Below are 57,671 nucleotides of genomic sequence, written 5' to 3'. Positions count from 1 at the left end.
CGACTGGGACGCCGGCACGGGCCAGTCACCCGATGGCGGTCGCATCACCACCCGCCCGATGAAAGGCACGGCCGCCCGCGGCCACGATGCCAGCAGCGACGCGGCCTCCGCCGCCCACCTGCTCGACAGCCCCAAGGAGCGCGCCGAGAACCTGATGATCGTGGACCTGCTGCGCAACGACCTCTCGCGCATCGCCGAAGTGGGCAGCGTCAAGGTGCCCTCGCTGTTCGACGTGCAGGCCCTGCCCACCGTCTGGCAAATGACGTCCACCATCACCGCGCAAGCCCGACGTGGCCTGCGCCTGAGCGAGGCCTTCGCCGCGCTCTTCCCCTGCGGCTCCGTCACGGGTGCGCCCAAGCGCCAGGCCATGCACCACATCGCCCGGCTGGAACACGGCCCGCGTGGCGTCTATTGCGGCGCCGTGGGCCTGATGGCACCGGGTGGCCGCGTCACCTTCAACGTGCCCATCCGCACCGTGGCGCTGCACACGCCGCCGCCGCCCGCGCCCTGGACGCTGCGCTGCGGCATCGGCAGCGGCATCACCCTGGACGCCCGCGCCGACAGCGAACTGCGCGAGTGGCGCGCCAAGCAGGCCTTCCTGCGCCGCGCCGCGCAACCCTTCCAGCTGCTCGAATCCCTGCGCCTGGCGGACGGCCACATCCCCCGCCTGGACGCCCACCTGCAGCGCCTGGCCGCATCGGCCGCGCACTTCAACTGGCCTTGGGATGCCGGCTGGGCCGAGCACGCGCGCCAGCGTCTGGCCGACACCGCCCAAGCGCACCCGCACGGCCTGTTCAAACTGCGCCTGCTGCTGGACGTGAACGGTGCCACCGAGGTGCAGGCCGCACCGCTGCCCGCCGCGTCCGAAGCGCCACTGCAGGTGGCCCTGGCCGACCGCCCCATGCCCGAGGCCGACGACTTCATCCGCCACAAAACCACCCAACGCGCGGCCTACGCTGCCTTCCCCGCACCGCCCGGCTGTTTCGACACCCTGCTGCACAACGCCCAGGGCGAACTCACCGAGTTCACCATCGGCAATGTGGCCGTGAAGCTCGATGGGCACTGGTTCACGCCGCCGCTGTCGGCCGGCCTGCTGCCCGGGGTGATGCGCGCCAGCCTGCTCGCAGAGGGTCGCCTGGCAGAGCGCCGCCTGACGCTGGACGACCTGTCCCACGCCCAAGGACTGGCCCTGCTCAACAGCGTGCGCGGCTGGGTGGACGTGTGTCTGGCCACGCCGGCCTTGCCCCCACACAGCCACGGCAGCCGCGCAGGCTGACACAATCTCGGCACACGTCAACCCCGGACCGTGCCCGCACGGCCCCACACGCGAGACACCATGCGACTCCTCCACACCATGCTGCGCGTCGGCAACCTGCAGCGCGCCATCGACTTCTACACCCAGGCCCTGGGCATGACGCTGCTGCGCACCATCGACCGCCCCGAGCAGCAATACACGCTGGCCTTCCTGGGCTACGGCCGCAACCCCGAGCACGCCGAAATCGAGCTGACCTACAACCACGGCGTCGAGGCCTACGAGTTGGGCACGGCCTACGGCCACATCGCCATCGGCGTGGACAACGCGGCGGCCGTCTGCGACGCCGTGCGCGCCAAAACTGCCACCCTGGGCGGTGCCGTCACGCGCGAAGCCGGCCCCATCAAGGGCGGCAACACCGTGATCGCTTTCATCACGGACCCGGACGGTTACAAGATCGAGCTGATCGAGCGCCCGCAGGCTGCGTCCGAACTCAACTCAACCGCGAACTGATCAGGGCTTGATCAGGGCCGGTGGGCCGCGATCTTCGGCGTGTCCACCTGCACATCGCCGCACTGGGCGCGGTGGCGCAGCGCATGGTCGATCAGCACCAGCGCCAGCATGGCCTCGGCGATCGGCGTGGCGCGGATGCCCACGCAGGGGTCGTGGCGGCCGAAGGTCTCGACCGTGGCCGGCTGGCCATTCAGGTCGATGGACTGGCGCGGCGTGCGGATCGAACTGGTCGGCTTGATGGCGATGGCCACGCGCAGGTCCTGCCCCGTGGAGATGCCCCCCAGCACACCGCCCGAGTGGTTGCTGCCGAAACCGTCCGGGAAGAGCTCGTCGCCGTGCACGGTGCCGCGCTGCGTGACGCTCTCGAAGCCCGCGCCGATCTCGACGCCCTTGACGGCGTTGATGCCCATCATGGCGTAGGCGATGTCGGCATCGAGTTTGTCGAACAGGGGCTCGCCCAGACCCACGGGCATGCCTGTGGCTTCGACGATGAGCTTGGCGCCGCAAGAGTCACCGGCCTTGCGCAGCTCGTCCATGTAGGCTTCGAGCGCGTCGATCTGGCTGACATTGGGCGCAAAAAACGGGTTGTTCGGCACGTGCTCCCAGCCCTCGAAGGCGATGGGCTGCTCGCCAAGCTGGGTCATGCAGGCGCGCACTTCGGTGCCGAACTGCTCACGCAGCCACTTCTTGGCCACGGCACCGGCGGCCACCATGGGCGCGGTCAGGCGGGCCGAGGAGCGGCCACCACCGCGCGGGTCGCGGATGCCGTACTTGTGCCAGTAGGTGTAGTCGGCGTGGCCCGGGCGGAAGGTCTGCAGGATGTTGCCGTAGTCCTTGCTGCGCTGGTCGGTGTTGCGGATCAGCAGGGCGATGGGCGCACCCGTGGTCTTGCCTTCGTAGACGCCTGACAGGATCTCGACGGCATCGGGCTCGTTGCGCTGCGTGACGTGGCGCGAGGTGCCGGGGCGACGGCGGTCCAGGTCGCCCTGGATGTCGGCCTCGGACAGGGCCATGCCCGGAGGGCAGCCGTCGATGACGCAGCCGATGGCCGGGCCGTGCGACTCGCCGAAATTGGTGACCGTGAACAAAAGACCGAAGGTGCTGCCGGGCATGGGGGCGTCCAGAAATCGCTACAAGGTTGCAGCCGCTATTGTCCCCCATCGCGCTGTGCGCGTGGCGGGGATGCGCCCCGGATGCTGCCCCGGTGCAGCCCGGATGCGAAAACGCCCGGACGAGCCGGGCGAGAGGGTGCGGGAAGAGCCGCGAGGATCAGGGATCAGGGGCGGCGGGCAGGTCGGCGCCCGATCAGGCCCGCCTGGGCCAGGCGCTCAGAGCAGCGCCTGGCGTTCACCGGCCGTGGCACCCTCTTCCACCGGCCAATCACGGATGTATGCCTTGAGCATGCGGTTTTCGAAGTCCTGTCCGTCCACCACGGCCTTGGCCACGTCGTAGAAGGAGATCACGCCCATCAGCGTGCGCTGCGTCATCACGGGCATGTAGCGCGCGTGGCGGCTGAGCATCATCCGGCGGACTTCGTCGATGTCGGTTTCGGGCGTGCAGGTCAGGGGGTGGTCGTCCATGACGGTGCGCACAGTCAGGCTGCCGAACACGCCGCTGTTGCGCACGGTCGCCTGGATGACTTCGCGGAAGGTGAGCATGCCGGCCAGGTCGCCGTGGTCCATCACCACCAGCGAGCCGATGTCGTGGTCGGCCATCGTCTTGGCAGCTTCGGCCAGCGCCTGCTCGGGATGGATGGTGTACAGGGTGCTGCCCTTGACACGCAGGATGTCGCTGACTTTCATGGGAACGGTCTCCTCGATCTGGGTGCAAGAACTACTTGCATGAACGCTGTGCACTTCAAGCCTGCGCACTTTAACGGCTTGTGGCGCGACTTGCACAACAACACGGCGGGCATCTCTGTCCCAGCTCAACAAGGGCCCTGGACAGGCAGCGGCACGCGGTCTTCATTGCGACAGACATGCGCCCACCTGAACAGGGGGTTGTCCCTGATTCGACGCATTTTTTACGACAGCGTCACCCTGCCCATCGGGCCTCAGGACATCACCTGCCGCAACGTCAGGCGGTCAAAGCCCGCCTCGCGCCAGAAGCCCTGCGTGAGGGTGTCCTGGCGCAGCAACAGGGCGTCTGCCAGAGGCGCCACCAGGGCGCGGTCGGGATCGACGAGCAGCACGAAGCGCGCACCCTGCTCGCCTTCGTCTTCCTGCAGCTGCGCCACCCAATCGAGCGCCTGGAGGGTCTCCAGCAAAGGCTCGATCTGCAGCGGGTCGGTGCGCAGCCAGCGCGCCAGGCCCACCGCCGACAGGCCCTTGCGATCGCCATGCTGCACCCCGGCAAGGGCCTTCAGCACCGCCAGCGCGAGCGAAAACCGCAGCCCCGGCGTGTCCGGCCAACGCTTGACCTGCGACAGCAGGCTGGGCGTGTAAGCCGCCACCACCGCGCCCATCAGCACGATCAGCCAGCTCAGGTAGATCCAGATCAGCAGGATGGGCACGGCCGCGAAAGCGCCGAAGATGGTGGCGTAAGCCGGCACCTGCCCGAGGTAGAACGCCAGGCCTTTCTGGGCGATCTCCAGCCCCAGGGACGCGAACAGCGCCCCGCCCCAGGCGTGCTCTCGGCGCACGAAGGTGTTGGGTACATAGCGGTACAGGGCCATGAAACCGGCCGTCTGCAGGCCGAAGGTCAACAGGCCCAGCAAGAAGCTCACGCCACCAGGCAGTTCGTCCACCAGCCCGCGCGAGGCCGACAACACGTACGAAGTGACCGACAGGCTGACGCCCAGCAGCAACGGGCCCAAGGTGAGCGCAGCCCAATAGACCAGCACACGGTGGGCGATGGGCCGCACAGAGCGCACCCGCCAGATGCCATTGAGCGTGTGATCGATGGTCAGCATCAAGGCCATGGCCGACACGCCCAAGCCCACCAGGCCCAGCGCACCCAGCTGGCTGGCCTTGGCTGCGAACTTGGTCAGCGACAGCAGCACCGGCTTGGCGATCATCTCGGGCACCATGCCCTGCAGCACCTGCTGCTCCAGCACCTTGCGAAAACGCCCGAAAACGGGGAAGGCGCTGAACAGGGCCAGCATCACGGTGAACAGCGGCACCACGGCGATGGTGGTGGTGAAGGTCAGGCTGCCCGCCGTCAGGCCGAGGCGGTCTTCGCGAAAACGCTGGCGCAGGGTGTCGTAGGTCTGGCGCCAGGGCCAGGCGCGCAGGGTGTCGGCGAGCCGCTGGGCGCGTTGTCGGGTCTGGGCCCAAAGTGTCCGGGGAGGCGTCATGCTGGCTATGATGCCAGCGGTGCGTGTGCCCACGCGCTGCAGTTCCTCCCTCTTGCCGCTCCCACCATGCCCCTGGTTCCCCTCGACGCCCCCGTCCACGACCCCATCCTGGGCGCACACCCGCCGGCCCGCCTGGCGCTCATCGGCCGGCTGCGCGCGCTCAACGTGGCCCTGGTGGTCGGCCTCATCGTCCTGGGTGTGCTCTGGGAGCTGTGGCTGGCGCCGCTGCCCGGTGGACGCGGCACCCTGGCCATCAAGGTCCTGCCGCTGGCATTCGCCGTGACGGGCATGCTCAAGCACCGCCTCTACACCTACCGCTGGATGTCGCTGCTGGTGTGGCTTTACTTCACCGAAGGCGTCGTGCGCGTGAGTGGCGATGCGGGCATGTCTCAGTGGCTGGCCGGCATCGAAGTGGCCCTGAGCACGGCGCAGTTTGTGGCCGGTGCGGTCTATGTGCGATTGCGCCTGAAGGTGCTGCCGCCCAAGGACAAAAACCAGGCCAAGGCGACGGCGTGAACGACGCGGCACAGCAGCCCATGCCCCGATGAGCCCGATGAGCGCGTCCATGCCTGACCCCGCTCCTCTGCTGAGCGCACTGAGGGAGGCCCTGGGCGATGCCGCCGTGCGCTGCCCCTCCGCCGACGAACCACTGCTCGCCCACCTCCAGGACTGGCGCCAGCGCTACCGTGGCCTGGCGCTGGCCGTGGTGTCGCCCGCCAGCACCGAGGAGGTCGCTGCGGTGGTGCGTCTGTGCGCAGCACATGGCACGGGCATCGTCCCGCAAGGCGGCAACACCAGCCTGGTGGGGGGCGCCGTGCCCGACGAAAGCGGACAGCAAATCGTGCTGAGCCTGCAGCGCCTGAACCGCGTGCTGGACATCGACCCGCTCAACCTGTCGATGACGGTGCAGGCCGGCTGCGTGCTGGCGCAGGTCCAGGATGCGGCCCGCGCCGAAGGCCTGCTCTTCCCACTCAGCCTGGCATCGGAAGGCAGCTGCACCATCGGCGGCGTGCTGGCCACCAACGCCGGTGGCACCCAGGTGCTGCGCTACGGCATGGCGCGCGAGCTGTGCCTGGGCCTGGAGGTGGTGACGGCCCAGGGCGACATCTGGCGCAAGCTCAAAGGCCTGCGCAAAGACAACAGCGGCTACGACCTGCGCGACCTCGTCATCGGCAGCGAAGGCACGCTGGGCATCGTGACAGCGGCCTGCCTCAAGCTCTACCCCCAGCCTGCCAGCCGCCTGGCAGGCTTGCTGCGCTGCCCCCACATCGATGCGGCCACCGCCTTGTTGCAGTTGGCCCGCCAGCAACTGGACGCCGAACTCACCGGCCTGGAGGCCATGGCGGCTCACCCCGTCGCCTTGACCCATCGGCATCTGCCCCAGTTGGCCGCGGTGGCTCAAGCGCTGATGCCCGCAGCGCTGGATGGCACTGCGGCCACCACCGCCCCGCCAGCCATGCTGGCCGATGCCCCCTGGCTGGTGCTGCTGGACACCGCCAGCCCGCGCCCCGAAGCGGCGCTGCGCGCCTCACTCGAAGCGCTGCTGGCCGAGGCGCTGAGCCAAGGCCTGATCGACGAAGCCCTGGTCTCGCACAACGAGGCACAGTACCGCGCCATGTGGGCATTGCGCGAAGCCATCCCCATGGCCGAAAAGCTCGCGGGGCAGATGGTCAAGCACGACATCGGCGTGCCTTCCTCCCGCATCCCGGCCTTCTTGCGTGCCACCGTGCCAGCGCTGCAGCAGGCCTTCCCGGGCTGCCAGGTCGTGTGTTTCGGGCACCTGGGCGATGGCAACCTGCACTTCAACGTCCAAGGCCCGCCGGACATGCCTGCGCCAGCCTTCCTGGCAACGCATGAGCAGGCGGTGAACGGCATCGTCTATGCGCAGGTGCAGGCCTTGGGCGGCACGATTTCGGCCGAGCATGGCATCGGGCGTCTCAAGCGCGAGGCGCTGGCCGATCACCAGGAACCGGTGGCCACCCAGTGGATGCGCGCCATCAAGGCGGCGCTGGACCCGGCCGGCACGCTGAACCCGCGGCGGCTGGTGCCCTGAACCAGGATTTCATTGCAAGGGGCCGTCCAGCCCTTTGGGCACCGGCAAGGCCAGCGTGTCGATGCCTTCTTCGCGCAACTCGGCGCGCTCCTCGGCCGTCGCCTGGCCACGGATCGCCCGTTCGGGCGCATCGCCATGGTGGATGCGCCGGGCCTCATCGGCGAAACGCTCGCCCACGTTCTCGGTCTGGCTGAGGACCTGCCGCACCACCTGCAGGTAGGCGGCTTGCAGCGCCTGACCATCGACGGCCTGCTGCGTCGGGGGCTCCATGACCGGCTCGCCAGCGCCCTTGGCGCCTGACACGTTGATCCGCGTCGCCGAGGGACGGCGCTGCACCGCGTGACTGCCACACACCGGGCAGCCCAGCAAACCGGCCTGCTGCTGGCGCAACAGTTCATCGCCAGACGCGAACCAGCCTTCGAAGGCATGGCCCTGGTCGCAATGGAGGTCCACCACCAGCATCGGCGCTCAGCCTGAAGCGGTCAAACCGCCTGCCAGTCAAGTGGCCAGACGCCCGCGCGCCATTGGCGCAACCACATCATGCCGACGATGGTCTTGGCGTCGGTCAGCAGCCCGTCGCGCATCCAGCCTTCCAGTTCCTGCTGGGTCGCGGTGAACACGTCGAGGAACTCGCCATCGTCCAGGTGGCGCTCGCCCAAGGTGAGCTCGTCAGCGAACCAGACTTCGATGCGCTCGGTGGCGTAGCCGATCACAGGGTGCATCAAGCCCGCACGCGCCCAGCGCCGGGCCACGTAGCCCGTTTCCTCGCGCAATTCGCGCTGCGCGCAGGCCAGAGCACCCTCGCCCGGGTCGAACTTCCCAGCGGGGAACTCGATCATGGTCATGCCCACCGGGTAGCGGAACTGGCGCTCCATCACCAGGCGGCCATCGGGCAACAGCGGCACCACCATCACGGCGCCAGGGTGCACCACGTACTCGCGCGAGGCCTCGCGGCCATCGGGCAGGCGCACACGGTCGTGCCTGGCGTGGAGGAAGTGGCCCCGGTACACCGTCTCGGACGAGATCAGGGTTTCGCTCAGGCCGTCACCGGTGCCATCGTTCAGCTCGGCGAGCGGCTGACCCGGGGCGGCACTTGGGCCTGGCTGGGAGGGCGTGTCGATCATGCGCGGGCCTGATGAGTGTCAGAGGCGAATCAATGCCTGCGCAGGTAGCGCCACACGAAGCCCGGAAAGGCGAGCGTGAGGAAGACACACAGCCACACGGCCACGAATTCCCAACGCAGTGGGCTGGTCTGTCCCAGGCTGCCCTCAACGGCACGGCCGAGCAAAGCCACCAGCACCGCCATCACCAGCAGCTCAAGCAAGCGCCAAGCCGTGGGCTTGGGCGTCCGGCGCGGGCCGAGCACGAACAGGCGCTCGTTCACGAAAGGCAAATTGGCCGCAACGAGCGCGGCCAGGAGCACGGTGGTGACGGCCCAGCCGGGCACCAGGCCCGTCATGCCGAACCACCGCAGCAAGCCTTGATACCGCAGCTGCGCTTGCAATTGCTGTTGCGGGTGCAGCGCATCGGCAAAGCCTCAACCCGCCAGCGACTGGGTGATGGCCTTGGCACACAGGCTCATCAAGCCGCTGGGCAGGATGCCAAGCGCGAGGACAGCCAGCGCATTGAGCGACAGCAGCAGGCGTGCACCGCTTGCATCGACCGCAGGCGCGCCCTGTGCGGGCTCGTCAAAGTACATGACCTTGACAACGCGCAGGTAGTAGAACGCACCCACCAGCGACAGCAGCACCGCCAGGATGGAGAGTTGCAGCAGCAAACCCGAGTTCGTGGTGATCAGCGCTTGCAGCACGGCCAGCTTGGCGTAGAAGCCCACCGTCGGAGGGATGCCAGCCAGCGAGAACATGAACACCGCCATGACACCGGCCAGCATCGGATTGCGCTTGGCCAGGCCCGACAGGTCAGAGATCTGCTCCGACTCGAAACCCGGGCGCGACAGCACCATGATCAAGCCGAAAGTGCCCAGCGTGGTCAGCACATAGGTCAACACGTAGAACAGCGCCGAGCCGTAGCCGTTGCCGGCCGACACGGTGTTGCCTGCCACCACCGAAGGCACGAAGCCCAGCAGCATGAAGCCCAATTGTGCGATGCCCGAGTAGGCCAGCATGCGCTTGAGGTTGGTCTGCGCGATGGCGGCCAGGTTGCCGATCGTCATCGACGCCACGGCCAGGATCATCAGCATCTGCTGCCAGTCGGTCGCCAGGTTGATCAGGCCCTCCACCAGCAGGCGGATGGTGATGGCGAAAGCGGCCAGCTTGGGGGCGCCGGCAACCAACAGCGTCACAGCCGTCGGCGCGCCTTGGTACACGTCGGGCACCCACATGTGGAAGGGCACCACACCCAGCTTGAAGGCCAGGCCCGAAACGATGAACACCAGGCCGAAAGCCAGCACCTGCTTGTTGATCTGGCCGGTCAGCGTGGCCTTATAGACCTCACCGATGTCGAGCGAACCCGTGGCGCCGTACATCATCGACAGGCCATACAGCAGGAAGCCCGATGCCAGCGCGCCAAGCACAAAGTACTTCATCGCAGCTTCTGTGGACTGCGCATGGTCGCGGCGCAGGGCCACCAGGGCGTACAGCGACAACGACATCAACTCCAGGCCCAGGTAGATGCTCAGGAAGTTGTTGCCGATGATCATGATGCTGATGCCCAGCAGCGCGAACAGGCTGAGGGTGAACAGCTCACCCTTGAGCATGTCACGCGGGCCGGCGTACACCTGCGCATAGACCAAGCTGGCGGCCACGGCGAGGGTGGCGCTCAGCGCCAGCAGGTGGCCCATGGCATCGGTCACCACCATCTTCTGCATGGCATAGACCGAGCTGCCATCGTCCAGCGCACACAGGTGCAGGCCAGCGACGGCGGCCAGCGAGGCCAAGGTCAGGTAGTAGGTGGGACGGCGTTGGGGACAGGTGACGAAGAGATCGAGCAGCGCCACCAGGCAGGCCATGCCCAGCAGCACGATCTCGGGGGTCACCGCGAGCCAGTTCAGGTCAGTCATTTGCTTTCGGCCCTCAGTTCAGCTTGCTTTGTGCCACGTGCTTGAGCAGCTCGGTCACGGACACGTGCATCGCGTCGGTGAACGGCTTGGGCTGGATGCCCATCCACAGCACGGCGGCCGCCAGAACGGCCAGGATGAGGAATTCGCGGGCGTTGATGTCAGTCAGGCCACGCACGTTGTCGTTGGTCACTTCACCGAAATACACGCGCTTGTACATCCACAGCGTGTAGGCCGCACCGAAGATCAAGGCGGTGGCCGACAGCAGACCGATCAGGAAGTCGTACTCCACGGCGCCCAGGATGACCATCCACTCGCCCACGAAGCCCGCGGTGCCCGGCAGGCCGCAGTTGGCCATCGAGAACAGCAGCGCGAAGGCGGCGAACTTCGGCATGGTGTTGACCACGCCACCATAGGCCGCGATTTCACGGGAATGCACGCGGTCGTACAGCACGCCGATGCTCATGAACATCGCACCCGACACGAAGCCGTGGGAAATCATCTGAACGATGCCGCCGGCAACGCCCAGCTCGTTGAAGATGAAGAAGCCCAGGGTCACGAAACCCATGTGCGCGATGGACGAATACGCCACCAGCTTCTTCATGTCCTGCTGGACCATGGCCACCAGACCGATGTAAATCACACCGATCAGCGACAGCGTGATCACCACCGGGGCGAACTCGTGCGCGGCGTCCGGCACGATGGGCAGCACGAAGCGCAAGAAACCATAGCAACCCAGCTTCAGCATGATGGCCGCCAGCACGATGGAGCCACCCGTGGGCGCTTCCACGTGGGCGTCCGGCAGCCAGGTGTGCACCGGCCACATCGGCACCTTCACGGCGAAGGCCGCAAAGAACGCGCCGAACAGCAAGGCCTGCGGCGTGGCGGCCAGCGGCAGCTTGTGCCAGTCGAGGATCTGGAAGGAGCCGCCCGACTTGTAGTACAGGAAGATCAGCGCGATGAGCATCAGCAGCGAGCCCAGCAGCGTGTACAAGAAGAACTTGAACGCGGCATAGACGCGGCGCGGGCCACCCCACACGCCGATGATGATGTACATCGGGATCAGCGTGGCTTCGAAGAACACGTAGAACAGCAGGCCGTCCAGCGCCGAGAACACACCGACCGTCAGACCGGACAGGATCAGGAAAGCGCCGTAATACTGGTGCGGCCGGTCTTCGATGACCTCCCAACCGGCCAGCACGACGATGATCGTGATGAAAGCGGTCAAGGGCACGAACCACATCGAGATGCCATCGACACCCAGGTGGTAGAAGACATTGAAGCGCTCGATCCAGGACGCCTTCTCGACGAACTGCATCGCGGCGGTGCTGTTGTCAAAGCCGGTCATCACCGGGATGGTGACGAGGAAGCCGATGACCGCACCGATCAGGGCGATCCAGCGGGCCGCGCCGGCATTTTCCTGACGACCCACGGCCAGCAGGAGGACACCGAAGGCCACGGGCAGCCAGATGGCCAGGGAGAGGATGGAAGACATGGTTTGCATGGGCTGATCCTCGCGCTCAAGGGTGCATGAACACGAACCACGTCATGAGGGCGAACACCCCCAGGATCATGACCAGCGCGTAGTGGTAGAGGTAACCCGTCTGGAACAGGCGCGTGAGCGAACCGATCAGGCCGACCAGCTTGGCGGAGCCGTTGACCAGCAGGCCGTCGATGATGCCGACATCGCCGACCTTCCACAGGCCGCGCCCCAGCAGGCGCGCGCCGGCAGCGAGGATGTGCTCGTTGAACCAGTCGAGGAAATACTTGTTCTCGCCGATCACGATCAGCGGACGCAGCACACGGGCGAACATCGCGGGGATCTGCGGTGCGACCATGTAGAACACATAGGCCGTGACCACACCACCCAGCGCCAGCCAGAACGGCAGCGTGCTGAAACCGTGCAAGGCCATGGCGGTGGCACCGTGGAAATGGTGCGCGAGTTCGGCCATGGCCGGGTGCTTGGCCGCGTCCACCACGATGGCGCCCTTGAAGAAGTCGCCGAACAGCATGGGCTCGATCGCCAGGAAACCAATCACCACCGACGGGATGGCCAGCAGCAACAGCGGCGCGGTCACCACCCACGGCGATTCGTGCGGGGTGTGATCGTGACCATGCCCGTGGTCGTCATGACCATGGTCGTCGTCGTGGTGGTCGTGCTCGCCCGGGAAGGGCTTGTGGTGGAAGTTTTCCTTGCCGTGGAAGACCAGGAAGTACATCCGGAAGCTGTAGAAAGCGGTGATGAACACGCCCGCGGTCACGGCGAACACCGCGAAGCTGGCAGCCGGCAAGTGGCTGGCGTGCGCGGCCTCGATGATCGAGTCCTTCGAGTAGAAGCCCGCGAAGAACGGCGTGCCGATCAGGGCCAGCGAGCCGATCAGGGACGTGATCCAGGTGATGGGCATGTGCTTGCGCAGGCCGCCCATGTTGCGGATGTCCTGGTCGTGGTGCATGCCCATGATCACGGAGCCCGCGCCGAGGAACAGCAAGGCCTTGAAGAAGGCGTGCGTCATCAGGTGGAACACCGCCACGTTGTAGGCCGACAGGCCCAGGGCCACGGTCATGTAACCCAGCTGCGACAGCGTGGAGTAAGCCACCACGCGCTTGATGTCGTTCTGGATGATGCCCAGAAAGCCCATGAACAAGGCCGTGATCGAGCCAATCACCAGGATGAAGTTCAGTGCCGCATCCGACAACTCGAACAGCGGCGACATGCGCGTGACCATGAAGATGCCGGCCGTCACCATGGTGGCAGCGTGGATCAGCGCGGAAATCGGGGTTGGGCCTTCCATCGAGTCAGGCAGCCAGACGTGCAGCGGGAACTGCGCCGACTTGCCCATCGCGCCGATGAACAGGCAGATGCAGATCACGGTGATCAGCGACCAATCGGTCTTGGGCAGCGTCAGCGCCGTCAGCTCGTTGGCCTTGGCGAACAGCTCGTTGTAGTTCAGCGTGCCGGTGAAAGCCAGCAGCAGGCCGATGCCCAGGATGAAGCCGAAGTCGCCCACGCGGTTGACCAGGAAGGCCTTCATGTTGGCGAAGATGGCCGTGGGCTTCTTGAACCAGAAACCGATCAGCAGGTAGGACACCAGGCCCACCGCTTCCCAGCCGAAGAACAGCTGCAGCAGGTTGTTGCTCATCACCAGCATGAGCATGGAGAAAGTGAACAGCGAGATGTAACTGAAGAAGCGCTGGTAGCCGTCGTCCTCTTCCATGTAGCCGATGGTGTAGATGTGCACCATCAGCGACACGAAGGTGACCACGCACATCATCATGGCGGTCAGGCCATCGACGAGGAAGCCGACTTCCATCTTCAGCGAGCCCAGCGTCATCCACTCGTAAACGGTGGCATTGAAGTGCGCACCGTCCACGGCCACGGCCTTGAGCGTCATGGCCGAGATGATGAACGACACCAGCACGCCCAGGATGGTCAGGACGTGCGAGGCACGGCGACCGATGGACCGCCCCAGCAGGCCTGCGGCGATCGAGCCGACCAGCGGCGCCAGGGGCACCGCCAGCAGCGAATTGAGAGAAAGTTCTGACATGGTTGTATCTCTCCCGGTCAGCCCTTGAGGCTGTCCAGCTCGTCCACGTTGATCGAGGAGCGGTTGCGGAACAGGACCACCAGGATGGCGAGACCGATGGCCGACTCGGCGGCCGCGACGGTCAGAATGAAGAACACGAAGACCTGCCCGTCCATGTCGCCCAGGTAATGGGAAAACGCGACGAAGTTCATGTTCACGGCCAGCAGCATCAGCTCGATGGCCATGAGCAGCACGATGAGGTTCTTGCGGTTGAGGAAGATCCCGATCACCGACATGGCGAACAGGATGGCGCCCAGCGACAGGAAATGCCCAAGGGTGATCGACGTCATGCTTGGCCTCCGGTCTGGGTGTCGGCTGCGGGTGCGGCAGGTGCTTCCACCTGGGCCGCCATCTTGACCACGCGCAGGCGGTCGCCCTTCTTCACGCGGACCTGTTCACCCACGTTCTGCGCGCGGGAGTCCTTGCGCTTGCGCAGCGTCAGCGCGATGGCGGCGATGATGCCCACCAGCAGGATGACGGCCGCGATCTGCACCGGGTACAGGTAGTGGGTGTAGAGCTCCACGCCCAGCGCCTTGGTGTTGGGCAGCTTGGCCACATCGGGTGGCATGGCCTTGGCGGTGGGCAGGTCGAAGCCGCGCGTCAGCACGAAAGACATCTCCACTGCGATGACGGCACCGATGCCGCCAGCGAGGGGGAAGTGCTTCCAGAAGCCCTGGCGCAGCGAGTCGATGTTGATGTCCAGCATCATCACCACGAACAGGAAGAGCACCATCACCGCACCCACGTACACGAGGATGAGGGCGATGGCCAGGAATTCGGCCTGCAGCAGCATCCAGACGCAGGAGGCGCTGGCAAAGGCCAGCACGAGGTGCAGGGCGGCGGTCACCGGGCTCCTGGCGGTGATCACGCGGAAGCCCGCATAGACCAGCACGAAGGCGAAGGTGTAGAAAAGTAGGCTGAGGGTGTCCATACGTCGGTCAGCGATATTTCGCGTCCGCCTCCTTGTTGGCTGCGATGTCTTTTTCGTAGCGATCGCCGACGGCCAGGAGCATGTCCTTGGTGAAGTACAGATCGCCACGCTTTTCACCGTGGTACTCGAAGATGTGGGTCTCGACGATGGAGTCCACCGGGCAGCTTTCCTCGCAGAAGCCGCAGAAGATGCACTTGGTCAGGTCGATGTCGTAGCGCGTGGTGCGGCGGCTGCCGTCGTCGCGCACGTCGGACTCGATCGTGATGGCCATCGCCGGGCAAACCGCTTCGCACAGCTTGCAGGCGATGCAGCGCTCTTCGCCGTTTTCATAACGGCGCAAGGCGTGCAGGCCGCGGAAGCGGGGCGACATCGGGGTCTTCTCTTCCGGGAACTGCACAGTGATGTGCGGCTTGAGGAAGTGGCGGCCGGTCAGGGCCATGCCTTTGAAGAGCTCCAGCATGAAGAAGCTGGAGACGATTTCCTTGAAGGACGTGCTCATGGTCGTGTCCTCTTATTTCCAGATGTTCCACGGAGACATGATCCACACGCCCACGACGATCAACCAGACCAGGGTGATGGGGATGAAGATCTTCCAGCCCAGACGCATGATCTGGTCATAACGGAAGCGAGGGAAGGAAGCCCGCACCCACAGGAACAGGGTGACGATGATGAAGGCCTTCAGACCCAGCCAGATCCAGCCCGGGATGAAACCGAGGAAGTCAACCGGTGGCAACCAGCCGCCAAAGAACATGATGGCCGCCAAGGTGGACACCAGGATCATGTTGGCGTATTCGGCCAGGAAGAACATGGCGAAGGCCATGCCCGAGTACTCGATCATGTGGCCGGCCACGATTTCCGACTCGCCTTCGACCACGTCAAAGGGGTGGCGGTTGGTTTCGGCCAGGCCAGAGATGAAATAGACCACCGTGATCGGCAGCAACGGCAGCCAGTTCCACGACAGGAAGCTCAGGCCCATGCTGGCGAACTCGCCCTTGCCCTGGCTCATCACGATGTCGGTCATGTTCAGCGAGCCCGAGGTCATCAGCACGATGACCAGGCAGAAGCCCATGGCGATTTCGTAGGAGACCATCTGGGCCGATGCACGCAGCGCGCCCAGGAAGGCGTACTTGGAGTTCGATGCCCAGCCGGCGATGATCACGCCATAGACCTCCAGCGAAGTGATCGCCATCAGGAACAGCAGGCCGGCGTTGACGTTGGCCAGCGCGACTTCCGGGCCGAAGGGGATCACGGCCCAGGCGGCCAGGGCCGGCATGATGGTCATGATGGGGCCGAGGAAGAACAGGCCCTTGTTGGCCGCCGACGGCACGATGATCTCTTTGAAGATCAGCTTGACGGCATCGGCGATGGGCTGCAACAAGCCCTTGGGGCCAGTGCGGTTCGGGCCCGGACGGATCTGGGACCAGGCAATCGCCTTGCGCTCCCACAGCGTCAGGTAGGCCACGCAGCCCAGCAGGGGCAGCAGCAGGGCCACGATCTTGATCAGCGACCAGACCACGGGCCAGGCTCCGCCGAGGCTGGCCGCGCCAGCGTTGTACAGGGTGTCAATCATTGGTGCTCTCCCCTACCCTTCAGGCTTTTTCGACACGGACCGTGCCGAAGGAAGCGCCCAGCGTTGCTGTGTCGGCGTGGCCTGCTGGCACACGCACGACGTTGGCCGGCAAGCCAGCGTCCAGCACAGCGGGCAGCACGGCGCTCACCACACCGCTCGGACCGTCCTGCGACACCTTGACCTGAGCGCCTTCGGCCAGACCCAGTTCGGCCCACAGGGCTTGCGGCAGGCTGGCCACCGGTGCGCGACCGTCGGTCGTGGCTTGCAGCGAGGGCGAGCGACGCACCAGGGCGTCGGCGCTGTAGATGGGCAGATCGGCCAGGCGCTCCAGCGAACCGTTGCCACCCGCGATGGCGATGGGCGCCGAGGTGGCGTTGTTCAGCTTGGCAGGCAAGGCAGCCAGGTCACCCAGGGCCGCGACCTTGACCTCTTCCGAGGTCTCGAAGCCGAAGCCTTGCAGGCCCAGCATCGTGCCCAGCACGCGCAGCACCTTCCAGGCGGGGCGGGCTTCGCCTGCGGGCTTGACCACACCGTGGAAGCTCTGCACGCGGCCTTCGGCGTTGACGAAGGTGCCGGAGGTTTCAGAAAACGGCGCGATCGGCAGGATCACGTCGGCGTAGTCGGTGGCCGACGTCTTGAACGACGACAGCGACACGACCATCTCGGCGCTCTGAGCCGCGGCCAGGGCGGCAGCCGGATTGGCGGTGTCGAACTCGGGCTCGACGCCCAGCAGCACCAGGGCCTTCAGCGCCTTGCCGGCCAGCATCTGGCCAGCGTTCAGGCCGCCTTGTTGCGGCTGCGCACCCACCAGTTGTGCGCCGACCGTGTTGGCCGACTCGGACAGGAAGCCCAGCTTGGCGCCGGTCTTCTCGGCGATCCACTGGCCCAGAGCCTGCAGCGTCGCGGCTTGCGGGTGCTGCGCGGCGGCGTTGCCCAGCAGCACGGCCTTGTTCTGGCCCGACAGCAGCGAGGCCGCGATGGCCTTGGCCGGCTCGGTGGCCGTGCCGTTGCAAGGGATGTCGATGTTGAGCTGGTTGGCGATCGCCACGGCCACATCGCCCAGAGCCTGCGCCCAGGCGCTCGGGGCCACGGTGACGCGCTGCTTGAGCGTGATCAGCCAGTCGTCGTGGGCGCCGCCGATCGCGGAAAGCTGCGCACCGCGCTTGGCCGCCTGGCGCAGGCGCGAGGCGAACAAAGGGTGGTCCTTGCGCAGGAAGGAGCCCACCACCAGGGCGCGGTCCAGCGTGCCCAGCTCGGCCACAGGCAAGCCCAGCCAGCGGGCGCCGGCACCGTGGGTGAACTCGGCGTTGCGCAGGCGGGTGTCGATGTTGTCGGAACCCAGGCCGCGCACCAGCTGGCCCAGCAGGAACAGCTCTTCGACGGTGCTGTGCTCGGTGGCCAGCGCACCGATGGCGGCAGCGCCATGCTCGGTCTTCACACCCTTGAGTCCGTTGGCCACGTATTCCAGGGCGGTGGTCCAGTCCACTTCACGCCACTGACCGCCCTGCTTGATCATGGGCTGGGTCAGGCGCTGTTCGCTGTGCAGGGCTTCGTAGCTGAAGCGGTCGCGGTCGGCGATCCAGCATTCGTTGACGTCTTCGTTCTCCAGCGGCACGACGCGCAGCACCTTCCCATTCTTGACCTGAACGATCAGGTTGGCACCGGTCGAGTCATGCGGCGAAACGCTCTTGCGGCGCGACAGCTCCCAGGTGCGGGCGCTGTAACGGAAGGGCTTGCTGGTCAGGGCACCGACGGGGCAGATGTCGATCATGTTGCCCGACAGTTCGGAGTCCACCGAACGGCCCACGAAGGTGGCGATCTCGGAGTGCTCGCCGCGGTGCTGCATGCCCAGTTCCATCACGCCGGCCACTTCCTGGCCGAAGCGCACGCAGCGGGTGCACTGGATGCAACGGCTCATCTCTTCCATCGAGATCAGCGGGCCGATGTCCTTGGGGAAGACCACGCGCTTTTCTTCCTGGTAGCGGGAAGCAGAGCCACCGTAGCCCACGGCCAGATCCTGCAGCTGGCATTCACCGCCCTGGTCGCAGATCGGGCAATCCAGCGGGTGGTTGATGAGCAGGAACTCCATCACGCTCTTCTGCGCTTTGATGGCCTTGTCGCTCTTGGTGCGGATGATCATGCCCTGGGTCACCGGGGTGGCGCAGGCCGGCATGGGCTTGGGCGCCTTCTCGATGTCCACCAGGCACATGCGGCAGTTGGCTGCGATCGACAGTTTCCTGTGATAGCAGAAGTGCGGGATGTAAGTGCCGTTTTCTTCGGCCGCACGGATGACCATGCTGCCTTCTTGGGCCTGGACCTTGCGGCCGTCGATTTCGATTTCAACCATGTCTTTGCCCAGTTCAGATGTAGGCCGGGACCACGCAGGTCTTGTGCTCGATGTGGTGCACGAACTCGTCGCGGTAGTGCTTGATGAAAGCACGCACCGGCATGGCCGCCGCATCGCCCAGCGCACAGATCGTGCGGCCCTGGATGTTCTCGGCGACGTTGTCCAGCATCTCGATGTCTTCAGGACGACCGTGGCCGTTCTCGATGCGGTCCACCATGCGCCACAGCCAGCCCGTGCCTTCGCGGCAAGGCGTGCACTGGCCACAGGATTCGTGCATGTAGAAGTAGCTCAGGCGCTGCAGGCTCTTGACCATGCAGCGGGTCTCGTCCATCACGATGACGGCGCCCGAACCCAGCATGGAGCCGGCCTTGGCGATCGAGTCATAGTCCATCGTGCACGCCATCATGGTGTCCGCGGGGATCACGGGCGACGAGGAACCACCCGGGATCACGGCCTTGAGCTTCTTGCCACCGCGCACGCCGCCTGCGAGCTCCAGCAGCGTGGCAAACGGGGTGCCCATCGGGATCTCGTAGTTGCCCGGACGCTCGACGTCACCGCTGATGGTGAACAGCTTGGTGCCGCCGTTGTTGGGCTTGCCAGCCGCCAGGAAGGCTTCACCGCCGTTGCGTATGATCCAGGGAACAGCCGCGAAGGTTTCTGTGTTGTTGATCGTGGTGGGCTTGCCGTACAGACCGAAGCTGGCCGGGAAAGGCGGCTTGAAGCGGGGTTGGCCCTTCTTGCCTTCCAGGGACTCCAGCAACGCGGTTTCTTCGCCGCAGATGTAGGCGCCGAAACCGTGGAAAGCATGCAGCTGGAAGCTGAAGTTGCTGCCCATGATGTGGTCGCCGAGGTAGCCGGCGGCACGGGCCTCGTCCAGGGCGGCCTCGAAGCGCTCGTAGGCTTCGAAGATTTCACCGTGGATGTAGTTGTAGCCCACGGTGATGCCCATGGCGTAGGCAGCAATGGCCATGCCTTCGATCACGGTGTGCGGGTTGAATCGCAGGATCTCGCGGTCCTTCGCGGTGCCCGGCTCGCCCTCGTCGGAATTGCACACCAGGTACTTTTGACCCGGGAAAGCGCGGGGCATGAAGCTCCACTTCAAGCCGGTGGGGAAGCCCGCGCCGCCACGGCCGCGCAGGGCCGAAGCCTTGACCTCGGCGATGACCTGGTCCTGGCTCATGCCCTCGCCACCGTCCCTGCCCAGGATCTTGCGCAGGGCCGCATAGCCACCGCGGGCTTCGTAGTCTTTCAGGCCCCAGTTGTTGCCGTCGATGCCGGCGTAAATCTGCGGGTTGATGTGGCGGCCGTGGAAAACGGTTTCCTTGCCGGTCGCCTGGAATTGGGAGAGGTCGAGCATCTGATTCACCTCACTTGGCCTGGGCCTTGAGGACATCGACCAGCTTGTCCAGCTTGTCGTTGCCCATGAAGCTGACCATCTGGCGGTCATTGACCAGCATCACGGGTGCGTCGGCGCAGGCGCCCAGGCACTCGCAGGGCTGCACCGTGAACAGGCCGTCGGCCGTGGTGCCACCGGCTTCCACACCCAGCTTGTCGCACAGGTACTGCAGGGCCTTCTGGCCATCGCGCAACTGGCAAGGCAGGTTGGTGCACACGTTCAACTTGAACTGGCCCACCGGCTGCTGGTTGTACATGTTGTAGAAGGTGGTGACTTCGTGCACGGCCATGGGGGCCACGCCGATGTGTTCGGCCACTTCCTGCTCGCTCTCCGGCGAGACCCAGCCACGCTCCTGCTGGACGATGGACAGGCAGGCCATCACGGCCGAGATGCGCTGGTCGGCCGGGTACTTGGCGATTTCGCGGTCGAAGCGGGCTTTGGTTTGTTCGCTCAACATGGTGTGTGCTGCTCGTTCGGTGTTCGCTCTGCGGTCGGTCAGCGGTCGATCTCACCGAACACGATGTCCATCGTGCCGATGATGGCCACGGCGTCGGCAATCATGTGGCCCTTGGACATCTCGTCCAGGGCGGCCAGGTGCGGGAAACCGGGGGCGCGGATCTTCAGGCGGTAAGGCTTGTTGGCGCCGTCCGACACGATGTAGGTGCCGAACTCGCCCTTGGGGTGCTCGACGGCGGCATAGGCCTCGCCCTCGGGCACGTGGAAGCCTTCGGTGAAGAGCTTGAAGTGGTGGATCAGCTCTTCCATCGAGGTCTTCATCTCGACGCGCGAAGGCGGCGCCACCTTGTGGTTGTCCGTGATGACCGGACCCGGGTTGGCGCGCAGCCAGTCCACGCACTGCTTGATGATGCGGTTGGACTGACGCAGTTCCTCGACGCGGACCACATAGCGATCGTAGCAGTCGCCGTTGGTGCCCACGGGGATGTCGAAATCCAGTTGGTCATACACATCGTAGGGCTGATGCTTGCGCAGGTCCCAGACGATGCCCGAGCCGCGCAGCATGGCGCCGGTCAGGCCCATCTGCAGGGCGCGCTCAGGCGTCACCACGCCGATGCCCACCGTGCGCTGCTTCCAGATGCGGTTGTCGGTCAGCAGGGTTTCGTACTCGTCCACCAGCTTGGGGAAGCGTTGGGTGAAGTCGTCGATGAAGTCCAGCATCGAGCCTTGACGGTTCTCGTTCATGCGAGCGATCGTCTTGGCGTTCTTGATCTTGCTGGCCTTGTACTGCGGCATGGTGTCCGGCAGGTCGCGGTAAACGCCGCCCGGACGGAAGTAGGCCGCGTGCATGCGGGCACCCGACACGGCTTCGTAGAGGTCGAAGAGGTCTTCGCGCTCGCGGAAGCAGTAGATCAGGATGTTCATGGCGCCGCAGTCGAAACCGTGGCAGCCCAACCAGAGCAGGTGGTTCAGCACGCGCGTGATTTCCGCGAACATGACGCGGATGTACTGCGCACGCACCGGCACGTCGATGCCGAGCATCTTCTCGATGGTCAGGCAGTAGGCGTGCTCGTTGCACATCATCGAGACGTAGTCCAGGCGGTCCATGTAGGGCAGCGACTGGATGTAGGTCTTGGACTCGGCCAGCTTTTCGGTGGCACGGTGCAGCAGGCCGATGTGGGGGTCGGCGCGCTGGATGACTTCGCCATCCAGCTCCAGCACCAGGCGCAGCACGCCGTGGGCAGCCGGGTGCTGCGGACCGAAGTTCAGGGTGTAGTTCTTGATGTCAGCCATGGTTCATCCTTCCCGCGTCGCTCAGTGGAGACCACCATAGTTGTCTTCGCGGATGATGCGCGGCGTGATCTCGCGCGGCTCGATGGAAACCGGTTGGTAGATGACGCGCTTTTGCTCAGCGTCGTAGCGCATCTCGACGTGGCCGGAGACCGGGAAATCCTTGCGGAAGGGGTGGCCGATGAAGCCGTAGTCGGTCAGGATGCGGCGCAGGTCTTCGTGGCCATCGAACACGATGCCGAACAGGTCGAAGGCTTCGCGCTCGAACCAGTTGGCGCTGTTCCAGATCGGATTGACCGAAGCCACCACCGGGAAGTCGTCATCGGTGGCGAACACCTTCAGGCGCACACGCCAGTTCAGGCTGACCGACAGCAGGTGGCTGACCACGCAAAAGCGCGGGCCTTCCGAGTAGATGTTCTCGGCGCCGTCCTTGTAGGTGGAGTAATCCATGCCGCACAGGTCGATCAGCTGCTCGAACTTCAACGAGGCGTCGTCGCGCAGTGTGCGCGCAACGCCTTCGTAGTCGGCGGCCGACACGGTGATGGTGAGTTCACCGCGGTCAACGACCAGGCGCTTGATCTTGTCGCCCAGGACGGTTTCCAGGGCGGCTTGCAGGGTGGCGAGTTTTTGGCTCATGCGCGTGCTTCCCGTTCAGCGGGCGATGGTGTTTTCGCGGCGGATCTTGGCCTGCAGCTGCAGGATGCCGTAGAGCAGCGCCTCGGCCGTCGGCGGGCAGCCGGGCACATAGACGTCCACCGGCACGATGCGGTCACAACCACGCACCACCGAGTAGCTGTAGTGGTAGTAGCCACCACCGTTGGCGCAAGAACCCATGGACAGCACCCAGCGAGGCTCGGCCATCTGGTCATAGACCTTGCGCAGCGCCGGCGCCATCTTGTTGCACAGCGTGCCCGCCACGATCATCAGGTCTGACTGGCGCGGGCTCGGACGGAACAGCATGCCGAAACGGTCGATGTCGTAGCGCGCGGCACCCGCGTGCATCATCTCGACGGCGCAGCAGGCCAGACCGAAGGTCATGGGCCACAGCGAACCGGTTTTCGACCAGTTGATCAGGGTGTCGGCGGAGGTGGTGATGAAGCCTTCCTTGAAGACGCCTTCGATGCCCATGTGATTTACCTCTTCAGATTCCGGTGGTGTGTGCAGCTGCGCGGAAGGAAATCACTCCCAGTCCAGCGCGCCCTTCTTCCATTCGTAGGCAAAGCCGACGACCAGAATGCCCAGGAACAACATGATGGCCAGGAAGCCGGGCATGCCCACTTCCCGGAGCGACACCGCCCACGGGAACAGGAATGCGATTTCCAGGTCAAACAAGATGAACAGGATGGCCACCAGGTAGTAGCGCACGTCGAACTTCATGCGGGCATCTTCGAACGCTTCGAAGCCGCACTCATAAGGGGAATTCTTGGCCTCGTCAGGGCGACGGGGGCCGAGCAGGAAGCCCAGCAACTGCGGCGCGACGCCGACACCGACGCCCACCAGGATGAACAGGATGACGGGGAGGTATTGCTCGATGTTCATGACCGCTGGCTTTCAGGTTGAACGCAATGAAGACTGGCGCGAAGTTGGCGCGATTGGATCACACCGACAAAACAAAAGGCGCGCCCGGCATGTTGTCCTTCAGGTTTGACCCCGACATGACATCATCCACAGCGCGCCCACCCGAGTGCTTGAACCCCGCGGCAGCATCCCCACATGGAGAGCTGACACATGCCCCTGGATCAGCTTCTCGGTGACAGGCAATGCTGATCATGAGGGGGCACAAGACTCGTTCGTATCTTTCTGGTGCCGACGGCGAGACTCGAACTCGCACAGCTTTCGCCACTACCCCCTCAAGATAGCGTGTCTACCAATTTCACCACGTCGGCGGGAGAGAATCTGTGCGCCTGACCTTGTGGGTGCAGCGCCGCAGATCTGAATTTCGGCTGGCGTGAGGCTTGCTCACCGAAGACTCAGATTCTAAACCGAAAAACGGGCTTCACGAAGCTGACACAGCCATCACTTGCAGCGTTTGTGCAGTGTTGCGGCATCGCAGCATCATGAGGCCCGAGCCCCGATCACTTTGTCGGGATCAGGGCAGCGCCAGAAGCGGCCGGCAGCACAGCAGAAGCCGGAACCGCACCCGCCGAAGCGGCCGCAGCAGCGCTGGCCGCCTGCTCCAGCAGCGAAGGCTGCTCGGCCGTCGCGGCACCGCGGTTGTTGCCGAAGTAGGCCAGCCCCAGGGTGCTGGCGAAGAACACCGTGGCCGCCACCGCCGTGGAGCGCGACAGGAAATTCGCACTGCCCGTGGCACCGAACAGGCTGCCCGAGGCACCGCTGCCAAACGACGCGCCCATGTCGGCCCCCTTGCCGTGCTGAACCAGAACCAGGCCGATCATGGCCAGGGCGGACAGCACCTGCAGCAGCAGGACCACCGTCATCAATGCTTGCATGAACTCAACTCCTCAATCTTGTCTGGGATGGCTGCGCCCGTTGCGGCTCAAGCCGCGCGGGCGATGGCCGCGAAATCAGCCGCCTTGAGCGCAGCACCACCGATCAGGCCGCCGTCGATGTCGGGCTGGGCGAACAGCACCTGGGCGTTGTCGGGCTTGACGCTGCCGCCGTACAGCAGCGGCACCTTGGCCGCGTCTGGCTGGGCCGACGTCAGGCGTGCGCGCAGGAAGGCGTGCACGGCCTGGGCCTGCTCGGGGCTGGCGGTCTTGCCGGTGCCGATGGCCCACACGGGCTCATACGCCACCACCGCCTTGGCCACATCGGCACCCAGGGTGGCGATGACGGCGTCCAGCTGGCGACCCACAACGACTTCGGTCTGGCCGGACTCACGCTCGGCCAGGGTTTCGCCCACGCAGACGATGGGCACCAGGCCGTGCGCCAGCGCTGCCTTGGCCTTGTCGGCGACCAGTTGGTCGGACTCGGCGTGGTAGCTGCGGCGCTCGGAGTGGCCCACGATGGCGTAGGTCGCACCGAACTCGCGGACCATGGGGCCCGCGACCTCGCCCGTGAAAGCGCCTTGCGCCTGCACCGAGACGTCCTGCACGCCGACCGCGATGGCCGAGCCCTGCAGGGCCGCAGCGACATCGGCCAGGAACACGGCAGGCGGGCAGACCGCCACATCGGCGCGGGGCGCCGTGGTGCTCAGGTCAGCCGCCAGCAGCCCCTGAATCAGCTCCGCATTGGACGCACGGCTGCCGTGCATCTTCCAGTTGCCAACAACCAGCTTTTTCATGGCGCTCACTGCTGTTGTTGCTCTTGGCCCTGACCCTGGCCCTGGCCTTCCGAGCCGGCGTCCTGAGGCGCTTGATCGGCGCGCGGGGCGCGGTCACGGCGCTCGCCGCGGTCACCACCGCGGTCGCCACGGCCACCGCGATCACCACGGTCGCCACGGTCACCGCGAGGGCCACGGTCTTCGCGCTCGGGCATGCCTTCAGGGCGCTCCATCAGGGCCTTCATGGACAGCTTGACGCGGCCCTTCTCGTCCGTCTCGAGGACCTTGACCTTGACGATCTGGCCTTCCTTCAGGTAGTCGGCGACGTTCTCGACGCGCTCGTGGGCGATCTGGCTGATGTGCAGCAGGCCGTCCTTGCCGGGCAGCAGGTTCACCAGGGCACCGAAGTCGAACAGCTTGGTGACGGCGCCTTCGTAGGTGGCGCCGATTTCCACTTCAGCGGTGATCTCGTTGATGCGCTTGATGGCGAATTCGGCCTTGGCGCCATCGGTCGAAGCGATGGTGATGACACCGTCTTCGGCGATGTTGATCTGGCAGCCGGTCTCTTCGCACAGGCCGCGGATGGTGGCGCCGCCCTTGCCGATCACGTCACGGATCTTTTCCGGGTTGATCTTCAGGGTGTACAGGCGAGGCGCGAACTCGGAGACTTCCGTGTTGGCGCCGGACATGGCTTCGACCATCTTGCCCAGGATGTGCAGTCGGGCTTCCTTGGCTTGCGCCAGCGCCACTTGCATGATTTCCTTGGTGATGCCCTGGATCTTGATGTCCATCTGCAGGGCGGTGATGCCGCCCGTGGTGCCGGCCACCTTGAAGTCCATGTCGCCCAGGTGATCTTCGTCACCCAGGATGTCGGTCAGCACAGCGAACTTGTTGCCTTCCTTGATCAGGCCCATGGCGATGCCGGCCACGTGGGCCTTCATCGGCACGCCCGCGTCCATCATGGCCAGGCAGCCACCGCAGACCGAAGCCATCGACGAGGAGCCGTTGGACTCGGTGATTTCCGACACGACGCGCACGGTGTAAGCAAAGTCTTCCTTGGCGGGCAGCAGCGGCACCAGCGAGCGCTTGGCCAGGCGGCCGTGGCCGATTTCGCGGCGCTTGGGCGTGCCCACGCGACCGGTTTCGCCGGTGGCGAACGGAGGCATGTTGTAGTGGAACAGGAAGGTGTCGCGGTAGTCGCCGGTCAGGGCGTCGATGCGCTGCGAGTCCTGCTCGGTGCCCAGGGTGGCCACGACCAGGGCCTGGGTTTCACCACGGGTGAACAGGGCCGAGCCGTGCACGCGCGGCAGCACGCCAGTGCGGATCTCGATGGGGCGCACGGTGCGGGTGTCGCGGCCGTCGATGCGGGGCTCACCGGCCAGGATCTGGCTGCGCACGATCTTGGCTTCGATGTCGAACATCAGGCTTTCGACCTTGACGGCGTCGAAGGCGATGCCTTCGGCGGCCAGGGCGCCCTTGACTTCGGCATACGCAGCGCGGCAAGCCTGGGTGCGGGCCTGCTTGGAGCGGATCTGGTAGGCGGCGCGCAGCTTCTCTTCGGCCAGGCCGTTGACCTTGGCGATGAAGTCCTCATCCTTGGCAGGCGCTTGCCAGTCCCAGGACGGCTTGCCAGCGTCACGCACCAGGTCGTGGATGGCGGCGATGGCGATGTTGCCTTGTTCGTGACCGAACACCACGCCACCCAGCATGACGTCTTCAGACAGCTGGTCGGCTTCGGATTCGACCATCAGCACGGCGGTTTCGGTGCCGGCGACGATCAGGTCCATCTTGGAGTCGACCAGTTCGGTGATGCTGGGGTTCAGCACGTACTCACCGTTGACGTAGCCCACGCGGGCGGCGCCGATGGGGCCATTGAAGGGGATGCCGGAGATCGACAGCGCGGCGCTGGAGGCGATCATGGCGGCGATGTCGGCCGAGACTTCGGGGTTCAGCGACACCACGTGGATGACCAGCTGCACTTCGTTGTAGAAGCCTTCGGGGAACAGCGGGCGGATCGGGCGGTCGATCAGGCGCGAGGTCAGGGTTTCGAGTTCGGAAGGCTTGGCTTCGCGCTTGAAGAAGCTGCCAGGGATCTTGCCGGCGGCGTAGGTCTTCTCGATGTAGTCAACGGTCAGGGGGAAGAAGTCCTGGCCGGCCTTGGCGGTCTTGGCGCACACCACGGTGGCCAGCACGACGGTGCCTTCGATGTCGACCAGCACGGCGCCGCTGGCTTGACGGGCGATTTCACCCGTTTCCATGGTGACGGTGTGCTTGCCCCAGGTGAAGGTCTTGGTGACTTTGTTGAACATGGTCATGGATGGTGTCTCCGGAGGTCATGGACGCCCGCAACGTGCGGGCTGTCCGGTGGTGCCGTCACCTGTCGCGATGCCATTCCAGCGAGGCTGAGCCCGAGGGCAGACTCAACCACATTGGAATGACACAGCGTTCGCTTTGGGTCAGTTGGCGGCGTTAAAAAACAAAAAGCCTGTGCTGGAGGCGTCCAGACAGGCTTTTTGTCGTCATGGGGTGCTTACTTGCGCAGGCCCAGCTTGGCAATCAGAGCGGCGTAGCGGTCGAATTCCTTGCCCTTGAGGTAGTCCAGCAGCTTGCGACGACGGCTGACCATGCGCAGCAGGCCGCGACGACCGTGGTGGTCCTTCTTGTTGGCCTTGAAGTGGGGGGTCAGTTCGTTGATGCGAGCGGTCAGCAGGGCCACTTGCACTTCGGGGGAGCCGGTGTCATTGGCGCTGCGGGCGTTGTCTTTGACGATGGCTGCGGTGTTGATGTCAGCGACGGACATGGTGTGTTTCCTGAAAAACAGATGCAGACCGTCCCGGCGTGGCTTGCGTGCTGTGGGGCACTGTCAAGGCATCACACCGGCATCGGTTTCTGCGTTGGACTTGCGGACACCGGGTGAAACCAACCCAGGCCGTGCGAAAACCGCCCCAGCGAATGCCGAGACAGCCTCGCAGTGTAGCAGATTTCCAGATGGTGGACACCTGGCGCCACCTGCCGCGGGATTCAGACCGCCGAGAGGTCCCAGCGCGGGCGCACGTCGAAAACCGGCTCGCGGCTCAGGTCAGCCTGCCCGCTTTGCAAACGCATGGCCGCGGCCAGGGCGATCATGGCGCCGTTGTCGGTGCACAGGTGCAATTCGGGGTAATGCACGCGGATGCCACGTCGCACGCAGGCCTGGTTCAGTTGCTCGCGCAACAGGCGGTTGGCGCCCACGCCGCCGGCCACGACCACGCGCCTCAAACCCGTGGCCTTGAGCGCCGCCAGCGATTTCTTCACCAGCACCTCGACGATGGCCGCCTGGGTGGACGCGGCCAGGTCGGCCAGCGCGGCCTGGTGGGCGGGGTCGGCCAAGGCAGCAGGCTGGTCCAGCCAGCCCAGACGCACCAAATGTGTGCGCACGGCGGTTTTCAGTCCCGCAAAGGAAAAATCCAGGTTGCCGCTGTGCAGCATCGGGCGCGGCAAGGCGAAGGCATCGGCCCGGCCCTGCTCGGCCAGGCGGGAGAGGTGCGGTCCGCCCGGGTAAGGCAGGCCCATGAGCTTGGCGGACTTGTCGAAGGCTTCGCCGGCCGCATCGTCCACCGTTTCGCCCAGCAGTTCGTAACGCCCCACCCCATCGACGCGCATCAATTGGGTGTGCCCGCCAGACACCAGCAAGGCGACAAAGGGGAACTCAGGCGGATCCACCGACAGGAAGGGCGACAGCAGGTGGCCCTCCAGGTGGTGCACGCCCAGCATCGGCCTGCCCAGGCTCGTGGCCAGCGCACAGGCCACGCCCGCCCCCACCAGCAAGGCGCCCGCCAGGCCGGGACCGCGGGTGTAGGCCACGACATCCACATCGGCCATGGCGCATTGCGCCTCTTGCAGCACCTGGCGCGTCAGCGGCACGACGCGGCGGATGTGGTCGCGCGAAGCCAGCTCGGGCACCACGCCGCCATAAGCCTGGTGCATGTCGATCTGGCTGTGCAGCGCGTGCGACACCAGCCTGGGTGCGCCCTCGGGGGGCAAGGCCACCAGGGCCACACCGGTTTCGTCGCAGGAGGACTCCACGCCCAGGATCAGTCTTGTGTCAGGTGCCAGCATGCCGCCAGTGTAGGGCCCTGGGCAAACCGCACCGAGGTCCGCCCCCCCACAGCCGCTCCCCACCGACCATCGGCACTGAAGCGGCGCATCAGAAGCACCACTTCGGCGCGCCAGCGCTGCGCCGCAGCACATCCAGCGCGCCCGAGCGCCCTTTCCCCCAGGAAAGCCGCCCTGGCACACCACTTGCAGAGTCAAACGCAGCAAGGTCAACGGCGACCTTGATGTCTTGGGCGCCCGATGTCGGGCCCTGAGCTTCCGACAAAGGTGTCTTGGCTGCGCACGCTCGTTTCGACTGGCCGCGTCGCCTTGGCACCTTTTTTGTTGTCTGACATGAAAGCCTCGCACCATGAAACCGCAGGACCTCGACATGAACCGCCGCGCCCTTTTGAAAACCGTTGCCGCAGCCGGCGCTGTCGGCATGGCGTCCGGACTGCCCTCGGCGGTCTGGGCCGCCGGTTCCGACAAGCCAGAGCTGGAGGAGGTCAAGATCGGCTTCATCCCCCTGACCGATTGCGCGTCCATCGTGATGGCCTCGGTGCTGGGGTTTGACAAGAAGTACGGCATCAAGATCATCCCCAGCAAGGAGGCCTCCTGGGCCGGCGTGCGCGACAAGCTGGTCAACGGTGACCTGCACATGGCGCACGTGCTGTACGGCCTGATCTACGGCGTGCAGCTGGGCATTGGCGGCCCCAAGAAGGACATGGCCGTGCTCATGACCCTCAACAACAACGGCCAGGCCATCACCCTGTCCAAGAAGCTGGCCGATGCGGGCGCCGTGGACGGCCCCTCCCTGGCCAAGGTCATGGCCAAAGACAAGCGCGAATACACCTTCGCCCAGACCTTCCCCACCGGCACCCACGCCATGTGGCTGTACTACTGGCTGGCGTCCGCGGGCATCAACCCGCTGCAGGACGCCAAGGCCATCACCGTGCCGCCCCCGCAGATGGTGGCCAACATGCGCGTGGGCAACATGGACGGCTTCTGCGTGGGCGAGCCCTGGAACCACCGCGCCATCATGGACGGCATCGGCATCACGGCCAACACCACGCAAGACATCTGGAAGGACCACCCCGAGAAGGTGCTGGGCTCGACCGACGAGTTCGTCAAGAAGTATCCCAACACGGCGCGCGCCGTCATCATGGCCGTGCTGGAAGCCAGCCGCTGGATCGATGCCGGCCTGCAGAACAAGATGAAGATGGCCGAGACGATCGCGGCCAAGTCCTACGTCAACACGGGTGTGGACGCCATCAACCAGCGCATCCTGGGCCGCTACCAGAACGGCCTGGGCAAGACCTGGGACGACCCCAACCACATGAAGTTCTTCAACGACGGGGCGGTCAACTTCCCCTACCTGTCGGATGGCATGTGGTTCCTCACGCAGCACAAGCGCTGGGGCTTGCTCAAGGACCACCCCGACTACCTGGGCGTGGCCAAGCAGGTCAACAAGGTGGACCTCTACAAGCAGGCCGCCAGCGCGCTGGGTGTCAACGTGCCCAAGGACCCGCTGCGCTCGGCCAAGCTGATCGACGGCGTGGTCTGGGACGGCAAGGACCCCAAGAAATACGCCGACGGTTTCAAGATCAAAGCGTGAGCCCCGTCGCCTCGCCCCACCTTCGCCACAGGAGCACCCCATGGTCAGCGCCGTTTTTCACAGCCCCTCCGAAGCCAGCGACGCCCTGCGCGCCAGCCAGACACCCGGCAAGCCCGGCCACCACGCCATGACACCGCCGGCCAGCATCGCTTCGTCCACCCCTGCGCGCCCCAGCCCCCTGGCCTCGGTGGACTGGGCCGCCTGGTCCCTCAAGCTGCTCGCACCGCTCGCCGGCATCGGCCTGGTGGTGGCCATCTGGGGCTTGCTGACGATGAAGGGCGGCAACTTCCCCACGCCGGCAGCCACCTGGGAGGAGGCGGTCAAACTGTTCTCCGACCCGTTCTACCGCAATGGCCCGAACGACCAGGGCTTGGGCTGGAACATCCTGTACTCGCTCAAGCGCGTGGCCCTGGGCTTCGGCCTGGCCGCCGTGGTGGGCATCCCGATGGGCTTCCTCATCGGCCGCTCCAAGGTGGTCGGCGCCATGCTCAACCCACTGATCAGCCTGTTGCGCCCGGTGTCTCCGCTGGCCTGGTTGCCCATCGGCCTGCTGGTGTTCAAGTCGGCCGACCCGGCTGCCATCTGGACGATTTTCATCTGCTCCATCTGGCCCATGATCATCAACACCGCCGTGGGTGTGCAGCGCGTGCCCGAGGACTACCTCAACGTGGCCAAAGTGCTGAACCTGTCAGAGTGGAAGATCGTCACCAAGATCCTCTTCCCCTCGGTGCTGCCCTACATGCTGACCGGCGTGCGCCTGTCGGTGGGCACCGCCTGGCTGGTGATCGTCGCCGCCGAGATGCTGACCGGCGGCGTGGGCATCGGCTTCTGGGTCTGGGACGAGTGGAACAACCTCAACGTGGCCCACATCATCATCGCCATCATCGTCATCGGCGTCGTCGGTCTGTTGCTGGAAAACGCCCTGGTCGCCGTGGCCAAGCGCTTCAGCTTCGAGTGACCCCGCAGCACCGCACCCACCTGCACCACCCCGCACACAGCATCCGGAGATCGACCATGACCGCTTTCATCGACATCCACCAGGCCGAGATGGTGTTCCACACGAAAAAGGGCCACTTCCACGCCCTGCGCGAGATCAACCTGCAGATCCACAAAGGCGAGTTCATCGCCCTGATCGGGCACTCGGGCTGCGGCAAGTCCACCTTGCTGAACCTGATCGCCGGCCTGCTGTTGCCCTCCAGCGGCGGCCTGATCTGCGACAACAAGGAAATCGCCGGCCCCGGTCCGGAGCGCGGCGTGGTCTTTCAAAACCACTCGCTGCTGCCCTGGCTGACCTGCTTCGAGAACGTGCACCTGGCCGTGGAGCGCGTGTTCGGCGCCAAGGAAGACAAGGCCGCGCTGAAAAAGCGCACCGCCGACGCCCTGGAGTTGGTGGGCATGTCGCACGCGGCCCAGAAGCGGCCCAGCGAGATCTCGGGTGGCATGAAGCAGCGGGTGGGCATTGCGCGGGCCCTGGCCATGGAGCCCAAGGTCCTGCTGATGGACGAGCCCTTCGGCGCCCTGGACGCCCTCACCCGCGCCCACCTGCAAGACGAGTTGCTGAAGATCGTGGCGCGCACGCACAGCACGGTGGTGATGGTCACCCACGATGTCGATGAGGCGGTGTTGCTGTCCGACCGCATCGTGATGATGACCAATGGCCCGGCCGCGACCATCGGCGAGGTGCTGGACGTGCCCCTGGCCCGCCCGCGCAACCGCGTCGCGCTGGCCGAGGACCCGACCTACATGCACTGCCGCAAGGCCGTGCTGGACTTCCTCTACACCCGCCACGGCACAGCCCACAAGCAGGCGGCCTGAACGGTCACCTCAGCGCTGGCTGGCGTTCTTCTGGGCCACGCCCCAGATCAGCGCCCCCAGCGCGATCATGGGCACGCACAGCCACTGGCCCATGCTCATGTTCAAGGCCAACAGGCCCAGGAAGCTGTCGGGCTCGCGGAAGTACTCCGCGGTGAAGCGCAACAGGCCGTAGCCGAACATGAAGGCACCCGCCACCGCGCCCAGCGGACGCTGGCTGCGGCCGTACCACCAAAGCAACGCGAACAGCAGCACACCCTCCAGCCCGAACTGGTAGAGCTGCGAGGGGTGGCGCGCCAAGTCGGTGCCCGACTGCGGGAACACCATCGCCCAAGGCAGCGAGGGGTCGGCCGCACGGCCCCACAGCTCCCCGTTGATGAAGTTGCCGATGCGCCCAGCGGCCAGGCCCATGGGCACGCACGGCGCCACGATGTCGGCCACCTCCAGGAAGGGGCGCTTGCGCAGCCACGCGAACACCGCCAAGGCCGCGATCACGCCCAGCAAGCCCCCGTGGAAGGCCATGCCCCCCTGCCAGACGGCGAGGATCTCACCCGGGTGCTGCAGGTAATAGGCCGGCTTGTAAAACAGCACGTAGCCCAGGCGCCCGCCCAGCACCACGCCCAGCACACCGAAGAACAGCAAGTCCTCGACCCTCTGGCGATCCCAGCCGTGCTGCGCGAACCACGGTCGTCGCACGCGCGCGGTGGCCAGCAGGTAGAAGAAGGTGAACGCCGCCAGGTAGGTCAGGCCGTACCAGTGCACCCGCAGCGGCCCGATGGCCACGGCGATGGGGTCGAATTGAGGATGGATCAGCATGGCGCGAACGATAACCGATGTGGGCACCCACACGCCCGTTTCGGCGGGGCGCACCCACGACGCTGCTAGCATCCAGACCATGCACCCGACCACCCTCCAGCTGCTGGGCGCCATCCTCTTCGGCCTGGCCCTGGTTCACACCTTTTCGACCAAGTTTTTCGAACGCCTGGCGCACACGCGGCCCGCACATGCCGGCCTGTGGCACTTCCTGGGCGAGGTCGAGGTGGTGTTCGGCTTCTGGGCCATGGTGCTGATCGTGCTGATGTTCGCCATCGAAGGCAAACAGGCGGCCGTGCACTACCTGGACACCCGCAACTACACCGAGCCGCTGTTCGTGTTCGCCATCATGGTGGCGGCCGCCAGCAAGCCCATCCTGCAACTCGCCGGACAGCTGGTGCGCCTGCTCGTGCGTGCCCTGCCCTTGCCTGCGGGCATCGCCTTCATGCTGGTGGTGCTGTCGGTCGTGCCGCTGCTGGGCTCGTTCATCACCGAACCGGCGGCCATGACCCTCGCGGCCCTGCTGCTCAAGGACGGCCTCTACGCCCACCCGGTGTCCACGCGACTGAAGTACGGCACCCTGGGCGTGCTGTTCGTCAATGTGTCCATCGGTGGGACGCTGACGCCCTACGCTGCACCGCCGGTGCTGATGGTGGCATCCGCCTGGGGCTGGGACCTGAGCCACATGTTCTTCAACTTCGGCGACAAAGCGGCACTGGCGGTGCTGATCAACGTCATCGGACTGGTGCTGCTGTTCCGCAAAGAGCTGCGCGCCCTGCCCGGCTTTCCGCCAGCGCAGGAAGCACCGCCGCCCGCGCTGGTCACGCTCATCCACCTGGCCTTCCTGGCCGGCATCGTGGTCTTCGCCCACCACCCGGCCGTCTTCCTGGGCCTGTTCATGTTCTTCCTGGGCTTCACCACCGCCTACGAGCGCTACCAGTCGCCGCTGATCTTGCGCGAAGGCCTGCTGGTGGCCTTCTTCCTGGCCGGGCTGGTGGTGCTGGGCGGTCAGCAGCAATGGTGGCTGGAGCCCGTGCTGCTGAGCATGAGCAGCGATGCGGTCTTCTTCGGTGCCACGGCACTCACGGCCATCACCGACAACGCCGCCCTGACCTACCTGGGCTCGCTGGTGCCCGGCCTGAGCGATGCGTTCAAGTACGCCCTGGTGGCTGGCGCCGTCACAGGAGGCGGCCTGACCATCATCGCCAACGCGCCCAACCCGGCGGGCGCGGCCATCCTCAAGGGCGGGTTTGCCGACCAGTCCATTGCCGCAGGCGGGCTGTTCCTGGCGGCGCTGGGCCCGACGCTGGTGGCGCTGCTGGCCTTCAAGCTGTTGTGATGCGCCGCTTGTGATGCACCGACGCGCGCGGCCATGAAAAAAGCCCACCGCGGGGGTGGGCTTGCATGGGAGCGGTCAGAGCGATCCGGGCGATCCGGGCGCTCGGTGCTCAGCGCTTGATCTGCGAGAGGTCGCGCACCGCGCCGGTGTCGGCCGAGGTGGTCAGCAGCGCGTAAGCCTGCAGAGCCGCCGAGACGTAGCGCTCCCGCTTGACGGGCTTCCAGGCATCGGCACCCTTGGCCTCCATGGCGGCACGGCGCTCGGCCAGGGCCTCGTCGCTGATGGCCAGGTGGATGCGGCGGTTGGGGATGTCGATTTCGATCGTGTCGCCATCTGCCACCAGCGCGATGGCGCCGCCCTGCGCCGCTTCCGGCGAGGCGTGGCCGATGGACAGGCCCGAGGTGCCACCGGAGAAGCGACCGTCGGTCAACAAGGCGCAATCCTTGCCCAGGCCGCGGCTCTTGAGGTAGGACGTCGGGTAGAGCATCTCCTGCATGCCGGGGCCGCCCTTGGGGCCTTCGTAGCGGATGATGACCACGTCGCCGGCCTGCACCACCTCGCCCAGGATGCCCTCGACGGCGTCTTCCTGGCTCTCGAACACGCGGGCCTTGCCGGTGAAGGTCCAGATGGACTCATCGACGCCGGCCGTCTTCACGATGCAGCCCTTTTCGGCGATGTTGCCGTAGAGCACCGCCAGGCCACCATCGGCCGTGAAAGCGTGCTCCTTGGAGCGGATCACACCCTTGGCGCGATCGAGGTCCAGCGCCTTCCAGCGGCTGTCTTGCGAAAAGGCCACCTGCGTGGGGATGCCGCCAGGCGCAGCCTTGTAGAAGGTGTGCACGGCCTCGTCCTGGGTGACGGTGACGTCCCAGTTGGCGATGGCCTCGGCCATGGTCTTGCTGTGCACGGTGGGCACGTCGGTGTGCAGCAGGCCGCCACGGGCCAGCTCACCCAGGATGGACATGATGCCGCCAGCGCGGTGCACGTCTTCGATGTGCACATCGGGCACTGCGGGCGCGACCTTGCTCAGGCACGGCACCTTGCGCGACATGCGGTCGATGTCGGCCATGGTGAAGGGCACCTCGGCCTCGCAGGCGGCGGCCAGCAAGTGCAGCACGGTGTTGGTCGAACCGCCCATGGCCACGTCCAGCGCCACGGCGTTCTCGAAGGCCTTGAAGTTGGCGATGTTGCGCGGCAGCACGGAGAAATCGTCCTGCTCGTAGTGGCGCTTGGCCAGGTCCACGATGGTGCGACCGGCGCGGCGGAACAGCTGCTCGCGGTCGGCGTGCGTGGCCAGCACGGTGCCGTTGCCCGGCAGGGACAGGCCCAGGGCCTCGGTCAGGCAGTTCATCGAGTTGGCGGTGAACATGCCAGAGCACGAACCGCAGGTCGGGCAGGCCGAGCGCTCGATCTGCGCCACTTCCTCGTCGGAGCAGTTCTTGTCGGCGGCCTTGACCATGGCGTCCACCAGGTCCAGCGAGATGACCTTGCCTTCGATCTTGGCCTTGCCGGCTTCCATCGGGCCACCCGACACGAACACCACGGGGATGTTCAGGCGCAGCGCGGCCATCAGCATGCCGGGGGTGATCTTGTCGCAGTTGGAGATGCACACCAGCGCGTCGGCCGTGTGGGCGTTGACCATGTACTCCACGCTGTCGGCGATCAGGTCGCGCGAGGGCAACGAGTACAACATGCCGCCGTGGCCCATGGCGATGCCATCGTCCACGGCGATGGTGTTGAATTCCTTGGCCACGCCGCCGGCGGCATCGATTTCACGCGCGACCAACTGACCCAGGTCCTTCAAGTGGACGTGGCCGGGCACGAACTGCGTGAAGCTGTTGGCGATGGCGATGATCGGCTTCTCGAAGTCACCATCCTTCATGCCGGTGGCACGCCACAAGGCGCGCGCGCCGGCCATGTTGCGGCCGGCGGTGGAGGTGCGGGAACGGTACTGAGGCATGGAAGGCTCCGGAAATTCAATCGCGAGGAATCACTGATTTTATCCCGGCAGCCCCAAGCAGGTCAGCGCTTGCGCCCCTGCCCTGACTTCTGTCCGGGTTTGCGCAGGCCGAGCGCCTCCATGTTCTTGACGCGGCGGGACTCCTTCCTCGCATCCATCTTGGCCATGGCCTTGCGCTGCGTGTGGCCCGTGCTGTCGGCGATGAACCACCACAGCGCCGCCAGGCCGAAAGGCGCCAGCATGATCCAGGCGTCCTCCCACCAGACCAGCCGCCCCACGGCGCCCACCCCGGCGAAGTTCAACACCAACACCAACACGCCCACTGCCACCAACCACATGTGTTTGCTCCTGCTTCGGGGCAGCCGATGCCGACACCCCGTCAGCGTTTATAAACCACCCGCCCCCGGCCGACACGCCCGCACATGCCCGCGCATGTCACAAATGACAACACCCCGGCAGGCGCGAACCTGCCGGGGTGTCTGCGGTCAACGTCTGCCGCTGACCGGGCGGGCTCAGTCGTCTGCGTAGATGTCCACGTCCTTGGTTTCCTTGACGAACAGCAGGCCGATCACGAAGGTGATGGAGGCGATGATGATCGGGTACCACAGGCCGTTGTAGATGTTGCCGGTCTGCGCGACGATGGCAAACGCCGTGGTGGGCAGCAAACCGCCGAACCAGCCGTTGCCGATGTGGTACGGCAGGGACATCGAGGTGTAGCGGATGCGGGTCGGGAACATCTCCACCAGCATGGCGGCGATCGGGCCATAGACCATGGTCACGTAAATCACCAGCAGCGACAGGATGGCCACGATCATCGGCTTGTTCAGCTTGGCCGGGTCGGCCTTGGCGGGGTAGCCGGCCTTCTTCAGCTCAGCGCCCACAGCCTTCTTGAACTGGCCGTCGATGACCTTGGTCGCAGCCGCCTTGGCGTCCTTGTCGAAAGCAGCCAGGGCAGCGGTGGCTTCCTTGGCAGCCTTCTCGGCGTCCTTCAGCTTGGTGGCGGCCTCGGCACCGGTGTCACCGGCGGCCTTCAGGTCGTCCACCTTCTTGAGGGCTGCGTCCTTGGCCTTGGTGGCGACCTCCTTGGCGGCGGGCACATCGGCTTCGCTCACCTTGGTGACGGCGTAGCTGTTGATGGCCACATCACCGACCTTCACCACCGCGACCGAGCCCTTCGGACCTTCCACGTTCTCGTAATTCACCGAGTTGGCGGCCAGCAGTTGCTTGGCCACGTCACACGAGCTGGAGAACTTGGCGGTGCCGGTCGGGTTGAACTGGAAGGAGCACTCCGAGGAGTCCGCCACCAGCGTCACCGGGGCCGAAGCCTGGGCCTTGGCCAGATCGGGGTTGGCGTACTCGGTCAGGGCCTTGAACAGCGGGAAGTAGGTCAGCGCAGCGACCAGGCAACCCACCAGAATGATGGGCTTGCGGCCGATCTTGTCCGACAGGGTGCCGAACACCACGAAGAACGGGGTGCCGATCAGCAGCGAGATGGCCACCAGGATGTTCGCCGTGGCGCCATCGACCTTGAGGGCCTGCGTCAGGAAGAACAGCGCATAGAACTGACCGGTGTACCAGACCACCGCCTGACCTGCGACCAGACCGAACAGGGCCAGGATCACGATCTTCAGGTTCTTCCACTGGCCGAAGGACTCGGTCAACGGGGCCTTGGAGGTCTTGCCCTCGGCCTTCATCTTCTTGAAGGCGGGCGATTCGTTCATGCTCAGTCGGATCCACACGCTGATGCCCAGCAGTGCGAGCGACACGATGAACGGCACGCGCCAGCCCCATTCCTGGAAGGCGTCTTCACCGATGGCGGTGCGGGTGCCCAGGATGACCAGCAGCGACAGGAACAAACCCAGCGTGGCCGTGGTCTGGATCCAGGCGGTGTAGGCACCGCGGCGGCCGTGCGGGGCGTGCTCGGCCACGTAGGTGGCGGCACCGCCGTACTCACCGCCCAGCGCCAGGCCTTGCAGCAAGCGCAGCAGGATCAGGATGATCGGAGCGGCCACGCCGATGGAGGCGTAGTTCGGCAAGATGCCCACGATGAACGTGGACGCGCCCATCAGGAGGATGGTGACCAGGAAGGTGTACTTCCGGCCGATCATGTCGCCGAGGCGACCAAACACCAGCGCACCAAAGGGGCGAACGATGAAACCGGCTGCGAATGCCAACAGCGCGAAAATGAATGCCGATGTCGGATCAAGACCGGCAAAAAACTGCTTGGCGATGATGGCCGCCAAGGATCCGTAAAGATAGAAGTCATACCACTCGAAAACCGTGCCGAGGCTGGAGGCGAAAATCACCTTCTTTTCCTCAGCGGTCATCGGTGCAGTCGATACGCTGGTATTTGCCATTTTAAAAAGCTCCTCGTCATTGCGATGTAGGACCGCACTTGTGGCGCAGTCACCCCCTTAATCTAAGGGGTATGACCCCGGCTTGCCATGAGGGGGAACGCCAACATGGCGCGAAAAGTGAATGTCTCAGGCATGGTTTACCCGAGGCTCAAAAATTGGCAATCAACGTTGTCAAATAATGGGCGCGAGAAACTGTCCCGTTCTGACACAACCCGCCCGGCCATGCCCAAAAGAAAACCCGCCGGGGTGAGCGGCGGGTTTTCAGAGGGTGCTCGAGCCAGCCCTTATATAAGACCGTTGAACATTCTCCGCCCAGGGTATGGCGACAGAGAATGTCAGCGCTTCAGTTGCGCTGCGAGAGCTGGTCCAGGATGGCCGGATTCTCCAGCGTCGAGGTGTCCTGGGTGACGTCCTCGCCCTTGGCCACCACGCGCAGCAGGCGGCGCATGATCTTGCCGGAGCGCGTCTTGGGCAGGTTGTCACCGAAGCGGATGTCCTTCGGTTTGGCGATCGGGCCGATCTCCTGGCCGACGTGGTTGCGCAGCTCGTTGGCGATCTGCTTGGCCTCATCGCCTTCCGGACGCGGACGCTTGAGCACCACGAAAGCACAGATGGCCTCGCCGGTGAGGTCGTCGGGGCGGCCCACCACGGCGGCTTCGGCCACCAGGGGGTGCGAGACCAGCGCCGATTCGATCTCCATCGTGCCCATGCGGTGGCCCGACACGTTCAGCACGTCGTCGATGCGGCCGGTGATGGTGAAGTAGCCGGTGTTGACGTCGCGGATGGCGCCGTCGCCCGCCAGGTAGTACTTGCCGCCGAAGTCGGGCGGGTAGTAGGACTTCTGGAAGCGCTCCGGGTCGCCCCAGATGGTGCGGATCATGGACGGCCAGGGCTTGCGCACGACCAGCAGGCCGCCTTGGCCCCAGGGCACTTCCTTGCCGGTTTCGTCCACGATGGCCGCGTCGATGCCCGGGAAGGGCAGCGTGCAGGAACCAGGGGTCAGGGCATGGGCACCGGGCAGCGGCGTGATCATGTGGCCGCCGGTTTCGGTCTGCCAGAAGGTGTCCACGATGGGGCACTTGCCGCCCCCGATTTCGCGGTGGTACCACTCCCAGGCGGCCGGGTTGATGGGCTCGCCCACCGTGCCCAGCAGGCGCAGGCTGCTCAGGTCGAAGTTGCGCGGGTGCACCTTGGCATCGGACTCGGCGGCCTTGATCAGGGCGCGGATGGCCGTGGGCGCGGTGTAGAAAATCGACACCTTGTGGGCCTCGATCATGCGCCAGAAGCGGGCGGCGTCCGGGTAGGTGGGCACGCCTTCGAACACCAACTGGGTGCCGCCGTTGGCCAGCGGGCCGTAGGCCACGTAGGTGTGGCCCGTGACCCAGCCGATGTCGGCCGTGCACCAGAAGACGTCATCGGGCTTGTAGTCGAAGGTCCACTTCATGGTCACGGCCGCGTGCAGCAGGTAGCCGCCCGTGCTGTGCTGTACGCCCTTGGGCTTGCCGGTGGAGCCCGAGGTGTAGAGCAGGAACAGGGGGTGCTCGGCACTGACCCACTCCGGGGCGCAGACGTCGGACTGGGCTGCCGTCAACTCGTGCATCCACAGGTCGCGGCCGGCCTGGAAGGCCACCTTGCCGCCCGTGCGCTGGAACACGATGACCTGGCGGATGCTGTCGCAGCCACCCAGGGTCAGGGCTTCGTCCACGATGGCCTTGAGCGGCAGGGTCTTGCCACCGCGCACTTGCTCGTCGGCGGTGATGACCATGACGGCGCCGGCATCTTCGATGCGGTCGCGCAGGCTCTGGGCCGAGAAGCCGCCGAACACCACCGAGTGGGTCGCACCGATGCGGGCGCAGGCCTGCATGGCGACCACGCCCTCGACGGACATGGGCAAATACAGCACGACGCGGTCGCCCTTCTTCACGCCCTGCGCTTTCAGGGCGTTGGCCAGGCGACTCACGCGGGACAGCAGTTCCTTGTAGGAGACGTGGCTGACCTGGCCGTCGTCGGCTTCGAAGATGATGGCGGTCTTGTCGCCCAGCCCGGCCTCGATCTGGCGGTCCAGGCAGTTGTAGGATGCGTTCAGCAGGCCATCCTCGAACCATTTGTAGAACGGCGCCTGGCGCTCGTCGAGCGTTTGGGTGAACGGTTGGTGCCAGCTGAGGAATTCGCGCGCCAGGCGGCCCCAATAAGCGGTGTGGTCGTGCTGGGCCTCCTGGCACAGCTTGTCATACGCTTCACGGCTGCCGATGTGTGCGGACTGCGCAAAAGCGGCTGGGACGGGGTAGAGGGTGGAAGTTTGTGCGGTTTGTTGGGTGCCAGACATGGCCATGCTCCTGAAAACCAGCGCTTGTGACGCCAGCGGGTCTAACTGGCAAGGTGATCACATCATGCATGGAGACCCTGCCAACCCAAGACCATGCTCCCATCTCTACAATTTGTTGCTACGGACTATCCCGAACCCACCATGACCAACCTCAAGAAACCCTCCAAACCCACCGCGCTGTCGAATTTCATCTTTGCCAGCAGATGGCTGCAATTGCCGCTGTATCTCGGCCTGATCCTCGCGCAGGCGGTGTATGTCTTTCATTTCTGGGTCGAATTGGTTCACCTGGTGGAAGCCGCCTTCGGCAACCCGGACGCCTTGCGCGCCATTTTTGAAGCGTCCGGGCAACAAAGCGACCACCCGCCGACCCACCTGACGGAAACCACCATCATGCTGGTCGTGCTGGGCTTGATCGACGTGGTGATGATCTCCAACCTGCTGATCATGGTGATCGTGGGCGGCTACGAGACCTTCGTGTCGCGCATGGGCCTGGACGGCCACCCTGACCAACCGGAATGGCTGGACCAGGTCAATGCCTCGGTGCTCAAGGTCAAGCTGGGCACGGCCATCATCGGCATCTCGTCCATCCACCTGCTCAAGACCTTCATCAACGCGGAGAACTACTCCGACAAGGCCCTGATCGCGCAAACGGTGATCCACATCGCCTTCCTGCTCTCGGCCATGGCGATTGCCTACACCGACCGCCTGATCCACCCGCCGCACGCCCCCAGCGACCAAGACAAGCCACACTGAGCCCGCACAGGCATACACTCGCACCCGTCCCGCAACCTACCCGCTTGCCCACCATGACGACCATCCGCCACGACGACCTCGTCGAATCCGTCGCCGCTGCCCTGCAGTACATCAGCTACTACCACCCGGCCGATTACATCGCCCACCTGGCCCGCGCCTACGAGCGCGAAGAGTCGCCCGCGGCCAAGGACGCCATCGCGCAGATCCTGACCAACTCGCGCATGTGCGCCGAGGGCCACCGTCCCATCTGCCAGGACACCGGCATCGTCAACGTCTTCCTGAAGATCGGGATGGGCGTGAAGTGGGAAGGCTTTGGCAACAAGAGCATCCAGGAAGCCGTGGACGAAGGCGTGCGCCGCGGCTACAACAACCCCGACAACAAGCTGCGCGCCTCGGTGCTCTCCGACCCGATCTTCGAGCGCAAGAACACCAAGGACAACACGCCCGCCGTGGTCTTCATGGAGCTGGTGCCCGGCGACAAGGTGGACGTGACCGTCGCGGCCAAGGGCGGTGGCTCGGAGAACAAGTCCAAGGTCCATATGCTCAACCCGTCCGACAACATCGTGGACTGGGTGCTGAAAACCGTGCCGACCATGGGCGCGGGCTGGTGCCCGCCCGGCATGCTGGGCATTGGCGTCGGTGGCACGGCCGAGAAAGCCGCCCTGCTGGCCAAGGAATCGTTGATGGACGACATCGACATGTACGAGCTGCTGGAGCGCGGCCCGCAGAACAAGCTCGAAGAGATGCGCATCGAGCTGTACGAGAAGGTCAACGCCTTGGGCATCGGCGCGCAAGGCCTGGGCGGCCTGACCACCGTGCTGGACGTCAAGATCAAGACCTGGCCCACGCACGCCGCCTCCAAGCCCATCGCCATGATCCCGAACTGCGCGGCCACCCGCCACGCCCACTTCGTGATGGACGGCTCCGGCCCCGTCTTCCTCGACCCGCCGAGCCTGGACCTGTGGCCCGACGTGCATTGGGCGCCCGACTACAACAAGTCCAAGCGCGTGGACCTGAACACGCTGACCAAGGCCGAAGTCGCCAGCTGGAAGCCGGGCCAGACCCTGCTGCTCAACGGCAAGATGCTGACCGGCCGCGACGCCGCACACAAGCGCATCCAGGACATGCTGGCCAAGGGTGAGAAGCTGCCCGTGGACTTCACCAACCGCGTCATCTACTACGTCGGCCCGGTGGACCCGGTGCGCGACGAGGTGGTCGGCCCGGCTGGCCCCACCACCGCCACCCGCATGGACAAGTTCACCGACATGATGCTGGAGCAGACCGGCCTGATCTCCATGATCGGCAAGGCCGAGCGCGGCCCCGTCGCCATCGAGTCCATCAAGAAGCACAAGTCGGCCTACCTGATGGCCGTGGGCGGCTCGGCTTACCTGGTCTCCAAGGCCATCAAGGGCGCCAAGGTCGTGGGCTTCGAGGACCTCGGCATGGAAGCCATCTACGAGTTCGACGTGGTGGACATGCCGGTGACCGTGGCCGTCGATTCGGGCGGCACCAGCGCCCACATCGAAGGGCCGAAGCTGTGGCAGGCCAAGATCGGCAAGATCCCCGTGAACGTGGCCTGAAACCCAGGAACACCGAGCTCCCCCAGCGCCCCGCGCGACCCAGAGCCCCGCCCCGTGCGGGGCTTTTTCATGGGCGCGCCGCCACGGCATAGGGATGGCAGCCCCGGCCCGTCTGACGTACCTTTTGGCACCTTGTCAGCCCACGGGAGAGCCTCCATGAACACCCCCAACCTGCCGGTCACGGCCGCAGACTTCCTCCACCACATCCAGGACCTGAACGCCAGCGTCCAAGCGCTGCAGGCCAACACCTACAGCGACCTGATCGACGCCGATGGCCACCAGTACATCGACCTGGTGATGGAGGGCGGCGGCACCCTGGGCCTGGCCCTGCTGGGCTACCTGCACGTGCTGGAATCGGCCGGCCTGCGCTTCATCGGCATCGGCGGCACCTCGGCGGGGGCCATCTCGGCGATTGCCCTGGCCGCGGCCAACACCCCGGCCCGCACGCGCGTGGACACCCTCATCGCGGCCCTGGCGAACATGCCGATGGCCGAGTTCGTCGATGGCCGCAAGGACGGCGACACCGACGCCATGGAGGCCCTGCAAGCCTGGCTCGATGGCGATGCCAGCACCTTCCGCAAGGTCTGGAAAACCACCCAGGTGCTCGACAACCTCAGCGAGATCCACGCGCTCAACCGCGGCGTGGTCTTCCAACGCTGGATGGACAGCCTGCTGCGCGGCATGAACCAGGGTCAGCCCATGACCGTCAAGGGCCTGCGCGAGCGCATGAACGCCCTGCCCCCACTGCGCGTGCGCGACAGCGTGGACCCCGAAGACTTCCGCAGCCTGCCCAAAGACGCCCCCCTGTGGGAGGACATCAAGGGCGTTCGGCACTACCTGGTGCGCAAACAGCGCGACCAACTCTGTGTGGTGACGGCCGACATCTCCACCGAAACCAAGGTGCACCTGCCTCAGATGGCCGAGCTGTACTGGCCCCAGCCCGACGAGGTGAACGTGGCCGACTTCGCGCGCGCCTCGATGTCCATCCCCGGCTTTTTCGCCACTTTCCAGCTGCCCTCGCTGCCAGCCGACGATGCCACGCGCGCGCTGTGGCAACAGCACACCACCTGGCCCGATCGCTGCTACAGCGGCAACTTCCTGCCCAAGACCCACCACTTCGTGGACGGCGGCGTGCTGTCGAACTTCCCCATCGATGCCTTCCACAACACCAGCCGCGTGCCGCTGCGCCCCACCCTGGGTGTGAAGCTGCAATGGGACGAACACAACATCGAGATCAAGGGCCTGCCCAGCGTGATCGGCGGCGCCTTCAACACCGCCCGTCATGCCATGGACAACGAGTTCATCAAGCACAACCCGGACTACAAGCGCCTGGTGGGCTACATCGACACGGGCAAGATCAGCTGGCTGGACTTCGGCATGGCCCGCGACACCAAGCTGGCGCTGTTCCGGCTGGGCGCGGAGTCGGCCATCGACTTCCTGAAGAACTTCGACTGGGAAGACTACAAGCGCGTGCGGCGCACCCTGGTCGAGGCTTTCGCTGACCGCGCCTGAGGCCCGAAGCCTGAGCCCTGAGGACGGGTCGGACGGGTCGGGGGCGCCGCGGCCCTAAGATGGCGGCCCATGAAGAACCCCCACTTCGACCCGTCCCGCCACCACCACCGCCCCGACGGCTTCCAGAACACCTACACCTCGTTCCGGGGCAAGAAGTGGCACGAGATCCTGCGCTGGCGCTGGCAAGCCTGGCGCGCTGGCCACCCCCGGGCCCTCACCGAGCCCATTCCCGTGGTGGCGCCTGAGCTGGCCTTCATCCACGCCAACGCCCAGGCCGGCCTGGCCATGCAGCCTGCGGCCACCTGGATCGGGCACATCACGGTGCTGGCGCAGATCGGCGGGCTCAACATCCTCACCGACCCGGTGTTCTCGGAGCGCTGCTTCCCCGTGCAGTGGGCCGGCCCCAAGCGCCACACGCCGCCCGGCTTGACGCTGGCGCAGCTGCCGCGCATCGACGTGGTGCTGCTGTCGCACAACCACTACGACCACCTCGACGAAGGCTCGATGCGCGCGCTGGCCCGCCAGCCCGGCGGCATGCCGCTGGTGATCTGTCCGCTGGGCCACAAGGCCTGGTTCGCGCGGCGCGGCATGCACCGCGTCACCGAGCTGGACTGGTGGGACACCCACGTGCTGGACGCCAACAGCCTGCGCCCCGGCCACGCCCGCATCCCCTTGACACTCACGCCCGCCCAGCACTGGTCGGCCCGCACGGCCACCGACGCGCTGCGCAGCCTGTGGGGCGGCTTCGCGGTGCTGTCGCCCGACTGCCACCTGTTTTTCGCGGGCGACACGGCCTATTCGAAAGACTTTGCCGACATCCGCCGGCACTTCGGGCGCGAGCACACGCCCGCGCTTGGCGGCGGCTTCGACCTCGCCCTGCTGCCCATTGGCGCTTACGAGCCGCGCTGGTTCATGAAAGACCAGCACTGCAACCCCGAGGAGTCGGTGCAGATCTTCCAGGACCTGGGCTGCCAACGCGCCCTGTCGGTCCACTGGGGCACCTTCCAGCTCACCGACGAAGCGCTGGACGAGCCACCGCGGGCGCTGGCCAAGGCCTTGGCCGCTGCACAGATCCCCGCAGAGCGCTTCGCCGTGCTGGCGGTTGGGGAGACGATGCGGGTGGCGCGGCGCGCATTGCCACCATCGGCGTTTTGGACGGGCGACGCAAGGGCGGCCTCAAGTTTTGGGTGACCTTCTCGGAGTTTCAATCCACGCCCGCCATCACTGACGGGCGACGCCGACAAGGCCGCGTCCACGCCATTGAAGACCACGTTTCAATCCACGCCCGCCATCACTGACGGGCGACGCATCGGATGGGTGCGGCGACGGGGATGAGGAAACCGTTTCAATCCACGCCCGCCATCACTGACGGGCGACGCTCGGGCAACTTGTCTTTGTGAATCGGGATGCCGTGTTTCAATCCACGCCCGCCATCACTGACGGGCGACGCTTGGCCGCTTCGTCCACCTCGCGTTCCTGGCGGAAGTTTCAATCCACGCCCGCCATCACTGACGGGCGACGCCTGGTTTGGCCCCATGGTTGGCCCCATGGCTGCAAGTTTCAATCCACGCCCGCCATCACTGACGGGCGACGCGGGGTGTTCTCGCGGACCAACTTTGCCCACGCCGGTTTCAATCCACGCCCGCCATCACTGACGGGCGACGCTCCAGAGCCCGATGTACGAAACCCAAGCTCATAAGTTTCAATCCACGCCCGCCATCACTGACGGGCGACGCCCTGGCAGGAGCGCCAGCAGCTGATCAAGCACATGTTTCAATCCACGCCCGCCATCACTGACGGGCGACGCGCGAGCGCATGGCCGATGGCCCTGTGGGCTACGTGTTTCAATCCACGCCCGCCATCACTGACGGGCGACGCCAGTGACCTGGCAAGAGACGGTCGAGGCGATCGAGTTTCAATCCACGCCCGCCATCACTGACGGGCGACGCCTCCATGATCCAAGCATGGGCAAGCGAGGCAGAAGTTTCAATCCACGCCCGCCATCACTGACGGGCGACGCGGCGCCTGATCAACCTGCAAAGACTGCGACTGCGAGTTTCAATCCACGCCCGCCATCACTGACGGGCGACGCTTCAGCAGCCGGGTGCCGGCCGGGATCGTTGCGCGGTTTCAATCCACGCCCGCCATCACTGACGGGCGACGCGGCCGAAGCGACCTCGTGCATCTGGCAGCACGATGTTTCAATCCACGCCCGCCATCACTGACGGGCGACGCCGCCGATGGTGTTGACCAGCTTGGCCTCGGCAATGTTTCAATCCACGCCCGCCATCACTGACGGGCGACGCCCACTGCCTGACATGCCCAAAGGCCCAGTCAAGGGTTTCAATCCACGCCCGCCATCACTGACGGGCGACGCGTGAGCCCACGCCGGACCACTGCACCATCGTGTCGTTTCAATCCACGCCCGCCATCACTGACGGGCGACGCGGTGCGCCAACATAGCCGCCACAATCGGCGCCGTGTTTCAATCCACGCCCGCCATCACTGACGGGCGACGCGTTCCAGCTGGTGCGCACCCTGGGCGGCTTTGTTGTTTCAATCCACGCCCGCCATCACTGACGGGCGACGCCCTCAGGAGGCAATGCGCCGATCCCGAATGCCGAGTTTCAATCCACGCCCGCCATCACTGACGGGCGACGCCGGCCGAGCAGGACCGTGCGCACCGCGACCTGGTGTTTCAATCCACGCCCGCCATCACTGACGGGCGACGCGACCCTGGGCCGGTACCTGCCCACCATGACCGTGGTTTCAATCCACGCCCGCCATCACTGACGGGCGACGCCAGCGCGCGCGTCTTTGCCACCCCAAGCCAGGCTGTTTCAATCCACGCCCGCCATCACTGACGGGCGACGCTCGCCCTCTACATCCAGGCCGAATCAGCCATCCTGTTTCAATCCACGCCCGCCATCACTGACGGGCGACGCCCAGCAGGTTGGTGAAGTCGCTGGTGCTGTGCGTGTTTCAATCCACGCCCGCCATCACTGACGGGCGACGCCCGACTCGGCGTTGAGCTGCGCCACCTTGGCTTCGTTTCAATCCACGCCCGCCATCACTGACGGGCGACGCGGGCAATCTCGCCTTCAGCAATAGGCCTGAACTTGTTTCAATCCACGCCCGCCATCACTGACGGGCGACGCAGCCGCTGGTCACTTCCAGCACGTCGCCGTTGCTGTTTCAATCCACGCCCGCCATCACTGACGGGCGACGCGGCCTGGTGCTGGCCAGCGACGCGGCCAACGACAAGTTTCAATCCACGCCCGCCATCACTGACGGGCGACGCAGCACAACGCAGCCATGGCCGAGTTCTTCGAGAAGTTTCAATCCACGCCCGCCATCACTGACGGGCGACGCCAACGACAAGGTGCGCACGCTGTCAGCCGGCTGGTTTCAATCCACGCCCGCCATCACTGACGGGCGACGCCGCCTGAGCCGATCGCTCACGTCGAAGACTGGCCGTTTCAATCCACGCCCGCCATCACTGACGGGCGACGCGGACAGCGCGGCGCGGATTGAACTCGATGAACCGGTTTCAATCCACGCCCGCCATCACTGACGGGCGACGCCCTGCGTCGGGGTCTTCCCGAGGGCCTTGTGACGTTTCAATCCACGCCCGCCATCACTGACGGGCGACGCCGCTTCTGGCTCGGGGTGAGAACTCCATTCTGCAGTTTCAATCCACGCCCGCCATCACTGACGGGCGACGCGCTTGCGGCGCACCTTCTTCTCGCGCACCAGGCGGTTTCAATCCACGCCCGCCATCACTGACGGGCGACGCTCGTGGGCACCGACAACTGGGTGTAGTTGCGGTTGTTTCAATCCACGCCCGCCATCACTGACGGGCGACGCTTCCGCCTTTCTGAGGCCGACAAGGTCAGCATCCTGTTTCAATCCACGCCCGCCATCACTGACGGGCGACGCGCCAGCGTGTCGTCGGTGCTGCCGTCCTTGGTCTGGTTTCAATCCACGCCCGCCATCACTGACGGGCGACGCTCTTCGGAGGCGGGCGGGGCCTCGTCGCCAATCGGTTTCAATCCACGCCCGCCATCACTGACGGGCGACGCCCAGATCCTCGGGGCAACCGGGTTCATCCCGCTGTTTCAATCCACGCCCGCCATCACTGACGGGCGACGCCCTTCGGCCAAATCTGCGTGATCGGCTGGGCACTGTTTCAATCCACGCCCGCCATCACTGACGGGCGACGCGCCATCTTGGTGTAGCCAACCCGTGCCGACTTGATGTTTCAATCCACGCCCGCCATCACTGACGGGCGACGCCGCTGGTGCTGGGCTTCGTCGTGCTGAGGGCCTGTTTCAATCCACGCCCGCCATCACTGACGGGCGACGCCAAAGCCCTGGACACACGTTCGGCCCGTTCGCTGGTTTCAATCCACGCCCGCCATCACTGACGGGCGACGCACGTCCAGCAGGATCACGCCTTGGGCGGTGCGGTGTTTCAATCCACGCCCGCCATCACTGACGGGCGACGCTCATCGCCGATCTTGACGCAAAGACGGCTGCACTGTTTCAATCCACGCCCGCCATCACTGACGGGCGACGCCCAAGTTCGCCGAGTCGAAGGCGGTGGCCGAGCTGTTTCAATCCACGCCCGCCATCACTGACGGGCGACGCTGCGGGGATGGGGATGAGGACGAACAGGAGCAGTGTTTCAATCCACGCCCGCCATCACTGACGGGCGACGCGCAGGCGCTCGCATTGGCGGGGGTCGTAGCTCACGTTTCAATCCACGCCCGCCATCACTGACGGGCGACGCCTCGGATGGGTGCGGGGATGGGGATGAGGAAACCGGTTTCAATCCACGCCCGCCATCACTGACGGGCGACGCCTCCCTGGCGATCTCCTGAGGGGTCACCTCAGAGGGGTTTCAATCCACGCCCGCCATCACTGACGGGCGACGCCATGGTCTGGGATGACCTCGAAGCACAAGAACTGTTTCAATCCACGCCCGCCATCACTGACGGGCGACGCGAGGAAGACTTCGCCGTCTGGTGGGCCTTCGAGAAGTTTCAATCCACGCCCGCCATCACTGACGGGCGACGCGCGTATGCCCGTTGCCGCGAGTTGCTTGCTCAAGGTTTCAATCCACGCCCGCCATCACTGACGGGCGACGCCTTGCCTCGACTGACTGCCTCGACTGCTGCTGAGGCGTTTCAATCCACGCCCGCCATCACTGACGGGCGACGCGCGAGCCCACCAGCTTGGCGAAGGCGCCAGCCTGGTTTCAATCCACGCCCGCCATCACTGACGGGCGACGCGCTTGACCGGCTGAACGAGTACGCCCACACCTTGGTTTCAATCCACGCCCGCCATCACTGACGGGCGACGCCTCACTGGTTTGATCTGCCGCCCGAGCTGGCGGAGTTTCAATCCACGCCCGCCATCACTGACGGGCGACGCGACCGCTGCGAGTAGATGCCGCACTGGTCAGCGGTTTCAATCCACGCCCGCCATCACTGACGGGCGACGCTGGCGTACTCGGCCACGACGTACACAAACCCGCTGTTTCAATCCACGCCCGCCATCACTGACGGGCGACGCCGCCATTGCGCCCGTCTTCCGGCACTCCAAAGACGTTTCAATCCACGCCCGCCATCACTGACGGGCGACGCCGTGGGCACTTCGCACACTGAGCGACCAAGGCAAGTTTCAATCCACGCCCGCCATCACTGACGGGCGACGCCTGGTGTGGCCCACCATGAAGGGCGGCACACCGAAGTTTCAATCCACGCCCGCCATCACTGACGGGCGACGCGCCTTCTCCGCCTGTTTTTAGCTCGCGCGTTGATGGTTTCAATCCACGCCCGCCATCACTGACGGGCGACGCGGCAGCAAGTGCAATCTGCGGATGCGACAGGTGGGTTTCAATCCACGCCCGCCATCACTGACGGGCGACGCCGGCCCACAGCGTGACCTCACCCGGACGGAACTTGTTTCAATCCACGCCCGCCATCACTGACGGGCGACGCCCTGCCGCCCACGGCTTCAGCAACGGCGACGTGCTGGTTTCAATCCACGCCCGCCATCACTGACGGGCGACGCCAAGTGGAGCGATGACTACGCCCTGTGGCGCAAAGTTTCAATCCACGCCCGCCATCACTGACGGGCGACGCTATCGCCATCCCATCCAAGGATCACCCATGACCGTTTCAATCCACGCCCGCCATCACTGACGGGCGACGCCGTGTTGCCAGGCAGTGCCGAGCGCCGGTTCTTCCGTTTCAATCCACGCCCGCCATCACTGACGGGCGACGCCGGGCCGCACGCGGCCGTCCTCGATGGCAGCCAAGTTTCAATCCACGCCCGCCATCACTGACGGGCGACGCATGCCTGGGGCCGTCGCATGGCCGCGTGGATGTGGTTTCAATCCACGCCCGCCATCACTGACGGGCGACGCGACGCGTTCAGCGTAGGGACAGTATCGCAAGTCTTGTTTCAATCCACGCCCGCCATCACTGACGGGCGACGCGGCGATGCCCTGGATCGACCCCATCCGCGAGGCCGTTTCAATCCACGCCCGCCATCACTGACGGGCGACGCCAGCAGACCCTGATCCAGCAGCACCTGCTCAACAAGTTTCAATCCACGCCCGCCATCACTGACGGGCGACGCCGCGGTCCTGCTTCTTCAGCGACTTGTCGGTCTTGTTTCAATCCACGCCCGCCATCACTGACGGGCGACGCTCCGGTGGCCAACATGATCCGCATCACGACGGATGTTTCAATCCACGCCCGCCATCACTGACGGGCGACGCCGGCCGTGTACGCGGGCCGCAACGCGGTGTTCCTGTTTCAATCCACGCCCGCCATCACTGACGGGCGACGCCCTGGTTCGCTGGCTTCTTCAAGGCGGTTGGCGAGTTTCAATCCACGCCCGCCATCACTGACGGGCGACGCTGCGGGCCTTGCCCGACAGGTGCGCCACCTGGAGTTTCAATCCACGCCCGCCATCACTGACGGGCGACGCCCATAACAGCGCCGCCCTTTCAGGGCTTCGGCCTTGTTTCAATCCACGCCCGCCATCACTGACGGGCGACGCCGGCAGGCAGCGCCTCACCAGCCACCGAGCCGTAGTTTCAATCCACGCCCGCCATCACTGACGGGCGACGCGCGTGGCCGTGGGCGTCAAGCTGTACAAGTGGCTGTTTCAATCCACGCCCGCCATCACTGACGGGCGACGCCGTGTGTCGGGCTCTGCAGGCAGGTGCCCGAATGGTTTCAATCCACGCCCGCCATCACTGACGGGCGACGCCGACGGCTCCAAGACCGACAAGACCAGCACCAAGGTTTCAATCCACGCCCGCCATCACTGACGGGCGACGCTCGCTGACACGTTCGAAAGCATCGTGATTTTCTGGTTTCAATCCACGCCCGCCATCACTGACGGGCGACGCAGCGGGTCTGCCCACAGCAGCAAGCGGCCGAAGGCGTTTCAATCCACGCCCGCCATCACTGACGGGCGACGCCTTCTTCCCAGGTCTCACCCAGCGTGGTGTTGACGTTTCAATCCACGCCCGCCATCACTGACGGGCGACGCCATTGCCTTGGCCAAACGGGCGGGGTGCAAAGCAGTTTCAATCCACGCCCGCCATCACTGACGGGCGACGCCCATGACGTGCTGGAGCTGCGCGCACAGCGTGATGTTTCAATCCACGCCCGCCATCACTGACGGGCGACGCCCATGTGCAACTGCAACAAAACAACTGAAACCATGTTTCAATCCACGCCCGCCATCACTGACGGGCGACGCCGTACTTCCATTGCAACCAGCGGCACCCAAACGAGGTTTCAATCCACGCCCGCCATCACTGACGGGCGACGCATGCCAGCGGCGACGCTGCGCAGCATGTAGCGCATGTTTCAATCCACGCCCGCCATCACTGACGGGCGACGCCTGACGTTCGCCGCAGTCCGGGCACGGCACCCAGTTTCAATCCACGCCCGCCATCACTGACGGGCGACGCCTTGGTGAGCTCTGCGACCCAGACATACCGGCAGGTTTCAATCCACGCCCGCCATCACTGACGGGCGACGCGAGGCTCACGGAGTGGGCCGGATAGGAGCAACATGTTTCAATCCACGCCCGCCATCACTGACGGGCGACGCGCGGGCTCCTGCGGTGTCGCGTTCTCGGTGCCAGGTTTCAATCCACGCCCGCCATCACTGACGGGCGACGCTGGGTCACCGATGGCCGGCGATGCAGCCGTGCGCTGTTTCAATCCACGCCCGCCATCACTGACGGGCGACGCGTTCTTACTCGATGCCCTGTAAACACTGGTCGCCGTTTCAATCCACGCCCGCCATCACTGACGGGCGACGCCGATTTCGCGCAGCGTCAGGTCGGCCGGGTGCTCGTTTCAATCCACGCCCGCCATCACTGACGGGCGACGCCAGCGCGCGCGTCTTTGCCACCCCAAGCCAGGCTGTTTCAATCCACGCCCGCCATCACTGACGGGCGACGCTGGTCACGTGTGCCGGGTGGCGCTTGAGCGCGTTGTTTCAATCCACGCCCGCCATCACTGACGGGCGACGCGCGCGCAATGGCCCCCACACCGAAGCCGCGCAGGTTTCAATCCACGCCCGCCATCACTGACGGGCGACGCCGAGCAGGCCAGTGAAGCGGCCATCGGCCAGGCAGTTTCAATCCACGCCCGCCATCACTGACGGGCGACGCGCAGTGCGCGTCAGCATGGTCACTTCTCCGTGCTGTTTCAATCCACGCCCGCCATCACTGACGGGCGACGCGCAACCAGATCGGCCCCACGCTTGTGGGTTGTTGGTTTCAATCCACGCCCGCCATCACTGACGGGCGACGCGGCTGTCATGGTGGCCCTGCCAGGCCAACCATGCGTTTCAATCCACGCCCGCCATCACTGACGGGCGACGCGACCTGAGCCAGTGATGAGCAAGCCCGTACCCCTGTTTCAATCCACGCCCGCCATCACTGACGGGCGACGCCGGTCCGACTGTGGCGCAACGCCTGTACCCGAACATGTTTCAATCCACGCCCGCCATCACTGACGGGCGACGCGTCACGGAAGGCCTCGATCACATGGCGTGCATGGTTTCAATCCACGCCCGCCATCACTGACGGGCGACGCGTTGCTCAAGGCTCAGGACGCGCTTATCCGTCTTGTTTCAATCCACGCCCGCCATCACTGACGGGCGACGCAGCCTGGCCAACCTGCGGAGACTGCGACTGCGAGTTTCAATCCACGCCCGCCATCACTGACGGGCGACGCCGACAACCAGCCGCGCCAATAATCAGTGATGACTGTTTCAATCCACGCCCGCCATCACTGACGGGCGACGCACTTCGCACGCAAATCACTTTCCCATAAGCACAAACATGTGCAAAAGCGCGAACCCATCGCAGAGTGACTGACTCGTGATCAGTCTCAACTGGAAACGATGCATTTTTCGGTGAAGCAACAAGCACTTAGAGCACGCGCGAACCACAACGTCGAAAGACAGGCACTGCAGGTTCGCGGTTGCCATCGTAGCCGAGTGCTGCGAGCCTCAGGCCACTATCAGAGAACCAATGGTCCGTCGAAGTCCACAGCCTTGAAGACACCGTGCTCTCGAACCTCGGCTCCTCGCGTCTCAGGAATGCGGTAAAGGCGCAAGCAGTCTTCCGCCAAGTTGACCTCAGCCAACAGCCTTCGCTCCAAAGACTCGAACTCTGCCAGCGTCACCTGGCACTCGAACACCGACTTCTGAACACGCTGCCCGGTCGATTCGCAAACCTTGGCGACACGACGCAAACGACGGCGCCCCGACTTGGTCTCTGTGCTCACGTCATAACAAACCAATACCAGCATGGCCCGAAGCTACTTCACCAGAAATGGCACATACCCAGGCACATCACGACATGAGCCCGCTTGACTTGCCAACGGGCTCTCCCGAACCGCCCTGGCCATCAAACGCGCTTGCACCAGAGGCACCATGCCCAATGGCACGGCTTGCGCAAGCACTGGGTGGTTGATCTCCTCGCGCTTGCGCTCCTGGAACGCAACGACAACGGCCTTGCGCGCGTCGCCATCCAGCGAAACCGCCCCACCCTCGCGAACCACAAAGTCGTCCTCGTCGAGCTGCCCACGGTTCACCAGCGTGAGTGCCAGCCTGTCGGCAAGAGGTCGAAATTCTTCCACCAGATCCAACGCCAACGCGGCCCTTCCCGGCCTCACCGCATGCAAGAAACCCAGCTGTGGATCAAGTCCAGCTGCCTCAATGGCACTGCGGCAATCATTCATCCACATTGCATACAAAAACGACAACAAGGCGTTCATCCGGTCTCGCGGCGGGCGCCGGCTGCGCCCATCCATCTGAAACCACTTGCGCTGCTCAGGCTTCACAACGAAATTCAGTGCCCCGAAGTACTGCCGTGCCGCCTCGCCCTCCAGACCGCGCAACACATCCAGGTCCGTGGCACCAGGCAGTGCGCGCAGGGTGGCAGCCAAGTCATCTGCACCTCGCGTGAGCATGGCTGCTTCCTCGTCCAGCTTGGCTTCGCGAGCACCGCGCATCAAAACCTGCCGTGCGTTTTTGACCTTTCCCGCAACACACGCGCGCGCTGTGGCCAATGTGAAGATGGCATCCTTCACACAAGCGTGATGAGCTTGGCGCAGCAAAACATTGCCCGCGGTGGCGCCCTCCAACCGCGCCTTGAACCGTCCGTTGTCATCCAGCAGGACCAAGGCGATGCCTTCATCGGCCAGGCGGTGCATGAGTGGCGCGGACAAGCCAACATGCCCGAAACACACCACAGCCTGGAGATGGTGAAGTGGCACCCTCAAGCGAGTCTCACGATCCACTTCCACACGCAACGTGTCGTTGTCCAGGCGCAGATAGCTCTCTGGCGTGGTGATGTAGAGCGTGTTGAGCAGTTGCATGGTGGGTAGCGTGGCGGCACAGCGCCCTCAGGATTGATCGGGGGTAAACAGATCTGCTCGCAGTCGCACCAAGAGGGCCGACGTGGCCTCGGGCTGACAGCGCTCATGCAGCGAGCAACCCTTGCAGTGCAACAATGCTTCCGCGCCCTCTAGGACGGGTGGCAACAAGCCGCTGGCCAGCATGCGCCTCACCTCGCCAGCCACCGTGACCACTTGCTGACGCAACTCGGGCGTGATCGACACCACGCGGCGCCGCTTTGAACTGGCGTAGTAGAGCGCCCCCTCCGGCACTGCACGCCCGCTCGTGGCTTCGAGGCAGAGCGCCTGGGCAGCCAGTTGCACATCATCGCAAGCTGCAATGGCCGCCGCTTTGTGACGGCTGCCCTGCTTGTATTCCACCGGGTAAGGCACGCCACCCGATGAATACTCCACCACGTCCGCCTTGCCGATGAGGCCCAGCGCCTCGTGCCACACCGGCAAGGCACGCTCCACCCGCACCCCCTTGGCGGTTTCCACGCCAGGCTGGTCAACCCGAGCATGCAGCGCATTGCCGCGCAGGGTGTGCACGTTGTCGTCAAAGGCCTGCTCCAGGTGGATGAGGCCGCATTGCCGCGGGCAGTAGCACCAGTGCTGAAGGGCGGAGAGGGGGATGGGGTCGATGAGTTCAGATCCCATGCTCCCTCCCGCGCCTTCAACCGACCTTGCGAAGGAGCTTCACGCCGGCAGGCATGCCCTCTTCATTGACGGCCACCTCGTAGTCCTCGAAGCTGCGGGGCACGTCAACCCGCTTCTGGGCGGCGATGCGCTTGAACAGCTCATGCGCGTGGGCATTGCCCAACTCGCTGTCGTGCTTGAACACATACAGCCCACGGGTCGACATCTCACCCCGCGCAGCAGAGCGGTCGTGCTCGAACATGTTCTCCAGCGCTTGCCAGAGCAGTTCCAGATCGTCTTCACCAAAACCGGTCTGCTTACCCAAAAAGGCCGACACAAAACCATGCGCGGCATACAGGCCGTAAGGCACCGTGTGTTTGCGGCCCATGGTGCGGTTGTCGCCCTGCTGCTTCTCCGCCTCGGCCTCTGTGGCCACGGCCATGCGGGTGATCGAGTGCTCCATGGTAACGATGGGGTCAATCGAGCGTGCGAAGGTCAACTGGACGGGACCACGCACCTGGCCGCAGTTCACCCCCAAACCCATCACAGCACCAAAGGTACGGACGTCGTAGAAGTTTTGGCACATCCATGCACGTGCTTTCTCTACATCATCGGCACTGCCTTTGCGCTTTTGCTTGCCTGGCTTTTTCTTGGCGTCCGTGTCTTCGGCCTCTGCCGCCGCACCCTCATCCAAAGGGGCATCCAGCTTCAAGGCTGAATACGCACGCTGATGTTGAAGGTTCAAGATGGCTTTTTCACGCACATAGATCTCGGAACGCTTGGTGCCAGGCTCAGGCGCACCCTCTGCCTGGTCGACGGCGCGGATCAGCGCCACAAAGTTGCGCACCTTGCGTTTGAGCGACACATCGGTCATCAGGCCGTGGCCGGTCTCGGCATCCAAGCGTGGCAGGTTGCCGGCGTCAGGGTCGCCATTGGGGTTGCCGTCTTTCACGTCAAACAGCAGCACGAAGTCGTAGCGGTTGGTCAGGCTCATGGTCAGTTGCCTCCTTGGTTGGTTTGGTCG

At 65.2% G+C, this 57,671-nt stretch carries 47 protein-coding genes, 1 tRNA gene and 1 CRISPR repeat array (2 of these 49 cut by a window edge); of the genes, 12 read left to right on the top strand and 36 right to left on the bottom strand.

Annotated features, from left to right (window positions below):
• A protein-coding gene (locus EV672_RS09185; protein WP_243738601.1) for a chorismate-binding protein crosses the window boundary here: on the top strand, positions 1–1,276 show its 3' portion. It extends 596 nt beyond the left edge of the window; the window shows 1,276 of its 1,872 coding nt (coding positions 597–1,872); its start codon lies off the left edge, out of view; it ends in the stop codon at positions 1,274–1,276.
• A 60-nt stretch (positions 1,277–1,336) separates the two neighbouring features.
• Entirely contained in the window at positions 1,337–1,765 is a 429-nt protein-coding gene (gloA, locus tag EV672_RS09180; protein WP_133608503.1) for a lactoylglutathione lyase, read from the top strand.
• A gap of 11 nt (positions 1,766–1,776) precedes the next feature.
• Here the strand turns inward: gloA and aroC are convergent, their stop codons facing one another.
• The 3 genes from aroC to EV672_RS09165 all read right to left on the bottom strand — a co-directional run bounded on the left by aroC (position 1,777) and on the right by EV672_RS09165 (position 5,060).
• Entirely contained in the window at positions 1,777–2,877 is a 1,101-nt protein-coding gene (gene aroC / locus EV672_RS09175) for a chorismate synthase (protein WP_133608501.1), read from the bottom strand.
• Between the two features lie 216 nt (positions 2,878–3,093).
• Complete coding sequence (locus EV672_RS09170; protein ID WP_133608499.1) at positions 3,094–3,567, bottom strand: CBS domain-containing protein; 474 nt, start codon at positions 3,565–3,567, stop codon at positions 3,094–3,096.
• 251 nt (positions 3,568–3,818) lie between these two features.
• The gene (locus EV672_RS09165; protein ID WP_133608497.1) at positions 3,819–5,060 is read right to left on the bottom strand and encodes a YihY family inner membrane protein; all 1,242 of its coding nucleotides are present in this window, start codon (positions 5,058–5,060) and stop codon (positions 3,819–3,821) included.
• A gap of 66 nt (positions 5,061–5,126) precedes the next feature.
• On the opposite strand from EV672_RS09165, the gene EV672_RS09160 reads away from it, so the two are divergent.
• Both EV672_RS09160 and EV672_RS09155 read left to right on the top strand, forming a co-directional pair.
• Positions 5,127–5,576, top strand: coding sequence for a DUF2069 domain-containing protein (locus EV672_RS09160; protein WP_133608495.1), 450 nt, complete (start codon positions 5,127–5,129; stop codon positions 5,574–5,576).
• Between the two features lie 49 nt (positions 5,577–5,625).
• Entirely contained in the window at positions 5,626–7,113 is a 1,488-nt protein-coding gene (locus EV672_RS09155) for an FAD-binding oxidoreductase (RefSeq protein ID WP_133608493.1), read from the top strand.
• Between the two features lie 9 nt (positions 7,114–7,122).
• Here EV672_RS09155 and EV672_RS09150 read toward each other — a convergent pair whose 3' ends face one another.
• The 23 genes from EV672_RS09150 to tsaD all read right to left on the bottom strand — a co-directional run bounded on the left by EV672_RS09150 (position 7,123) and on the right by tsaD (position 29,024).
• Positions 7,123–7,575, bottom strand: a complete 453-nt coding sequence (locus EV672_RS09150) for a DUF1178 family protein (RefSeq protein WP_133608491.1) — start codon at positions 7,573–7,575, stop codon at positions 7,123–7,125.
• Between the two features lie 20 nt (positions 7,576–7,595).
• Positions 7,596–8,237, bottom strand: coding sequence for an NUDIX domain-containing protein (locus EV672_RS09145; RefSeq protein ID WP_133608489.1), 642 nt, complete (start codon positions 8,235–8,237; stop codon positions 7,596–7,598).
• 29 nt (positions 8,238–8,266) lie between these two features.
• Positions 8,267–8,572 (bottom strand): DUF2818 family protein, encoded by a 306-nt coding sequence (locus EV672_RS09140; protein ID WP_133608678.1) that lies wholly within the window; start codon positions 8,570–8,572, stop codon positions 8,267–8,269.
• Positions 8,573–8,650: 78 nt separating this feature from the next.
• The gene (nuoN, locus tag EV672_RS09135) at positions 8,651–10,132 is read right to left on the bottom strand and encodes an NADH-quinone oxidoreductase subunit NuoN (RefSeq protein WP_133608487.1); all 1,482 of its coding nucleotides are present in this window, start codon (positions 10,130–10,132) and stop codon (positions 8,651–8,653) included.
• Between the two features lie 13 nt (positions 10,133–10,145).
• The gene (locus EV672_RS09130; protein ID WP_133608676.1) at positions 10,146–11,624 is read right to left on the bottom strand and encodes an NADH-quinone oxidoreductase subunit M; all 1,479 of its coding nucleotides are present in this window, start codon (positions 11,622–11,624) and stop codon (positions 10,146–10,148) included.
• A gap of 25 nt (positions 11,625–11,649) precedes the next feature.
• A complete protein-coding gene (nuoL, locus tag EV672_RS09125) occupies positions 11,650–13,674 on the bottom strand; it encodes an NADH-quinone oxidoreductase subunit L (protein WP_133608485.1) in 2,025 nt (674 codons plus the stop codon).
• A gap of 17 nt (positions 13,675–13,691) precedes the next feature.
• Positions 13,692–14,003, bottom strand: a complete 312-nt coding sequence (gene nuoK / locus EV672_RS09120) for an NADH-quinone oxidoreductase subunit NuoK (protein ID WP_133608483.1) — start codon at positions 14,001–14,003, stop codon at positions 13,692–13,694.
• Entirely contained in the window at positions 14,000–14,644 is a 645-nt protein-coding gene (locus tag EV672_RS09115; RefSeq protein ID WP_133608481.1) for an NADH-quinone oxidoreductase subunit J, read from the bottom strand. The genes nuoK and EV672_RS09115 overlap by 4 nt, the downstream gene beginning before the upstream one ends.
• Before the next feature lie 7 nt (positions 14,645–14,651).
• Positions 14,652–15,143 carry an NADH-quinone oxidoreductase subunit NuoI gene (gene nuoI, locus EV672_RS09110; protein WP_133608479.1) on the bottom strand — a complete coding sequence of 164 codons (492 nt, stop codon included), beginning with the start codon at positions 15,141–15,143 and terminating at the stop codon, positions 14,652–14,654.
• A gap of 12 nt (positions 15,144–15,155) precedes the next feature.
• The gene (gene nuoH, locus EV672_RS09105) at positions 15,156–16,214 is read right to left on the bottom strand and encodes an NADH-quinone oxidoreductase subunit NuoH (RefSeq protein WP_133608477.1); all 1,059 of its coding nucleotides are present in this window, start codon (positions 16,212–16,214) and stop codon (positions 15,156–15,158) included.
• A 19-nt stretch (positions 16,215–16,233) separates the two neighbouring features.
• A complete protein-coding gene (nuoG, locus tag EV672_RS09100; RefSeq protein ID WP_133608475.1) occupies positions 16,234–18,561 on the bottom strand; it encodes an NADH-quinone oxidoreductase subunit NuoG in 2,328 nt (775 codons plus the stop codon).
• 13 nt (positions 18,562–18,574) lie between these two features.
• Positions 18,575–19,918, bottom strand: coding sequence for an NADH-quinone oxidoreductase subunit NuoF (nuoF, locus tag EV672_RS09095; RefSeq protein ID WP_208110741.1), 1,344 nt, complete (start codon positions 19,916–19,918; stop codon positions 18,575–18,577).
• A 10-nt stretch (positions 19,919–19,928) separates the two neighbouring features.
• Positions 19,929–20,414, bottom strand: coding sequence for an NADH-quinone oxidoreductase subunit NuoE (gene nuoE / locus EV672_RS09090; protein WP_133608471.1), 486 nt, complete (start codon positions 20,412–20,414; stop codon positions 19,929–19,931).
• Positions 20,415–20,452: 38 nt separating this feature from the next.
• On the bottom strand, positions 20,453–21,706 hold the full coding sequence (locus EV672_RS09085) for an NADH-quinone oxidoreductase subunit D (RefSeq protein ID WP_133608469.1): 1,254 nt from the start codon (positions 21,704–21,706) through the stop codon (positions 20,453–20,455).
• A gap of 21 nt (positions 21,707–21,727) precedes the next feature.
• Entirely contained in the window at positions 21,728–22,339 is a 612-nt protein-coding gene (locus tag EV672_RS09080) for an NADH-quinone oxidoreductase subunit C (protein ID WP_133608467.1), read from the bottom strand.
• A 15-nt stretch (positions 22,340–22,354) separates the two neighbouring features.
• Positions 22,355–22,831: a NuoB/complex I 20 kDa subunit family protein gene (locus tag EV672_RS09075; protein ID WP_035035151.1), complete on the bottom strand. Its 477-nt coding sequence runs from the start codon at positions 22,829–22,831 to the stop codon at positions 22,355–22,357.
• Positions 22,832–22,882: 51 nt separating this feature from the next.
• The gene (locus EV672_RS09070) at positions 22,883–23,242 is read right to left on the bottom strand and encodes an NADH-quinone oxidoreductase subunit A (protein WP_133608465.1); all 360 of its coding nucleotides are present in this window, start codon (positions 23,240–23,242) and stop codon (positions 22,883–22,885) included.
• A 262-nt stretch (positions 23,243–23,504) separates the two neighbouring features.
• Positions 23,505–23,589 (bottom strand) — tRNA-Leu (locus EV672_RS09065).
• A gap of 189 nt (positions 23,590–23,778) precedes the next feature.
• Entirely contained in the window at positions 23,779–24,153 is a 375-nt protein-coding gene (gene secG / locus EV672_RS09060) for a preprotein translocase subunit SecG (protein WP_133608463.1), read from the bottom strand.
• A gap of 47 nt (positions 24,154–24,200) precedes the next feature.
• Positions 24,201–24,956, bottom strand: a complete 756-nt coding sequence (gene tpiA / locus EV672_RS09055; protein ID WP_208110740.1) for a triose-phosphate isomerase — start codon at positions 24,954–24,956, stop codon at positions 24,201–24,203.
• Entirely contained in the window at positions 24,953–27,241 is a 2,289-nt protein-coding gene (pnp, locus tag EV672_RS09050) for a polyribonucleotide nucleotidyltransferase (protein WP_133608459.1), read from the bottom strand. The genes tpiA and pnp overlap by 4 nt, the downstream gene beginning before the upstream one ends.
• Before the next feature lie 215 nt (positions 27,242–27,456).
• On the bottom strand, positions 27,457–27,726 hold the full coding sequence (gene rpsO / locus EV672_RS09045; protein WP_133608457.1) for a 30S ribosomal protein S15: 270 nt from the start codon (positions 27,724–27,726) through the stop codon (positions 27,457–27,459).
• Positions 27,727–27,947: 221 nt separating this feature from the next.
• Positions 27,948–29,024, bottom strand: a complete 1,077-nt coding sequence (tsaD, locus tag EV672_RS09040; protein ID WP_133608455.1) for a tRNA (adenosine(37)-N6)-threonylcarbamoyltransferase complex transferase subunit TsaD — start codon at positions 29,022–29,024, stop codon at positions 27,948–27,950.
• Between the two features lie 346 nt (positions 29,025–29,370).
• Between tsaD and EV672_RS09035 the strand changes: the two genes are divergently transcribed.
• The 3 genes from EV672_RS09035 to EV672_RS09025 are packed head-to-tail and all read left to right on the top strand — an operon-like array spanning position 29,371 to position 32,430.
• Positions 29,371–30,615, top strand: a complete 1,245-nt coding sequence (locus tag EV672_RS09035; protein ID WP_133608453.1) for a CmpA/NrtA family ABC transporter substrate-binding protein — start codon at positions 29,371–29,373, stop codon at positions 30,613–30,615.
• A 40-nt stretch (positions 30,616–30,655) separates the two neighbouring features.
• The gene (gene ntrB, locus EV672_RS09030) at positions 30,656–31,573 is read left to right on the top strand and encodes a nitrate ABC transporter permease (protein WP_133608451.1); all 918 of its coding nucleotides are present in this window, start codon (positions 30,656–30,658) and stop codon (positions 31,571–31,573) included.
• A gap of 56 nt (positions 31,574–31,629) precedes the next feature.
• The gene (locus tag EV672_RS09025) at positions 31,630–32,430 is read left to right on the top strand and encodes an ABC transporter ATP-binding protein (RefSeq protein WP_133608449.1); all 801 of its coding nucleotides are present in this window, start codon (positions 31,630–31,632) and stop codon (positions 32,428–32,430) included.
• 9 nt (positions 32,431–32,439) lie between these two features.
• Here EV672_RS09025 and lgt read toward each other — a convergent pair whose 3' ends face one another.
• The gene (gene lgt / locus EV672_RS09020; RefSeq protein ID WP_133608447.1) at positions 32,440–33,243 is read right to left on the bottom strand and encodes a prolipoprotein diacylglyceryl transferase; all 804 of its coding nucleotides are present in this window, start codon (positions 33,241–33,243) and stop codon (positions 32,440–32,442) included.
• A 79-nt stretch (positions 33,244–33,322) separates the two neighbouring features.
• Between lgt and EV672_RS09015 the strand changes: the two genes are divergently transcribed.
• Complete coding sequence (locus tag EV672_RS09015) at positions 33,323–34,579, top strand: putative Na+/H+ antiporter (RefSeq protein ID WP_133608674.1); 1,257 nt, start codon at positions 33,323–33,325, stop codon at positions 34,577–34,579.
• 109 nt (positions 34,580–34,688) lie between these two features.
• Here EV672_RS09015 and ilvD read toward each other — a convergent pair whose 3' ends face one another.
• The 4 genes from ilvD to acs all read right to left on the bottom strand — a co-directional run bounded on the left by ilvD (position 34,689) and on the right by acs (position 41,222).
• Complete coding sequence (ilvD, locus tag EV672_RS09010) at positions 34,689–36,539, bottom strand: dihydroxy-acid dehydratase (RefSeq protein WP_133608445.1); 1,851 nt, start codon at positions 36,537–36,539, stop codon at positions 34,689–34,691.
• A gap of 62 nt (positions 36,540–36,601) precedes the next feature.
• Entirely contained in the window at positions 36,602–36,877 is a 276-nt protein-coding gene (locus tag EV672_RS09005; protein ID WP_133608443.1) for a TIGR04438 family Trp-rich protein, read from the bottom strand.
• 174 nt (positions 36,878–37,051) lie between these two features.
• A complete protein-coding gene (locus EV672_RS09000) occupies positions 37,052–38,866 on the bottom strand; it encodes an MFS transporter (protein ID WP_133608441.1) in 1,815 nt (604 codons plus the stop codon).
• A gap of 373 nt (positions 38,867–39,239) precedes the next feature.
• Entirely contained in the window at positions 39,240–41,222 is a 1,983-nt protein-coding gene (gene acs / locus EV672_RS08995) for an acetate--CoA ligase (protein ID WP_133608439.1), read from the bottom strand.
• 141 nt (positions 41,223–41,363) lie between these two features.
• On the opposite strand from acs, the gene EV672_RS08990 reads away from it, so the two are divergent.
• The 4 genes from EV672_RS08990 to EV672_RS19010 all read left to right on the top strand — a co-directional run bounded on the left by EV672_RS08990 (position 41,364) and on the right by EV672_RS19010 (position 46,258).
• Positions 41,364–41,975 (top strand): YqhA family protein, encoded by a 612-nt coding sequence (locus tag EV672_RS08990; RefSeq protein ID WP_133608437.1) that lies wholly within the window; start codon positions 41,364–41,366, stop codon positions 41,973–41,975.
• A 53-nt stretch (positions 41,976–42,028) separates the two neighbouring features.
• Positions 42,029–43,555 carry a fumarate hydratase gene (locus tag EV672_RS08985; RefSeq protein ID WP_133608435.1) on the top strand — a complete coding sequence of 509 codons (1,527 nt, stop codon included), beginning with the start codon at positions 42,029–42,031 and terminating at the stop codon, positions 43,553–43,555.
• 156 nt (positions 43,556–43,711) lie between these two features.
• Positions 43,712–45,067 carry a patatin-like phospholipase family protein gene (locus tag EV672_RS08980; protein ID WP_166643513.1) on the top strand — a complete coding sequence of 452 codons (1,356 nt, stop codon included), beginning with the start codon at positions 43,712–43,714 and terminating at the stop codon, positions 45,065–45,067.
• Positions 45,068–45,136: 69 nt separating this feature from the next.
• Positions 45,137–46,258, top strand: a complete 1,122-nt coding sequence (locus EV672_RS19010; RefSeq protein WP_424923134.1) for an MBL fold metallo-hydrolase — start codon at positions 45,137–45,139, stop codon at positions 46,256–46,258.
• Positions 46,259–46,268: 10 nt separating this feature from the next.
• Positions 46,269–54,414: a CRISPR direct-repeat array (repeat unit 37 nt; unit sequence GTTTCAATCCACGCCCGCCATCACTGACGGGCGACGC).
• A 217-nt stretch (positions 54,415–54,631) separates the two neighbouring features.
• Here the strand turns inward: EV672_RS19010 and cas2 are convergent.
• The 5 genes in view from cas2 to cas8c are tightly spaced (at most 27 nt apart) and all read right to left on the bottom strand, a layout consistent with a single transcriptional unit that may run on beyond the window.
• Entirely contained in the window at positions 54,632–54,922 is a 291-nt protein-coding gene (cas2, locus tag EV672_RS08970) for a CRISPR-associated endonuclease Cas2 (protein WP_133608432.1), read from the bottom strand.
• Between the two features lie 9 nt (positions 54,923–54,931).
• Entirely contained in the window at positions 54,932–55,993 is a 1,062-nt protein-coding gene (gene cas1c, locus EV672_RS08965) for a type I-C CRISPR-associated endonuclease Cas1c (RefSeq protein ID WP_133608430.1), read from the bottom strand.
• Between the two features lie 27 nt (positions 55,994–56,020).
• Positions 56,021–56,668: a CRISPR-associated protein Cas4 gene (gene cas4, locus EV672_RS08960; protein WP_133608428.1), complete on the bottom strand. Its 648-nt coding sequence runs from the start codon at positions 56,666–56,668 to the stop codon at positions 56,021–56,023.
• Positions 56,669–56,684: 16 nt separating this feature from the next.
• Positions 56,685–57,641: a type I-C CRISPR-associated protein Cas7/Csd2 gene (gene cas7c / locus EV672_RS08955; RefSeq protein WP_133608426.1), complete on the bottom strand. Its 957-nt coding sequence runs from the start codon at positions 57,639–57,641 to the stop codon at positions 56,685–56,687.
• Between the two features lie 2 nt (positions 57,642–57,643).
• Positions 57,644–57,671, bottom strand: partial view of a type I-C CRISPR-associated protein Cas8c/Csd1 gene (cas8c, locus tag EV672_RS08950; RefSeq protein WP_243738599.1) — the 3' end only. 1,727 nt of this gene lie beyond the right edge of the window; only the last 28 of its 1,755 coding nucleotides appear in the window; its start codon lies off the right edge, out of view; its stop codon occupies positions 57,644–57,646.

This window comes from Aquabacterium commune (assembly GCF_004362855.1).
Taxonomy (GTDB): Bacteria; Pseudomonadota; Gammaproteobacteria; order Burkholderiales; family Burkholderiaceae_C; genus Aquabacterium; species Aquabacterium commune.
This window is presented reverse-complemented; position numbering and strand designations above follow the sequence as displayed.

What these genes read in the sequence shown, in the direction of transcription:
- pnp (WP_133608459.1), bottom strand. Translation starts at nt 27,241, where the DNA reads ATGACCATGTTCAACAAAGTCACCAAGACCTTCACCTGGGGCAAGCAC.
- EV672_RS09075 (WP_035035151.1), bottom strand. Translation starts at nt 22,831, where the DNA reads ATGGGCATCGAAGGCGTCTTCAAGGAAGGCTTCATCACCACCTCCGCC.
- ilvD (WP_133608445.1), bottom strand. Translation starts at nt 36,539, where the DNA reads ATGCCTCAGTACCGTTCCCGCACCTCCACCGCCGGCCGCAACATGGCC.
- EV672_RS09140 (WP_133608678.1), bottom strand. Translation starts at nt 8,572, where the DNA reads ATGACGGGCCTGGTGCCCGGCTGGGCCGTCACCACCGTGCTCCTGGCC.
- gloA (WP_133608503.1), top strand. Translation starts at nt 1,337, where the DNA reads ATGCGACTCCTCCACACCATGCTGCGCGTCGGCAACCTGCAGCGCGCC.
- EV672_RS09145 (WP_133608489.1), bottom strand. Translation starts at nt 8,237, where the DNA reads ATGATCGACACGCCCTCCCAGCCAGGCCCAAGTGCCGCCCCGGGTCAG.
- EV672_RS09170 (WP_133608499.1), bottom strand. Translation starts at nt 3,567, where the DNA reads ATGAAAGTCAGCGACATCCTGCGTGTCAAGGGCAGCACCCTGTACACC.
- EV672_RS09000 (WP_133608441.1), bottom strand. Translation starts at nt 38,866, where the DNA reads ATGACCGCTGAGGAAAAGAAGGTGATTTTCGCCTCCAGCCTCGGCACG.
- cas1c (WP_133608430.1), bottom strand. Translation starts at nt 55,993, where the DNA reads ATGCAACTGCTCAACACGCTCTACATCACCACGCCAGAGAGCTATCTG.
- secG (WP_133608463.1), bottom strand. Translation starts at nt 24,153, where the DNA reads ATGCAAGCATTGATGACGGTGGTCCTGCTGCTGCAGGTGCTGTCCGCC.
- nuoF (WP_208110741.1), bottom strand. Translation starts at nt 19,918, where the DNA reads ATGCTCGACCTCTCCCAATTCCAGGCGACCGGCAAGGAAACCGTTTTC.
- nuoL (WP_133608485.1), bottom strand. Translation starts at nt 13,674, where the DNA reads ATGTCAGAACTTTCTCTCAATTCGCTGCTGGCGGTGCCCCTGGCGCCG.
- EV672_RS19010 (WP_424923134.1), top strand. Translation starts at nt 45,137, where the DNA reads ATGAAGAACCCCCACTTCGACCCGTCCCGCCACCACCACCGCCCCGAC.
- EV672_RS09160 (WP_133608495.1), top strand. Translation starts at nt 5,127, where the DNA reads ATGCCCCTGGTTCCCCTCGACGCCCCCGTCCACGACCCCATCCTGGGC.
- lgt (WP_133608447.1), bottom strand. Translation starts at nt 33,243, where the DNA reads ATGCTGATCCATCCTCAATTCGACCCCATCGCCGTGGCCATCGGGCCG.
- cas7c (WP_133608426.1), bottom strand. Translation starts at nt 57,641, where the DNA reads ATGAGCCTGACCAACCGCTACGACTTCGTGCTGCTGTTTGACGTGAAA.
- EV672_RS09005 (WP_133608443.1), bottom strand. Translation starts at nt 36,877, where the DNA reads ATGTGGTTGGTGGCAGTGGGCGTGTTGGTGTTGGTGTTGAACTTCGCC.
- EV672_RS08985 (WP_133608435.1), top strand. Translation starts at nt 42,029, where the DNA reads ATGACGACCATCCGCCACGACGACCTCGTCGAATCCGTCGCCGCTGCC.
- nuoN (WP_133608487.1), bottom strand. Translation starts at nt 10,132, where the DNA reads ATGACTGACCTGAACTGGCTCGCGGTGACCCCCGAGATCGTGCTGCTG.
- EV672_RS09070 (WP_133608465.1), bottom strand. Translation starts at nt 23,242, where the DNA reads ATGAACATCGAGCAATACCTCCCCGTCATCCTGTTCATCCTGGTGGGC.
- EV672_RS09035 (WP_133608453.1), top strand. Translation starts at nt 29,371, where the DNA reads ATGAAACCGCAGGACCTCGACATGAACCGCCGCGCCCTTTTGAAAACC.
- EV672_RS09165 (WP_133608497.1), bottom strand. Translation starts at nt 5,060, where the DNA reads ATGACGCCTCCCCGGACACTTTGGGCCCAGACCCGACAACGCGCCCAG.
- aroC (WP_133608501.1), bottom strand. Translation starts at nt 2,877, where the DNA reads ATGCCCGGCAGCACCTTCGGTCTTTTGTTCACGGTCACCAATTTCGGC.
- EV672_RS09150 (WP_133608491.1), bottom strand. Translation starts at nt 7,575, where the DNA reads ATGCTGGTGGTGGACCTCCATTGCGACCAGGGCCATGCCTTCGAAGGC.
- EV672_RS09115 (WP_133608481.1), bottom strand. Translation starts at nt 14,644, where the DNA reads ATGGACACCCTCAGCCTACTTTTCTACACCTTCGCCTTCGTGCTGGTC.
- nuoK (WP_133608483.1), bottom strand. Translation starts at nt 14,003, where the DNA reads ATGACGTCGATCACCCTTGGGCATTTCCTGTCGCTGGGCGCCATCCTG.
- nuoG (WP_133608475.1), bottom strand. Translation starts at nt 18,561, where the DNA reads ATGGTTGAAATCGAAATCGACGGCCGCAAGGTCCAGGCCCAAGAAGGC.
- EV672_RS09085 (WP_133608469.1), bottom strand. Translation starts at nt 21,706, where the DNA reads ATGGCTGACATCAAGAACTACACCCTGAACTTCGGTCCGCAGCACCCG.
- EV672_RS09015 (WP_133608674.1), top strand. Translation starts at nt 33,323, where the DNA reads ATGCACCCGACCACCCTCCAGCTGCTGGGCGCCATCCTCTTCGGCCTG.
- acs (WP_133608439.1), bottom strand. Translation starts at nt 41,222, where the DNA reads ATGTCTGGCACCCAACAAACCGCACAAACTTCCACCCTCTACCCCGTC.
- nuoE (WP_133608471.1), bottom strand. Translation starts at nt 20,414, where the DNA reads ATGTTGAGCGAACAAACCAAAGCCCGCTTCGACCGCGAAATCGCCAAG.
- ntrB (WP_133608451.1), top strand. Translation starts at nt 30,656, where the DNA reads ATGGTCAGCGCCGTTTTTCACAGCCCCTCCGAAGCCAGCGACGCCCTG.
- nuoH (WP_133608477.1), bottom strand. Translation starts at nt 16,214, where the DNA reads ATGATTGACACCCTGTACAACGCTGGCGCGGCCAGCCTCGGCGGAGCC.
- EV672_RS08980 (WP_166643513.1), top strand. Translation starts at nt 43,712, where the DNA reads ATGAACACCCCCAACCTGCCGGTCACGGCCGCAGACTTCCTCCACCAC.
- EV672_RS09130 (WP_133608676.1), bottom strand. Translation starts at nt 11,624, where the DNA reads ATGTCTTCCATCCTCTCCCTGGCCATCTGGCTGCCCGTGGCCTTCGGT.
- EV672_RS09155 (WP_133608493.1), top strand. Translation starts at nt 5,626, where the DNA reads ATGCCTGACCCCGCTCCTCTGCTGAGCGCACTGAGGGAGGCCCTGGGC.
- EV672_RS09080 (WP_133608467.1), bottom strand. Translation starts at nt 22,339, where the DNA reads ATGAGCCAAAAACTCGCCACCCTGCAAGCCGCCCTGGAAACCGTCCTG.
- nuoI (WP_133608479.1), bottom strand. Translation starts at nt 15,143, where the DNA reads ATGAGCACGTCCTTCAAGGAAATCGTCTCCAGCTTCTTCATGCTGGAG.
- EV672_RS09025 (WP_133608449.1), top strand. Translation starts at nt 31,630, where the DNA reads ATGACCGCTTTCATCGACATCCACCAGGCCGAGATGGTGTTCCACACG.
- tsaD (WP_133608455.1), bottom strand. Translation starts at nt 29,024, where the DNA reads ATGCTGGCACCTGACACAAGACTGATCCTGGGCGTGGAGTCCTCCTGC.
- rpsO (WP_133608457.1), bottom strand. Translation starts at nt 27,726, where the DNA reads ATGTCCGTCGCTGACATCAACACCGCAGCCATCGTCAAAGACAACGCC.
- EV672_RS08990 (WP_133608437.1), top strand. Translation starts at nt 41,364, where the DNA reads ATGACCAACCTCAAGAAACCCTCCAAACCCACCGCGCTGTCGAATTTC.
- cas4 (WP_133608428.1), bottom strand. Translation starts at nt 56,668, where the DNA reads ATGGGATCTGAACTCATCGACCCCATCCCCCTCTCCGCCCTTCAGCAC.
- cas2 (WP_133608432.1), bottom strand. Translation starts at nt 54,922, where the DNA reads ATGCTGGTATTGGTTTGTTATGACGTGAGCACAGAGACCAAGTCGGGG.